The following is a 56379-nucleotide window of genomic DNA, read 5'->3' on the forward strand; positions in this document are numbered from 1 at the left end:
GCGAGGCCGCCTCCAATCAGTTGTCGATCCGCGTGGAACTGCAGGCCGATTGTTTTGCAGGCATCTGGGGCAAGTATACTGAGCAGAAGGGGATTCTCGAACAGGGCGATCTCGAAGAGGCGCTGAACGCTGCCACCCAGATCGGCGACGACACGCTGCAGAAGCGCACGCAGGGCTACGTCGTTCCCGAAAGCTTCAACCACGGCACGTCGGCGCAGCGCTCCACCTGGTTCAAGCGCGGCTTCGACACCGGCAAGCTCTCCTCCTGCGACACGTTCAACAGCGACATCTGAGCGGGCGTCGGACGCCTGCTCAAAAAATCGTGTACCCGCATGGCTGCTGATCGCAAAACGAGCAGGCGCGACTTATATCTCTTTCCATTGAACGGCGCGCAAAGCAACTTGCCGATGAAGGAGAAGAGACATGAGGAAATTCGTCGCACTCGTATTTGCCGCGGGCGCGCTGGCCCTGCCGGCAGCGGCCCCGGCCGCTGCGGGAACGCTCGGCACCTTTCTTTTTGGCCGGCCCCTGGAGCCCGGATTGCTCGTGATCGTCATGCGGCCAAGCTATCATGATGACCAGGACCGTATTCCCTTGATCTATCGCTATCCCTCTGCCGAAACCGTCGCCCGCGCGCAGGATGAAATCGCCTCCAATGCCGCTCTTCGCGACGCTCTGGTACGCCGGAATATCCATCCGCAGAACGTCGTGGCCGTCCAGACCGCGGCAAATGGCGGCAAGATCATTTATGCGCGCTGATCGGGCAGCGCCCGTCCCGTACCGTGAGAGGCAGAGAACATGAAGAGAGCCATGATACTGATGTTTTCCGCGGCACTTGCCTTGACCGGAGCGGTCGGCCCCGGCCTGGCGCAGTCGTTGCGATCCGGCGCGCAGGCCAGCGTCGGCATTACCGTCGTCAGGATTAGCAGCTATTTCACCCCGGACGACATTTTGCAGGTCCCTTACAAATATCGCAATCCGTCGCCGCAAACGCTCGCGCAGGCGCAGCAGGAGATCCGCACCAATGCCGCGATCCGCGCGGTCCTTCAGAGAAAGCGCATCAATGCCTCCAATGTCGTCGGCGTCCAGACCGCGCTGAATGGTGGCAAGATCATCTATGTGAGATAACCAGTCGGCATCGGCGTGGCCGCAGGCCGTTTAGGGTTTCAGCCTCCGGTTTAACGCGGCTACCGGTTCCTCGCGCCCGTCATTCACACGACGGCTGGCCAATGCTATTCTGGCGCATGCGACCAAGCACCCGATATGCGCAAAGCGGCGGGCTGAGCATTGCCTATCAGGTGGTGGGCGATGGGCCGCTCGACATAGTCTATATTCCGGGCTGGGTCTCCAATCTCGATCATGCCTGGGAATTCCCGCGTTTGGTGCATGTGTTCGAGCGGTTGAGTGCCTTTGCGCGGCTGATTCTCTTCGACAAGCGCGGTACCGGTCTGTCGGATCGCAATGTCGGCTTTCCGACGCTCGAGCAACGCATGCAGGATGTGCAGGCCGTGATGGACGCGGTGGGTTCGCGCCGCGCGGTGCTGATGGGCACTTCTGAGGGTGGCAACATGTCCATGCTGTTTGCCGCGACCTATCCGGAGCGCACCGTGGCATTGGTGCTGAACGGTTCCTTCGCGAAAGGCCTGTGGGCGCCGGACTATCCCTGGGCCAAGACGGCAGAGCAGGTCGAGGAAGAACTCGCTTCGATCGCGCGCGACTGGGGTGGTGCCTTTGATCTCAGCAACGCCGCTCCAAGCCTCGCTCACGACAGGCAAGCGCGGGACTGGCTTGCGGGTTATCTGCGCAATTCTGCATCGCCGCAGGACGCAATCGCTCTCTGGCGCTGGAACACCGAAATCGATGTGCGCAGTATCCTGAGCGCCATCCATGTTCCCACTCTTGTGCTGCACCGCACGGGAGACCGCTGGGTGAACGTCGAAGAGGGGCGCTTTGTCGCCGATCGCATTCCGGGCGCCAAATGGGTGGAGCTTCCGGGCGACGATCACGTCATCTGGGCAGGCGACGCGGATCGCGCGCTTGACGAGATCGAAGAGTTCCTGACCGGCATGCGCCCGGAGCCCGTTTCGGAGCGCGTTCTCTTGACCGTGCTTTTCACCGATATCATCGGTTCAACGTCCATGGCGGCAGAACTGGGGGACCGGCGGTGGCGGGATGTGCTGCGCCGCCACGACGACCTCGTGCGCACGGAACTGCGCCGTTTCGGCGGCGTCGAAGTCAACACCACGGGCGACGGTTTCCTTGCAAGCTTCCAAGGTCCGACCAAAGCCATTCAATGCGCAGGCGCGATCCGTACTAGTGCGTCGGGGCTTGGCCTCGATATTCGCGCAGCGCTGCACACGGGCGAATGCGAACGGCGTGGCCATGACTTGAGCGGGATTGCCGTTCACCTCGCCTCGCGACTGCTCGGCTATGCCGGGATCGGGGACATCGTCGTTTCGCGAACCGTCAAGGACCTCGTTGTCGGGGCGGGGATCACGTTCGAAGAGCGCGCTGCGGCACAATTGCGCGACGTTCCCGGACAGTGGCAGATCTACACCGCCAACCCCGCGCCCGAATAAGCGCGAATGCACGCCGGAGCGAATGGTGCAAGCTCGTCTATGTTCGGTGGCCGAATGCGGGATTTCCCGGCATGGAGCGAGAGCCGGTCGGTGCCCCGTGCCTTTCACGCAAATTACTTCTCGCTGTCCATATGTGCGAGCATCGCCTCCGGATAACGCCCTCCGGCCGCGGCACCGCGTGGCACGGCGGCTTCGATTGCGGCGAGATCGGCGAGCGACAGATGCACATCCTGCGATCCCAGCGCTTCCTCGAGCCGCTCGACCTTCCGCGCACCGATGAGCGGCACGATATCGCTGCCCTGTGCCGCAACCCAGGCAATGGCGATCTGCGCGACCGAGAGGCCCTTTGTGTCGGCAATCTTGCGCAGCGCCTCGACGAGCGCGAGGTTCCTGTCGACATTCTCGCCCATGAAACGCGGGCTTTGGCCGCGGAAGTCGCCCTTTGCTGAGCCTTGGCCTTTCTGCCAGTGGCCGCTGATCAGGCCACGCGAGAGAACGCCATAAGCCGTGATGCCGATGCCGAGCTCGCGGCAGGTGGGCAGGATACTGTCCTCGATGCCGCGCGATATCAGCGAATATTCGATCTGCAGATCGGCGATCGGATGCACGGCCGCCGCGCGGCGGATGGTGCTTGCGCCCACTTCGGACAGGCCGACGCGGCGGACATAGCCGGCCTTGATCATGTCCGCGATGGCGCCCACGGTTTCCTCGATCGGCACGTTGGGATCGAGCCGGGCAGGCCGATAGATGTCGATATGGTCGACGCCGAGCCGCTGCAGCGAATAGGCGATGAAGTTCTTCAGCGCCGCCGGCCGGTTGTCAATGCCGTTGAAACCGCCATCGCGATCGCGCAGTGCGCCGGTCTTGACGCTGAGGATCACCTTATCGCGGGCGACGCCCTTCAGCGCCTCGCCGATCAACATCTCGTTGTGGCCCATGCCGTAGAAATCACCGGTATCGATAAGATTGATGCCGGCATCGAGCGCCGCATGGATCGTCGCTATGCTTGTCCGCCGGTCGGAGGGGCCGTACATGCCGGACATGCCCATGCAGCCGAGGCCGAGGGTCGAGACGGAAGGGCCGGTCTTGCCGAGTTGAACATGATTCATGTCGCTTCTCCTGTTGTCTGGCGCGCCGTGGCGTCTTGTTTCGGAGGCGGTTTTACAGCGATATGCTTTGTGCGATAATCCGTCTTAAAGCGCACAAGCTGTTTGGAAAATCGTACAATGACCGATCTGCCGCTGGCCGACCTCGATGCCTTCACCGCTGTCGCGCGTGAGCGCAGTTTTCGCGCCGCCGCCCGCAAACGGGGCGTATCGGCGTCATCGCTGAGCGAGGCGCTGCGCAGGCTCGAGGAACGGCTCGGCATTCGCCTGCTCAACCGTACGACCCGCAGCGTCACGCTGACGGAGGCGGGCGAGCGGCTGATGGAGCGCCTGTCTCCAGCGCTGGGCGAGGTTGCTTCCGCGCTCGAACAGGTCAACAGTCTTCGCGACAGCGCCACCGGCACGCTGCGTCTCAACGTCGCCACCGTCGTTGCCCGCGCCGTCCTGCCCAAAATCGCTGCGGATTTTCTCAAAGCCTATCCCGGCATCATGCTGGAGGTTAGCGGCGACGACAGCTTCATCGACGTGCTGGCCGCCGGTTTCGATGCGGGCGTGCGTTATGGCGAACGGCTGGAAAAGGACATGATCGCCGTGCCGATCGGCCCGCGCAGGCAGCGTTTCGTCACCGCTGCGTCCCCCGCCTATCTGCTGGCGCATGGGGAGCCCCTTCATCCCCGGGAGGTGCTCGATCACGCGTGCATCCGCCACCGTTTTGCCAGCGGCAGCATGCCGTCATGGGAATTCGAGCGGGGCGAGGAGACGATCCGTATTTCGCCGCAGGCCCGCGTTACCAGCAACAGCCTCGAAATGGAGATCAGCGCCGCGATTGCCGGTCTTGGCATTATCGCCACCTTCGAGGAGTTCCTCGCGCCCGCCATTTCCCGCGGCGAGCTTGTGCCCATCCTGGAAGACTGGGCGCAGGACTTCCCCGGCCCCTATCTCTATTATGCCAGCCGCAAGCATATGCCACCGCCCCTTAGGGCCTTCGTCGATTTCCTGAAGGCCCGGCCGAAAGGGTAGGGCGCTTGCGGCGTCCGCATCAATGTTCCAGTACCACCCATCACGAACATTGAAATGTTCACGGATTGTTTCGGTCGAGGAATTTCGATAAAGACAGCGTGCCGGTTTCCGTTCGCGTTCCGTATTCTTTTGCAGCAGCCGCCAAAAGAGGTTTGTTCGATGCTCGATGCCAGATCAGCGCGGCGCGGCCTGTCCCTCGTCTTCGTCATTCTGTTCCTCGATATCATGGGCATCGCCATCATCATGCCGGTGCTGCCCAGCTATCTGAAGGAATTGACGGGCGGTGCGATCAGCGAGGCGGCGGTCGATGGCGGCTGGCTTTTGCTCGTCTATTCCGGCATGCAGTTCCTCTTTGCGCCACTCATCGGAAACCTGTCCGATCGTTTCGGCCGCCGGCCGATCCTGCTTGCTTCCGTGCTGACCTTCGCGCTCGACAACCTCATCTGCGCGCTCGCCGTCAGCTACTGGATGCTGTTCGTCGGCCGGGTGCTCGCCGGCATCAGCGGCGCAAGTTTCTCGACCGCCGCCGCCTATATCGCCGATGTCAGCGACGACACCAACAGGGCGAAGAATTTCGGCCTGATCGGCATCGCCTTCGGTACGGGCTTTGCGCTTGGCCCCGTTCTCGGTGGCGTTCTCGGCGAATTCGGGCCGCGCATTCCCTTCTACGGCGCGGCCGTCCTGTCCTTCGTCAATTTCCTGGTGGCCCTGTTCCTGTTGCCGGAAACGCTGGAAAGCCACAACCGCCGCCGCTTCGAATGGAAGCGGGCCAATCCGCTCGGCACCCTGAAGCAGATGCGCAACTATCCCGGCATCGGCTGGGTGCTGCTTGTCTTCTTCCTGCTCTGGCAGGCGCATGCGGTCTATCCCGCCGTCTGGTCCTTCGTCGCCTCCCATCGCTACGGCTGGAGCGAGGGGCAGATCGGTCTGTCGCTTGGCATCTTCGGCGTCTGCGGCGCCCTCGTCATGGCCTTTGTCCTGCCCAAGGCGATCCCGTGGCTTGGCGAATGGAAGGCCGGCGCCGTCGGCCTGATCTTCACCGGCCTCGGCCTTGTCGGCTATGCGCTCGCCGTCGAGGGCTGGATGATCTATGCCGTCATCCTTACCACCTGCCTGGAAGCGCTCGCTGACCCGCCGCTGCGCAGCATCGCCTCGGCCAAGGTGCCGCCATCGGCGCAGGGCGAACTGCAGGGTGCCTTGTCCAGCATTTCCAGCTTCACGACGATCCTCGGCCCGCTGATCTTCGCCCACATTTTCAGTGTCTTCACCGCGCCGCAGGCGCCCGTCACCTTCGCCGGGGCGCCCTATATCCTTGCCGCCGTCTTCGTCGCCGGCGCGATCGCCATCTATCTCCTGAAGGTGCGCCCGGCCCCTGCCGAACTTGGCGCGGGGAACGCGACCCAGCCCGGTTGAACGCGCTGCCCGGCCCGTCTCTGCGCGGGTGGTCGCCGGAACATTCGGCAAACCTCTCCGTTTGATGATCATGTGCGTCGAGCGGAGGATCGAACATGAGCGGCACGGCAGGGAATGGCAAGGAACGACGTGTCCCGGTCCCCCGCAAGGGGTCGCCAAGCCCGCGGCTCGACGAGGGCGAATTCAAGCGTCGCTTTCTCATCCAGTTTCAGGACAGGGCCTTTGATCCGTTGGCCGCCGAACTCGACAGAATCGCGTCGGCTGCGTGGGACGCCTATGACCATCACCGCAAAAGCCCGGAAACGAAAAAAGCCGGTCCTGGCTATGCCGACCCGGACTATGACCTTTCGGTCGACTGGATCGCCGCCCGTCAGGCGATCGAGGACGCCCAGCGGCGGCACGACGATCCGTCTGCCCCGGCGCGCATCCTGCTGATCAGCGGTTCGGCCCGCAGCGAGCACACCTGTCCGGGCGAAATGTCGAAATCCTATCGGCTGGTCGCGATCGCGCGCGAAGTCATCGAGCGTCGAGGCGATGTCGAGGTCGAGGTTCTGCAACTCGATCGTCTCGCCTCCGAATATGGACGGCATATCCATCCCTGCAAGGCGTGCTTTTCGACATCGCCGGCCCTCTGTCACTGGCCCTGTTCCTGCTATCCCAATCATTCGCTCGGCCAGGCGCAGGACTGGATGAACGAGATTTATCCGATGTGGGTCGCCGCCCATGGCGTGATGATCGTCTCGCCGGTCAGCTGGTACCAGGTTTCCTCGCCGATCAAGCTGATGATGGATCGGCTGGTCTGTGCCGATGGCGGCAATCCCGACCCCACTCTGACGAAGGGCAAGGATGCGGCACTTGCCAAGAAGATCGAGATGGAGGGCTGGCATTATCCGCGGCACCTGGCCGGTCGGCTCTTCTCCGTCATCGTCCACGGCGATGTCGAGGGCGCGGAAAACGTCCGGCGCAGCCTGTCGGACTGGATGAAATACATGCAGCTGACGCCGGCGGGGCCGCTTGCCGAACTTGATCGCTACATCGGCTATTGGAAGGAATACGCGGTCTCGCATGAGGAACTCGATGCCGATACCGCCATCCACGACGAGGTGCGCAACGCCGCGCAAACGCTGCTCGAGGCCGTGCTCGCGAAGCGGGCGGGCAAGCTGGTCACGGCCGGGGCGGAGCTGCAGGAACCGCGGCAGAAATAGCGCGTTGGGCGAGATGCCATCCTCAAGGGAAACACGCCATGCCGGTCAGGACCCCGCGCAAGCCGAAACCGCCACCCGCCTTCACCGGCGAGCGGGCCGATGGCGCCTCCATCGCAGCGCTGCACCGGCAGGCAGAGCATTGCACGCGGTGCGACCTCTACAAGGACGCGACCCAGTTGGTGTTTGGCGAAGGGCCCCCTCATGCTCCGGTCGTTCTCGTCGGCGAACAGCCGGGCGACCGCGAAGACGAGGCGGGCAAGCCCTTTGTCGGTCCGGCCGGCCGGCTGCTGGACGAATGCCTGGAGCAGGCTGGCGTCGATCGCGCGCTCTGCTATGTCACCAACGCCGTCAAGCATTTCAAGTTCGAGCGGCGGGGAAAGCGGCGTCTGCATGCCCGTCCCAATGCGGGAGAGATCCAGCGCTGCGCCTGGTGGCTGGCAGCGGAAATCGAACTGCTCGAGCCGAGATTGATCGTCGCGCTGGGGGCAACGGCTCTCTACGCGCTGATGGGGCGCTCCGTTGGGCTGACCCAGGAACGGGGTCGCATCGTCAAGACCGTGAACGGCACGCCGTTGCTCGTGACGGTCCATCCGTCCTACCTGCTGCGGATCCGCGACCGAGCCGAGGCGCAAGCGGCACGGCAAGCTTTCGTCGAGGATCTGGAACGCGTGGCGTCATTCCTCGGTGAAGGAGAGGAACGGAACGCGCCTCGCGTCGCCGTTGAATGAAGCGCCCGCAAAATGATCAATTTTTGTGATGCTTAGATGAAAAAATAAGCACTTTGGTCTTTGTTGCTGGTGCTTTACCGGTGGTTGTTCTATTTCCGTCTCTTCCGTCGTGCGACCCATTCCGGTTGCGACGAAGCCAAGGGCTCAAATCTCGTCATGCTGACTTCGACCCAAACCCCAACGGGCGTCCGCACCGATAATTCCTGGCCTTCGCATTACCGCGCCAGCATCGCGCTCGGCGTGCCGTTCGTCGGGGCGCAGCTGGCGCAGTTCGCCATTCACGCCACCGACGTTCTGATGGTCGGCCGGCTCGGAACGACGGAGCTTGCCGCGATGGTTCTTGCCGCGCAGACGTTCTTCACCGTCTTCATCTTCGGCTCCGGTTTTGCCAATGCCGTCATCCCGATGGTGGCGCAGGCGCAAGGACGCGGCGACCGCGTCGCTGTCCGCCGAGCCGTGCGCATGGGCATGTGGGCGGTGCTGGGCTACGGCGTCTTGACCACGCCGCTGTTGTGGCACGCCGAAACGGTCCTCCGGTCGATGGGCCAGCAGCCCGCAGTCGCGGCCCTTGCGGGCAGCTATCTGCGTGTCGCGCTATGGGGGATGTTCCCGGCGCTGCTGTTCATGGTGCTGCGCGGCTTCCTGAGCGCGCTCGAGCGCGCCGGCGTCATCCTCTATGTGACGATCGCCGTGCTCGTCGCCAATGCCGCCCTCTGCTATGTCTTCATCTTCGGCCATTTCGGTGCGCCGGCGCTCGGCATCGTCGGTGCGGCGATTTCCGCATTGGCGGTTAACACGCTGAGCTTCGTGCTGCTCTATGCCTATATCCAGGTCCAGCCGGAAACCCGCGGCTACGAGATTTTCGTCCGCTTCTGGCGATCCGACTGGCCGGTGTTGCGGGAGGTTCTCAAGCTCGGCCTGCCGATCGCCGTCACCATCCTTGCCGAAGTCAGCCTGTTCACGGTCGCGTCGCTGCTGATGGGCATGATCGGCACCGTCGAGCTTGCCGCCCACGGCATCGCACTGCAGTTCGCCTCGATCGCCTTCATGGTACCGCTTGGCCTTGCGCAGGTGGCAACGGTCAGGATCGGTCTTGCCCATGGCCGCCGCGACGCGGAAGGCATCAAGCGGGCGGCGATCGCGGTTCTCGTCATCGGCTGCGGCTTTGCCCTGATCGGCAGTGTCGTCTTCGCAGTGTTTTCGCACGAGCTTGCCGCGATGTATCTCGATACGCGCAGGCCCGATGCGGCGCAGGTTCTCGCCTATGCCGGGCCGCTGATCGTCATTGCCGGCGCGTTCCAGCTGGTCGATGGTGTGCAGGCGCTCGCCGCCGGCATGTTGCGCGGCTTGAAGGACACCACCGTGCCGATGATGCTGGCGCTGGTGTCCTATTGGCCGATCGGCTTTGTCGCCGCCTATCTGCTGGCCTTCCATTTCGGCTTCGGCGGCGTCGGTGTCTGGTACGGCTTCGTGCTCGGCCTTGCGGCCGCCAGCATCACGCTCACCTGGCGCTTCTTCCGTTTCCTGTCGCGCGAGAGGAAGTTGCTGGCCTTGCCGGCTTAGGACCGGTGAGCCGAACATCAGTGTCGCTGCGTGATATTTGTTCTTGATATGTTCTTTCTCCTGCCGTATCACTTGTTGATCGAACGGAGGATAAAAATGAGCGCCTACGCGACTGTCGGAACACTGGATCATGCGAAATCGGCGAGCTTCTATGACGCGACCCTTTCCATGATCGGCTGGGGGGTGCATGCCAATTTTCCGGGCTGGCGCGGCTACTCCTTAGGCGGCACCGGCGAGGGCTTCGTCCTCTGGGTCTGTGAACCGTTCAACAGTGAACCGGCGGTGCCCGGCAATGGCACGATGGTCGGCTTCATGGCGAAATCCCATGCCGCGGTCGAGGCCTTCTACGAGGCGGCCCTGGCGAACGGCGGCACCGACGAGGGCGCGCCCGGGCCGCGTCCGCAATACGGACCGAACTGGTACTCCGCCTATCTGCGCGATCCGGCCGGCAACAAGCTGGCGGTGGTCTTCAACGGCTAGACAGACAAAGCCCCGGCGCTCGTTTGGAGTGCCGGGGCTTTGTCATTTCCAAAATGTCTTTGGGCGCTCAGCGTTCGGCCAGCGCCGGCTCGCCCTTCTTCTCGCGCACCAGATTGATGAAGCGGCGGAAGAGGTAGTGGCTGTCCTGCGGACCGGGCGAGGCTTCAGGGTGGTGCTGCACGGAGAAGACCGGCTTGCCGGTGACGCGCAGGCCGCAATTGGTGCCGTCGAACAGCGAAACGTGAGTCTCTTCAACGCCTTCAGGCAGCGACTTGGAGTCGACTGCGAAGCCGTGGTTCATCGAGACGATCTCGACCTTGCCCGTCGTGTGGTCCTTGACCGGATGGTTGGCGCCGTGGTGGCCCTGGTGCATCTTCTCGGTCTTGGCGCCGAGCGCCAGGCCCAGCATCTGGTGACCGAGGCAGATGCCGAACAGCGGGATGTTGCTCTTGATGAGGTCCTTGATCACCGGAACGGCGTATTCGCCGGTGGCGGCCGGATCGCCCGGGCCGTTCGACAGGAAGATACCGTCCGGCTTCTGCGCCAGCACCTCTTCGGCGCTGGTCGTTGCCGGCATGACGGTGACCTTGCAGCCGAGGCCGGCGAACAGGCGCAGGATGTTGCGCTTGACGCCGAAATCGAGCGCCACGACGTGATGCGTCGTCTCGGTTTCCGCAAGCTCGCCGTAGCCTTCGTTCCACACCCAGGGCTTTTCGCTCCAGCGCGACGACTGGCCGGAAGAGGCAACCTTGGCAAGATCGAGGCCTTCGAGACCGCTCCAGGCTTTGGCTTCCGCCTTCAGTTCGTCGAGGTTGAAGACGCCATTCGGATCGTGCGCGATCACCGCGTTCGGTGCGCCGTTCTCTCGGATCCAGGCAGTCAGCGCCCGCGTGTCGATACCGCAGAGGCCGATGATGCCGCGGGCCTTCAGCCAGGCGTCAAGGTGTTTTACCGCGCGATAGCTGGAAGGATCGGTGATGTCGGCCTTGAAGATGACACCGACCGCACCGTGGCGGGCTGCCGGCGTCAGGTCCTCGATGTCCTCGTCATTGGCACCGATATTGCCGATATGCGGGAAGGTGAAGGTGACGATCTGGCCGAGATAGGAAGGATCGGTCATGATCTCTTCGTAGCCGGTGAGCGCCGTGTTGAAGACCACTTCGGCCTGTACCTTGCCGGTGGCGCCGATGCCTTTGCCTTCGATGACCGTGCCATCGGCAAGAACGAGCAGTGCGGTTGGTTTTGCGGTGGTCCAGGGCGCGGTGCCGGTCATTGTCTTCATCCCGTTCAGGCGGCGTGTGGCGGACGTTCCATGGGACGCCGGCTGGCCGTTTTGGTTCGCAGGTGCACAGAAGCGGGCGTTGGGCGCGCGCTGTCAGGCCTGGTCACGATGTTTGTGCAGGTGACGGTAAATAGCTGCCGCGTCGCATAAGGTCAATCTTGAAGACGGACGGATACGGCTTTTCCTTCAGCTTTTACCGGTGATTTGCGCAATTCGTTTGCTCGCGGCTGTTCGGCTGGTTTATGTAGCGCCATTCAACAGGAGTAAGGACAATGATGCGCGATCAACTCGCCGCCGCCCTCAAGGATGCAATGAAATCGAAGAATGCGGAGCGGCTGTCGACCATCCGGCTGGTTCAAGCCGAGATCAAGAGCCGCGACATCGCCAATCGCGGCGCCGGCAAGGGCGATGCCAGCGACGACGAAATTCTGCAGATCCTTGCCAAGATGGTGAAGCAGCGCGAAGAATCGGCGAAGATCTACGAAGAGAACGCCCGCCCCGAACTTGCTGCCAAGGAACGCGCCGAGATCGTGGTCGTGCAGGATTTCATGCCGAAGCAATTGTCGGAAGCCGAAATGCGGGCGAATGTCACGGCTGCGATCGCCGAAACGGCCGCCGCCGGGCCGAAGGACATGGGCAAGGTCATGGCGCTGCTGAAGGAGCGTTATGCCGGCCAGATGGATTTCGCCAAGGCGTCCGCCGTCCTCAAGGAACTGCTGTCAGCTCTCTGACCGCTGGTGCCGATGCGGCCTGCCGATGGAAGGCCGCATCGATGATCGCAAATTTCTCGGCCTGGTAGGTCAGGTATTCCCGCACGAAACCCTGCGACAGCCACAGCGCAGTGCGGCCGGCGGCGGTTTCGTAGCCAAGGCTGCCCATCTCGGCCGCTTTGTTCAGCAAGCGCTTCAGGTGCGTCTTCGAGATCATGTAGCGCCGGCAGATATCTGCCGGCGAAATCGGGCCGACGAGGGTTCGCGGCGCATCCGGATCAAAATCTTCGATCCTGGCGATGAAGGAATCCATCACGACGCCGCCGGCATTGGCCCAGGTAAACAGATTGAAGGTCTCGCCGGGGTGGCGCACCTCGTGCGTTTCCAGAATCCCCCGCGCTATGACGGGCTGGAGTTGCGTGAAAAGTGCCGGGTCCGCGGCGAGCGCCTCTGCCCTTGTCCCGCCATCCAGATGGTCGAGGATGGAAAGATGGGCATAGAGCCACTTCACCACCGATTGCACCGCCACATCCGTCGGCTCCAGCGGCCGCATGCGATTGTCCGGCGGGTTGTCGCTGTGGCGGGCGAAGCGATAGGCGAGCATTTCCTGGATGAAGGCAGCGGCGGTGTTGCGGCTGGCAATGCCGTGCTCCACCGCGGCCGAAACGAAACGCCCGACATAAAGCCCCTTGGCGGGATCGCTCGGATCACGCCCGTAGTGGAGCGATAGACCCAGTTGCGCCATCAGCCAGCGTTGATGGGAGGCGAAGATCGACATCAGCCGAGGGTTTTCATCGTACATCGCCGTCAGTTCGACCGCGAGCCGGCGTATCGCTGCAAAAAACGCACTGCTGGAAACAAGATCGTCGGCTGTGAGGGGCATTGGGGATTCCGGAAGGAGGAGCAGCGATGTATCGCTTGTCCAACGTGTCGGTTCAACTTTTTATTCACGGTCGCCTTGCGAGTGTCGGTGTCTCCAACCTGTGAATTGCGGGTATGATGCGCAGCCTTGCTGGCGCGGCCCGTCATTGCCGCTTATATGGAAGCCGGCCCAGAGGTATTCATGCGTTTTTCCAACTCCTTTCTCGACGAGATCCGCGACCGCGTTCCGATATCGGACGTGATCGGCAAGCGCGTCACCTGGGACCGCAAGAAGACCAATGCCTCGCGCGGCGACTACTGGGCCTGCTGCCCCTTCCACGGTGAAAAATCCCCGAGCTTTCACTGCGAGGACCGCAAGGGACGCTACCACTGCTTCGGCTGCGGCGTGTCGGGCGATCATTTCCGCTTCTTGACCGATCTCGACGGCATGGCTTTTCCCGAAGCCGTGCAGCAGATCGCCGACCTTGCCGGCGTCGCAATGCCGCAGCCCGATGTCGAGGCCGAGAAGCGCGACCGCCAGCGCACCGGCCTGCAGGACGTCATGGAAATGGCGACGCAGTTCTTCGAAGCCCAGTTGCAGACCGCGGGTGGCGCCAGGGCGCGGGCCTATCTGCGCGATCGCGGCCTGACCGGCCGCACGATCGAGACCTTCCGGCTCGGCTATGCACCCGAAAGCCGCAACGCGCTGAAGGAGCATCTTGCGGCCAAGGGCGTGCCGAAGGACCAGATCGAGGCTTGCGGCCTCGTCGTCCACGGACCCGACATCCCAGTCTCCTACGACCGATTCCGCGACCGCATCATGTTCCCGATCCTGTCGTCGCGCGAGAAGGTCATCGCATTCGGCGGCCGTGCGATGTCGCCGGATGCGCCGGCCAAGTACCTCAATTCCAACGAGACCGAACTCTTCCACAAGGGTAACGTGCTCTACAATTTCGCCCGCGCCCGCAAGGCGATGTCCCGGGCCGGCCGCGTTGGCAACGCCGCGCAAAACGAGAATGCTGCCGGCACGATCATTGCGGTCGAAGGCTACATGGACGTGATCGCGCTGCATCAGGCTGGTATCGAGAACGCCGTCGCGCCGCTCGGCACCGCGCTCACCGAAAACCAGATGGCGCTGCTGTGGAAGCTGACCCAGCAGCCGGTCCTCTGCTTCGACGGCGACAGTGCCGGCATCCGCGCCGCCAACCGTGCGGTCGATCTGGCGCTGCCGCATCTGAAACCCGGCTTCTCCGTGCGCTTCGCCATGCTGCCGGACGGCAAGGACCCGGACGATCTCGTCCGTCATGAGGGCCGCGCGCCGTTCGACAAGGTGCTTGCCTCGGCCCGCTCGCTGTCGGAAATGGTCTGGCTGCGCGAGGCACAGGCCGGCAACTTCGACACGCCGGAGCAGCGGGCGCAACTGGAAGCGACGCTGAAACAGGTCGTCTCCGTCATCGCCGACGAAAATGTCCGCCGCCACTATGGCCAGGATGTCCGCGACCGCCTCAACCAGTTTTTCCAGGGCGCTTCGCGCCAGCAGAACGGTCAGCGGAATTTCGATCGCAACCAGCGCCACGGCACCAGCCGGAATGGCGGGCAGGGCCGTGGCGCGCCAAACGGGCCGCGCACCTCAGAGCGTAGCGGCATCTCCGACCGGCTTGCCCGCTCGTCGCTCGTCAGCGGCCATCAGGCCTTGCCGCCGCTCAGGGAAAGCGTGCTGGCGCTCACCATCGTCAACCACCCGCAACTGCTGTTTGAGGAATATGACGAGATTTCCGCGATCGACTATGACAACCGCGACCTCCAGCGCTTCTGGTCGTCGGTGCTCAATGCCGCCGCGGCCAAGGGGCCCCGCCTGTCGCGGGAAATCCTCGTCGAGCAGTTGGAGGCCGAAGGCTTTGGCGAGCTTCTGAAATCGCTCGACCAGCAGATCCGCTTCGCGCGCCTCTGGACCGCAACAACCGCCGCAGCCCCCGAGGATGCGCGCGAGGGCTATATCCAGGCGCTCTCGCTGCACAAGCGCACCAAGGCGCTGCTCTGGCAGCGCCGCGAGCTCGAGAGCGAACTCGCCTACGCCACCGAAGAAGGCGACGACGACGCCGTCAGCCAGATCCTGCGCAACCTGCAGGAGGTCCAGCTGGAGGTGACGCGGCTGGAAAACCAGGAAGCCATCATCGACGGTTTCGGCGTGCTGTCGGGGCGGGTGAAAGGGCCGGCGGGGAAGTAGTCTATCGCCCGCCTGTCAGGCGGTTGCCGCCTGCGTGCTCCTGCCGATGTTTCGGCCATATTGGTGGAACGGCAACTCGATGTAGACATAGGAAAGCCGCGAGATCAGCAAAGTCCCGATCAGCGTTGTGCAGATGAGAAAGGCAAGTTGCGGCCAGGGGTCATGGATGCCGAGCACCTCGATCGCACGCAAGGCCACGATCAGGACGATCATGTGCGAGAGATAGACCGAGTAGGCCATGTTTCCCACCCACTGCAGGGGCCGTGCAGTCGCCATCCTGCTGAAAAGCGCGGCCACCCCGTCTTCTGTTTCGCGGGCGCGGATTACCAGCATGATGACCGTTGCCCAGATCAGGTAGGGCAGGACGCCGACGGAGTGCTGCAGCAGCAATCCTGCGATGACGAGCCCCCATGTTTTCACGATCGGGATCAGTCGCAGGGGATGAGCCTCCTTCGCCCGGTATTTCATGAAGTAGAAGGTCGCGATCCCGAGGGTGAAATCGAGAAGCCACCGGCCAATGAAGCTTTCCGGCATTCGCGGCAGGATAAAGGTAATGACAAGCGCGGCGGCAAGCAGCGACCCGCAGCGGACGGCATTCATCCTCGACGTCAGGAGGGAAATGAAGAAGGGCGCTATCAGATAATATTGCCACTCAAGCGATATGCTCCAGGCCTGTCCCAGAAAGGCGTAGTCGGTCGAGGGCAGCAGGCGCGGCGGCACGAGACCGTGCAGCGCCGGCAAGTGGGCTGCGAGATGCCAGGGCCAATAGGCGAGCGTATCGGCGGCGATCGTTGTTCTCGCGGCCTGCATGACGCCGGACGGCGCATCGAGCCAGGTTGTAAGGGCGAAATCGACCAGGAGGACAGAGAGCGCCAAGTAAAACAGGTAGACCGGGAAAATCCGCAATGCGCGCCGCGTGATGTAGAGGCCGTAGCCCTCCGGCTTTGTGTCGATCAAGGCAGCAATGGCAAAGCCGCTCAAGAGGATGAATACGGTGACGGCGTAGACATTATAGAGCTTCGCTTCGATCAGGCGTCCATGCACAGCCGACGCCGTTGCCACATGCCCGATCACAACCCAGATCGCCAGGACGCCGCGCAGGGCTTCGAATTCTTTTACATACCGCATCAAACCACTGTTCATTCCTATTGTCGTATCTGGACCATGCAGGTGCACTGCAGCAATTTTTAGTCAGGCCTGAAAATTGGTCGCGGCTCCTAATCTCGTCGCGTCGCGGTCGAGAGAGAGCCGTTCGAACCGCTGCAGAGCAAGATCGCCTCTTGCCGACCGGCCGAGGAATTGCAAAAGTCGCCTTTCCATGGGGAGGTTTGCACCGATGCGATTGCAATTCGCAGGAGGGATTTCATGAATGCGATCACGCTGTTTGCCTTCGCACTCGTTTCATTCATCGGCATCGCCACGCCCGGCCCGACCGTGCTTCTGGCGCTGACCAACGGCTCGCGTTTCGGCGTGCGCCGCGCCCTGGTCGGCCTGATCGGTGCGGTCCTGTCCGATTTCGTCCTGATCGGTGCCGTCGCGCTCGGGCTCGGCGCGCTGCTGGCAGCCTCCGAATTCTGGTTTTCCGTCGTCAAATGGATCGGTGCCGGTTATCTCGCCTTCCTCGGCATCATGCTGCTGCGCTCCAAGGGCTCGTTGAACGAGACGCTGCACGGCACGGCGCAGAACGGCTTGGGATCGCCACGCTCGATCTTCCTCAAAAGCTTCCTGGTCGCGGTCACCAATCCCAAGGGTTACCTGTTTTTCTCGGCCTTCCTGCCGCAGTTCATCGCGCCCGCCGAACCGCAGGTCCCGCAATATGCCGTTCTCGCCCTCGTCTTCGCGATGATCGATTTTCTGGTCATGTTCGGTTATGCGGCGCTCGGCTCGCAGGCCGTGCGGCTGCTGAAGACCTCCGGTGCGCTCTGGCTCGACCGCATCTGCGGTGGCGCCCTTCTGGCGCTCGCCGGCTCGCTGGCGTTCTATCGGCGTGCGACCGCGTGAACCCCGATTTGCCATTGGCCGGGTACGGGGTCGCGGCAACGGCTGAAACTGTGCCATAGTCCCGCTCTCCCAAGAAAGCGATTCCATGCCGCAGATTCAAGACCGCATCGATCCCCTGTTCGAAAATGAAGGCGCGAAAAATCCGCTTGCCGTCCTGAAGCAGGTCTACGGTTATTCGGCCTTCCGCGGCAAGCAGGCGGCCGTCGTCGAAAGGGTCGTCGCGGGTGGCGATGCCGTCGTACTCTTTCCGACCGGCGCCGGAAAATCGCTCTGCTTCCAGATCCCGGCCCTTTGCAGAGACGGCGTCGGCATTGTCGTGTCGCCGCTGATCGCCCTGATGCGCGATCAGGTGGAGGCGCTGAAACAGCTCGGCGTCAGGGCGGCCGCGCTCAACTCGTCGCTGACGCGCGAGGAATTCCTCGACGTCCGCCGGGCGATTGCAAATGGCGCGCTCGACCTTCTCTATGTCACGCCCGAGCGCATCGTCACGCCCGCCTTCAAGGAGATGATCGGCACCGCGAGGATCGCGCTCTTTGCCATCGACGAAGCCCATTGCGTCTCCCAATGGGGCCATGATTTCCGTCCGGAATATCGGGAGTTGGGTCATCTCGCCGAGCTCTATCCGGGCGTGCCGCGCATGGCGCTGACGGCAACGGCCGATCCGCATACCCGCGAAGACATCATCGACAGGCTGGCCTTGCGCGGGGCGCAAGTCTTCACCACCTCGTTCGACCGCCCGAACATCGCCTATGAGATCGTCGAGCGCGACCAGCCGCGCCAGCAGTTGCTGCGGTTCCTGTCGCGCCACAAGGGCTCGAGCGGCATCGTCTATTGCCTGTCGCGCGCCAAGGTCGAGGATACCGCCGAATGGCTGAACGGGCAGGGCATCCGCGCGCTTGCCTATCATGCCGGCATGGACCGCAGCGTCCGCGATGCCAACCAGGATGCGTTCCTGAAGGAGGAGGACCTCTGCCTCGTCGCCACCGTCGCCTTCGGCATGGGCATCGACAAGCCGGATGTGCGCTACGTCGCCCATCTCGACCTGCCGGGCTCGGTCGAGGCCTATTACCAAGAAACCGGCCGTGCCGGACGCGACGGGCTGCCGTCCGATGTCTGGATGGCCTATGGAATGGCCGATGTCATCCAGCGCGGCCGGATGATCGACGAGGGCGGCTCGGCGGACGACATCAAGCGGGTCGAGCGCGCCAAGCTCAATGCGCTGCTTGCCATCTGCGAAACCCCGACCTGCCGCAGACAAGCCATCCTTGCCCATTTCGGCGAGGCCCACGGCGGCAATTGCGGCAACTGCGACACCTGCGTCAAACCCGTCGAGACCTGGGACGGCACGGATGCCGCCATCAAGGCGCTCGCTGCCATCTATCGCACCGGCGAACGCTTCGGCACCGGCCATCTGATCGATGTGCTCCTTGGCGCCGTCAACGAGAAGACGACGCGCTTCGGCCACGCCGACATGCCGGTCTTTGGCGCCGGCAAGGATATTCCGTCGAAGACCTGGCAGTCGGTCTATCGGCAATTGCTCGCCGCCGGCCTCGTCAGCGTCGATCACCAGGCATTTGGCGCGCTGAAACTGCAGCCGGAGGCCCGCGCCGTGTTCAAACGCGAACGCGAGGTCCGTTTCCGCAAGGACAGGCCGACCACGGGCAAGGCGCAACGCAATGGCAAATCGTCCGGCAGCGCGGCTGCGCGAACGGACATGTCCGATCGCGATCAGGAGCTTTTCCAGAAACTGCGGACGCTCAGGGCCTCTATTGCCAAGGACATGAACGTGCCGCCCTATGTCATCTTCCCCGATACGACGCTGATCGCGCTCGCCAAGGAGCGGCCGGCGAGCAGCAGCGATCTTCTCGGCGTCCCCGGCATCGGCGAGACTAAGCGCGAGCGTTACGGTGCCGCGTTTCTGGAAGCGATCCGCGCGGCGGATTGAGAACCGACCGGCCAAAGTCCCTGCCGCCGTTCAGCATCCTGTCAGTGTTGCCACCTATCTCGGCAGCGCGACATCAACAACAGACAGGAAGCTCCATGTTTATCCGCAATGCATCCCTGGCGCTTGCCGCCCTTTTCATCGCCACCCCGGTATTCGCGGCCACGACGATCAATGTCGTCGAAGACGGCGAGGGCGGGGGCAAGATGTCGCTCGTGCTCGACCAGAAAACGATCAGCGCCGGGCCGGCAATCTTCAAGGTTCACAACGACGCCGTCGGCGAGGAGCACGAAATGGTGCTGGTTCGTCTGAAATCGGCGGACGCAAAGATTCCGCTGCTCACCAAGAAGCATCGCGTCGATGAAAAGCAGCTTCAATCGCTTGGTGAAGTGGAAGATCTGGCGCCGGGCGCCGATGGGGAATTGAAGGCCGAGCTCGAGCCCGGCACCTACCTGCTGCTCTGCAATCTCAAAGGCCACTACGAAGCGGGCATGCAGGCCGTACTGACCGTAACCGACTGATCAACGAATCTATTCAACATGTTGCAGCGTCCTCCTGCCATTGGCGATGCGGACGCTGCAACGTTTATTTCCGATGCCGCACGGACGTTCGCAAGGCGGAGAAAACCAATGTTCGCCAAGTGCTTGGGTGCAAACTGTAAAAGATTGATTCAAGCCCGTCGCCCCAGTTCGGCCGGCCTTGGACGCGGCGCGCGCCGCCGTCGGTATTTTTATCCTCCGCTTTCTCTCCAATTCGCTGCGGCGCTGCCTTGCCGTCACCATCACTCCGTGATGACCGTTCACATCCTGACTGTCATCCCGCCATCGACGGTCAGCACATGGCCGTTGACGAAGGAGGCGGCGTCGCTGGCAAGGAAGAGGGCGGCGCCGGCGATCTCGTCCTGCCGGCCCCATCGCTGCATCGGGATGCGTTGGCGCACGAAGGGCATGAGGTCCTCGTCGGCCGCCATGGCGGCATTGGTTTCGGTCGCAAACCAGCCCGGCGCGATGGCATTGCTGGTGATGCCGTAGGGCCCGAATTCGACGGCCATCGAGCGCATCAGGCCGGTCAACCCCTGTTTGGCGATGGGATAGATGCCGTCGCCGGGCATCGCCACGTGGCCATTGATCGAGGTGATCGAGATCAGCCGGCCATGGTTTTGCCGCTTCATGATCGCGGCGGCATCGCGCGACAGCATCGTGGCGGCGATGAGATCGGTGTGGATCAGGTCGACGATCGCCTCGTCGTCGAACTCGGCCAGGGGGCGCCGGTCGCGGGCGCCGACATTGTTGACGAGAATGTCGAGCCGCCCATGGCTGCGCTCAATGCCGCTGAGAGCAACGCGCTGCGCCTCGCGGTCGGCGATGTCGAAAGGCGCCGCTTCCGCGCTGCCGCCGGCGGTGACGATGTGGCCCACGGCGTTCTCAAGCGTTTCCGCCGTGCGGCCGTTGAGGACGACATGGGCGCCGGCCTCGCCAAGCGCCCGGGCGATCTCCAGCCCGAGACCGCGTCCGCCGCCGGTCACCAGTGCCACCCGGCCCTTCAGGGAAAATCTGTCGACTATGGTCATGGTTATCTCGTCGCATAAAATTCATCGCCAATCGACACCGAAATAGTTGACTAAGTCAACTAATTTTTCGACTCGCGCGACCAGCATGCTCCCATGACAGCCAGCGCGCGGCCGGGCGGTTCCTTCGTCCGGCTGTCGCGGCAACGCCGCGCCCCTACTGCCGTCTTCTGCTTTCTTCCGCGCGGGAATATGATAGGTCTCCATCGCAACCCGATCTCAGTTTGGAAAGCGACCCTCATGACCTCAGCCTTCATCCAGCATCTGTCGTCCGAACTGGAGGGCCTGAAATCTGCGGGTCTCTACAAATCCGAGCGGGTGATCACCTCGAAACAGGCGGGCGAGATCGAGATTGCCTCGGGCGCCAGGGTCCTGAATTTCTGCGCCAACAACTATCTCGGCCTTGCCAACAACGAGGAACTCGCCGAAGCCGGCAAACGGGCGCTCGACCGCTATGGCTACGGCATGGCATCCGTCCGCTTCATCTGCGGAACGCAGGAGGAGCACAAGCAGCTCGAAGCGCGCATCTCCGCCTTCCTCGGCATGGAAGACACGATCCTCTATTCCTCCTGCTTCGATGCCAATGGCGGCCTGTTCGAAACGCTGCTGTCGGAGGAAGACGCGATCATCTCCGACGCGCTCAACCATGCCTCGATCATCGACGGCGTGCGCCTCTCCAAGGCCAAGCGATTCCGCTATGCCAACAACGATATGGCAGCGCTTGAGGAGGAACTGAAGAAGGCCGAAGGTTCGCGCTTCAAGCTGATCGCCACCGACGGCGTCTTTTCGATGGACGGCATCATCGCCAATCTCGGAGGGGTGTGCGATCTCGCCGAAAAATACGGCGCCATGGTCATGGTCGATGACAGCCATGCCGTCGGCTTCGTCGGCAAGCATGGCCGCGGCTCGGCCGAATATTGCGGCGTCGAGGGCAGGGTGGACATCATCACCGGCACGCTCGGCAAGGCGCTCGGCGGCGCCTCGGGCGGCTATACCTCTGCGAGGCGAGAAGTGGTGGAGTGGCTGCGCCAGCGCTCGCGGCCCTATCTCTTCTCCAATACGCTCGCCCCCGTCATTGCGGCCGCTTCGCTCAAGGTGTTCGACCTGATCGACAACGGCGATGCCCTGCGCGCCCGGCTGGAGGCCAACGCTTCGCTGTTCCGCGCCGAAATGGGCAGGCTCGGCTTCACGCTTGCCGGCGAGGGCCATCCGATCATTCCGGTGATGCTGGGCGACGCGGCGCTGGCGCAGGAGATGGCTGCGAAGATGCTGGAAAAAGGCGTCTACGTCGTCGGCTTCTCCTTCCCCGTCGTGCCCAAGGGCCAGGCCCGCATCCGCACCCAGATGTCGGCGGCGCACAGCGAAGCCGACGTCCGCCGCGCGATCGCGGTATTCGAGGAAGTCGGCAAGGAACTGGGCGTGATTTGAAGAACTGCCCCTCATCCGCCCTGCCGGGCACCTTCTCCCCGTGAACGGGGAGAAGGGACAAGCGGCAAATTCCGTCGTCCCCTCTCCCTGCTTGCGGGGAGAGGGCTAGGGTGAGGGGCAGCGCGCAGCGCATCGATTTTTGAGGAACGAAAATGACAAACATGATGAAGGCGCTCGTTAAAGCAAAACCTGAAGTCGGCCTCTGGATGGAGCATGTGCCGGTGCCGGAACCCGGGCCGAACGACGTGCTGATCAAGGTGAAGAAATCCGCCATCTGCGGCACGGACGTGCATATCTGGAACTGGGACCAGTGGGCGCAGAAGACCATTCCGGTGCCGATGGTAGTCGGCCACGAGTTCGTCGGCGAGATTGCTGAGATCGGCTCTGCGGTCACCAAGTACCATGTCGGCGAGCGGGTCTCGGGCGAAGGTCATATCGTCTGCGGCAAATGCCGCAACTGTCGTGCGGGCAGGGGGCATCTCTGCCGCAACACGCTCGGCGTCGGCGTGCATCGTCCCGGCTCATTCGGCGAATATGTCTGCATTCCGGAATACAACGTCGTGGCGATCCCCGATGAGGTGCCGGACGAGATCGCCGCGATCTTCGATCCCTTCGGCAATGCCGTGCATACCGCGCTCTCCTTCGATCTCGTGGGCGAGGACGTGCTGGTCACCGGCGCCGGCCCGATCGGCATCATGGGCGCCATGGTGGCGAAACGCTCCGGCGCCCGAAAAGTCGTCATCACCGACATCAATCCGGTGCGCCTGGCGCTCGCCGAAAAGGTGGGCATCGACTATGTCGTCGATGCGTCCAAGGAAAATCTCAGCGATGTGATGACGCGCATCGGCATGACCGAGGGGTTCGATGTCGGCCTCGAAATGTCCGGTGCCGCACCGGCCTTCCGCGACATGATCGACAAGATGAACAATGGCGGCAAGATTGCCATCCTCGGCATCGCGCCGACCGGCTTCGAGATCGACTGGAACAAGGTCATCTTCAAGATGCTCAATCTCAAGGGCATCTATGGTCGCGAGATGTTCGAGACCTGGTACAAGATGATCGCCTTCGTCCAGGGCGGGCTCGACCTGTCGCCGATCATCACCCACCGCATCGGCATCGACGATTTTCGCGATGGTTTCGAGGCGATGCGCTCGGGCAATTCCGGCAAGGTGGTGATGGACTGGTAGGTCGTAAAACCACGCCTCGGCTGCGTCAGTGCCGCGCGAGGCGGCAGCAGGTTTCAACTCGACGGGCGGTTTGCGTGAAGAGAATCCCCCGAACCCTTGTCTTTTGGGGAACCGCTCCTACATTTCCGGCATGGAACTGAATCTTTGAAGCGATGAGCTTGATTCAGCCTTTTTTGCCGATTTAAACGGTTTTTCGCCAGAAATGCTTGACGGGACCGAAAATTGTGGGAATCACCATTTCTAATACAGTAGGTGAAATGGGTACGGCGGATACGATCATCATGCAAATGATGTCTAACCGGCGACGCTGTCGCAGCTGGCCGGTCTAACCTCGGTGTGACTATCGTGGTTAATCAGGAATTAAAGGTCATCCCGTTACGTCAGGGGTAATGATTCGCGGTGGGAGCGATTGACGCGCCCGAGCCTCGAAAAAGTTTTGCACCGCTCACGCGTTGAATGCTGTCCAAGGAAAGCGACGAATACATGGCAACCAAAGTCAAAGAGAACGAAGAAGCAGAAGGCGAACGCGAAGGCGCACCCGACGGCCCGCTTCTCGATCTCTCGGATGACGCGGTCAAGAAAATGATCAAGGCCGCCAAGAAGCGCGGCTACGTCACCATGGACGAACTGAATGAAGTTCTGCCCTCCGATCAGGTCGATCCTGACCGGATCGAGGACATCATGGCGATGCTCAACGAAATGGGCATCAATGTCGTCGAGGACGAGGAAACCGAGGAGGGCGGGCCGGCCGGCGAGGAAGAGGACGGCGATGCCGACGCCGACAGCGAAGGCGGCGAACTTGCACCCTCCGGCGGCACGGCCGTTGCGACGACCAAGAAGAAGGAACCGACCGATCGTACCGACGATCCGGTCCGCATGTACCTGCGCGAAATGGGCTCGGTCGAGCTGTTGTCGCGCGAAGGCGAAATTGCCATCGCCAAGCGCATCGAGGCTGGCCGCGAAACCATGATCGCCGGTCTCTGTGAGAGCCCGCTGACGTTCCAGGCGATCATCATCTGGCGCGACGAGCTCAACGAAGGCAACACGCTGCTGCGCGAGATCATCGATCTCGAAACCACCTATTCCGGTCCGGAAGCCAAGGCCGCCCCGCAGTTCCAGAGCCCGGAAAAGATCGAGGCCGACCGCAAGGCGGCCGAAGAGAAGGAAAAGAACCGCCGGCCGCGCGGTGGCGACGACGACATCACCAATGTCGGCGGCGAAGGCCTGCCGCCGGAGGAAGAGGAAGAGGACGACGACGAATCGAACCTCTCGCTCGCCGCCATGGAAGCGGAACTGCGCCCGCAGGTCATGGAAACGCTCGACACCATCGCCGAGACCTACAAGAAGCTGCGCAAGCTGCAGGACCAGCAGGTGGAAGCCCGCCTTGCCGCCACCGGCACGCTGTCGCCCGCCCAGGAGCGCCGCTACAAGGAACTGAAGGACGAGTTGATTACGGCGGTCAAGTCGCTGTCGCTCAACCAGAACCGCGTCGACAGCCTCGTCGAGCAGCTCTACGACATCAACAAGCGCCTCGTGCAGAACGAAGGTCGCCTGCTGCGTCTGGCTGAATCCTATGGCGTCAAGCGCGATTCGTTCCTCGAGCAGTATTCCGGCGCCGAACTCGATCCGAACTGGATGAAGTCGATCGCCAATCTGGCCGCCAAGGGCTGGAAGGAATTCGCCAAGAACGAGAACACGATGATCCGCAACATCCGCGCCGAGATCCAGAATCTCGCGACGGAGACCGGCATCTCGATCTCGGAATTCCGTCGCATCGTGCACATGGTGCAGAAGGGCGAGCGCGAAGCACGCATCGCCAAGAAGGAAATGGTCGAGGCAAACCTGCGTCTCGTCATCTCCATCGCCAAGAAGTACACCAACCGCGGCCTGCAGTTCCTCGACCTGATCCAGGAAGGCAATATCGGCCTGATGAAGGCGGTCGACAAGTTCGAGTACCGTCGTGGCTACAAGTTCTCGACCTATGCGACCTGGTGGATCCGGCAGGCGATCACCCGCTCGATCGCCGACCAGGCCCGCACGATCCGTATTCCGGTGCACATGATCGAGACGATCAACAAGATCGTCCGCACGTCGCGCCAGATGCTGCACGAGATCGGCCGCGAGCCGACGCCGGAGGAACTGGCCGAAAAGCTCGCCATGCCGCTCGAAAAGGTCCGCAAGGTCCTGAAGATCGCCAAGGAACCGATCTCGCTCGAAACCCCGGTGGGCGACGAAGAAGACAGCCACCTCGGCGATTTCATCGAGGACAAGAACGCGCTGCTGCCAATCGACGCCGCCATCCAGGCGAACCTGCGCGAGACGACGACCCGCGTTCTCGCCTCGCTCACCCCGCGCGAAGAGCGTGTGCTGCGCATGCGCTTCGGCATCGGCATGAACACCGACCACACGCTTGAAGAGGTCGGCCAGCAGTTCTCGGTCACCCGCGAACGTATCCGCCAGATCGAAGCCAAGGCGCTCAGGAAGCTCAAGCACCCGAGCCGGTCGCGCAAGCTGCGGAGCTTCCTCGACAGTTAAACGGGCGCCAGTTGAAACAATGCAGAACCCGGTCAGTTCACAAAAGCTGGCCGGGTTTTTTGTGCCGTTCGCGTCTCGTGGTGCGGTGTGTGTCCAGGCGGAGGTGCCAGCGGCTTGTCTTATGCAATCGGGCTTAGCCGCTCTGTTTTGTGTTCCCTGCGCCTCTCGATCGCCTCCCTTGCTTGTCCGCCTCGGCCGACAGGACTATACTTCTCCGCTTGCTAAAACCTCCAGTTTTCATTGTGCGCGTTCTGTTGAGTGAAATCGGCCGTCCGCTTTGTCGGATGGCCTGTCCGATGGGCGGGAGGCTAAGGCGTCAATCGCGGCGCCACCTGGAAGGTCGTGCCGCATGGGAGGTGTGCTATGACCATGTATATCATGCTGATCAACTGGACGGAGCAGGGGGTCAAGACGGTGCGCGACTCGCCGAAGCGTCTCGACGCGGCGAAGAAGCTGCTGAGTGACATGGGTGGCTCGTTCAAGGAATTCTATCTGACCATGGGCGAACACGACATGGTGGCGGTTTGCGAAGCGCCCGACGACGCCGTGGCGGCACGGTTTGCTCTGTCCCTCGGTTCGGCCGGCAATGTGCGCACGCGCACATTGAAGGCCTTTCCCGAGGCCGCCTACCGCGAACTGATCAATTCGCTGGGCTAAGCGGGTTTCTGAAAAAGCGTCCTTGCGGTTTTCCTGTCACAACCTGTGCTCGACAGGAAAGGCCAAGCAGATGAATCGCTGGCTTGCCAACGAAAATCTGCTTGGCATGCCGCCGGGATCCCGCCCGGACAAAGACGGTGACGGTGCCTTTGCCGGGTAGGGCGATACCTCTGGACCATCCGATCTCTATCAGGCGGAACCGGGTCGCGTGGTGGTGGGCGCGGCTAACGGATTGCTAGGAACGGAAGACGCGGCGTGGTAGTGAACACCACGCCGGCCAGCCAGCCCGGTTGAACGTCCTTCCATCTGCGGCCGGTCACGCTCCGGCCAGTATCCGGCCATATCCACCCATCATGCAGCAGACAGTGAAAAACCGGCGGGGAACTTTTGGCGCGGGGCTCTTTGCCTCCGTTGCGCTGCATGTCGCGATCGCCGCGCTGCTCCTCTTCCGTCTGCCGCCCGCCGCGCCGGAACCGCAGAAGGAAGAGACGATCAAGATCGAGATGGTGCCGGAACCGGAGAAGAAGCCCGAGCCTGAGAAGAAGCCGGCCGAGAAGAAGGCGGAGCCGGAGAAAAAGCCCAAACCCGAGACGAAACCGGCGCAGAAGCCGGAGGCCGAAATGAAGCCGCAGGAAAAACCGGCGACCCCGGCCAGGGTCGAGCAGCGCCCGGCCGAGAAACAGGCTGCGTCGCAGAGGAACCAGCCGCAGGCCTTCGAATCTGCCGCGAGAGAGGGCGGCAAGGAAGCGGGCGGCGCGCGACCCTCCGAGCCGCTGCCGAGGCCCGAGGTCGAGCCGCGCGCCGACCGCGCCACGCCGCCGGTCGAGAGCAAGGTGACGGAGAAAGCCGAGGAGGTGATGCAAAAGCCGGACGACACTTCCGAGGAGACGCAGAAGGCTGCCAAGCCGCCCGAACTCGACCTTCCCGAAACCGAAGATGCCAACCAGACCCTGAACGAAGGCGTGGCGGCCATACGCACGGTGCCGAAGCCGGTGTCGAAACCGGAGCAAAAGCCGACGGACGTCGCGCTGGCAAATCCGAAACAGCCCGCCTCGGCCGACGGCACGGCAGCCGATGCGAGGCCGCTGCTGCCGCCGTCGGATCTGCCGAAGGCCAAGGAATTGTTTACCGCCGACGCACTCTCGAATCCGCGGGCGCGCCAGGCGCTCGGCAAACTGCCGCCAAACCGGCGGATCGTGCAGATTTGTACGTTTGAAACCTTGGAGCAAATACGCCATGCGCGACCGGAAACACTGCCTGAAGGCATTGTGGCCTTTGCCAACGGAGGGGGTTTGATCGCCGGTCAGACGTTGCGTGCCACCGGCGGCGCCTTTGTCAGTCGCCGGGTTTGGCACGATATCGAGTTCGAGTGTACCGTGGATGAGGAGTTTCGGCGTGTAACATCGTTCCGTTTCGCCATCGGCAACGTCATTTCGGAGGGCGAGCGGGAGGCGCGCGGCCTGCCGAACGATTGACCGCCGCCGCCTCCAACCCGCTACTTGTAGAACCCTTCGCGCAGATTGATGCCGTGCTCCAGCCAGACCTTCATGGCGCACAGCGCGCCGGTCCAGCCCTCGCAATTGCCGTAGGATGCCTTGAGGGCACCGGCCGTCTCGCGCCAGCCTTCCTCTGAAATCGTCACCAGCGTCCGGTTTCCGTCGACGGGCTCGAAGGTCATCGTCACGGTCGTGTCGTAGCCGGCGCCCGCATTGTCGGCCTCCATCCGGTTGGCTTCATTGGCGGCCCATTGCAGCACGATCTTCTTGTCCTTGACGACATCGACCACCTTCACCGGGAAGGCCCCGGGAAAGTCGTGAAAATCCCATGTGACGGTGGCGCCGGTCTCGATCCGGCCCTTGGCGCCGCCGGTGGTGAAATAACGCGACAATTGCGCGGGGTCGATGACCGCCTCGAAAACCTCCGAGACCGGCTTGGCGATCCGGCCCGCGACCTTGAACTTCAGTTCCATGATCCTTCCTCCTGTCTTCTGCTTGTTCTCGGCCCCATTATGTTATAAAAATATAACATGTCAATCGATGAAAAAAACGACAGAATCTTCAAGGCCTTGGCCGCCTCCAGCCGGCGTACGATGCTCGATATGCTGAAGGATCATCCACAAACGACGGGCGAATTATGCGCGCGTTTTCCTGCCCTCGACCGCTGCACGGTGATGCAGCATCTCAAGGTTCTGGAGCAGGCAGACCTCGTCATCGTCCGCCGCGAGGGCCGCGAGCGCTGGAACTATCTCAATCCGCTGCCGATCAAGGAAATTCACGACCGTTGGATCGGTCCCTATGCCGTCCAGGCGGTGAGCCTGCTCGGGCGGCTGAAGGAGGATCTCGAGGGGTGAAAACCTGTTACTGGCCCGCAGCCTTTTCCAGTCCCGCCACGTCGATCTTCACCATCCGCATCATCGCGTCGGTGGCGCGCTTGGCCCGGGCCGGGTCCGGGTCGTTGAGAAGCTGCATAAGCGCATCGGGAATGATCTGCCAGCTGAGGCCGAAGCGGTCGGTCAGCCAGCCGCATTGCTGCGGATGCCCGCCTTCCAGCAGCCGATCCCAGTAATAGTCGACCTCCGCCTGGTCGGCGCATTTGACGAAGAAGGAGACGGCGGGGGTGAAATGATAGTGCGGCCCGCCGTTCAGCCCCATGAATTCCTGGCCTTCCAGTTCGAAGGCCGCGGTGAAGGTTTTTCCGTCCGGCCCGTGCTTGTGATAGGTGACCTTGGCCTGTTTGAAAATCGACGTGTAGAACTCCAGCGCCTCGTCGAGCCGGTCGTCGAACCAGAGAAACGGCGTGATCTTCTGCATGCTCTCGTCCTCCCTTGAGCTATGTCGATTGATCTAGGTCCGCCGCGCCGGCATTCAACCGGCCGAGCGCCGGCAGATAGGCTAAACTCCAGTCAGCGCCCGCCCGCCTGAAAATGCCAATCAAAAACCGCAACGCCGGGCGCTTGTGCTGTGGGCAGCGCCGGTTTCCACGAGAACCACAACGAGGGGTGAGGGCGCCTGCATCCCGCGGTTTGCGCGGCCGCGAGCAAGGGGGAGCGCGGTCGCCGGTCATTCTTGCCTGTCCCGCTTGCCTATCCCGCTTGCCTATCCCGCTTGATTGTCCCGCCGCGGCCGCGGTTCAGCGCCGAATCCAGTCATTCGCCATCGCTAAAAAAAGGGAAGCGCGTTACAATGGCGACGGACGTAACACGGACGCGTTCATAGAGGGAATGCAATGGCGCAATCGATCCATCCTGCCGCGACTCATCACCTGCCGATTTTCATCACCGAACCTGGGCAAACCGACTATCTCTTCAACGGGGTCGTGATCTTTCTGCTGGTCGCCGTGCTCGTCGTCGGCAACTTGTATTTTCAGCTTCATGCCCTTCCGGAGCGCCGGGCGCACCGGACCAGCAAGGTTCAGATGGAGATCGTCGCCATTCTGGCGCTGATCTCTCTCTTCACGCACAACCATATCTACTGGATTGCCGGCCTGCTGCTCGCCTTCGTCGAGATCCCCGATTTTTCGACGCCACTCAACTCGATCGCCCAGTCACTGGCGAAACTCTCGCGGCGCGACGCCGAAAAAACCGAGGAGCCGGAACCGCTGCCTGAAGAGCTTGCCGAGGCAACCGAATCTCCGCCCAGGATGGTCGGGCATGGGGGAGGGATCTGAACATGTTCGAGTTGATGCTGTGTTCGTTACTGACGGTCTTCCCCGATTATCTCTATCGCCGATATGCCCAGGGAAAGCGGCTCGGCCGCGAAATCAACCTTTACACCGTGTGGTATGAGCTGCGCTGGGGCATTACCGCCTGCCTGGTGCTCACCATTTCGCTGATCACGTTGATCTTCTACTTTCATCCCTCGACGAAGAGCGTCACGGCCGTATTCCGGACGGTGACGATCCTGCCTGAAGCGATCGGGCGCGTCGACGAGGTCTATGTCGGCATCAACCAGAAGGTTGAAGCCGGCGCGCCGCTCTTCCGCCTCGACGGCTCTCAGCAGCAAGCTGCGCTTGAGAGCGCCCGCCGGCGGATCGCGGAAATCGATGCCGCGATGGAGGTGGCTCAAACCGAACTTGCAGGAGCGGATGGCGCAATCCAGGAGGCACAGGGCGCCTACCAGATGGCGGTGGACGAATACGAGATGAAGGCGGAGCTTCTGAAAACCGACGCCGTGGCCCGGCGCGAGGTCGAACGTCTGCAGACATCCATCGAAAGCCGCAAGGGCGCGGTTGACGCAACGCTTGCGAAGAAAAAGACCCTGGAGACGCAGATATCGGCCCTGCTGCCAGCCCAAAAGGCAAGCGCCGCGGCCGCCGAGAAAGAGGCGCAGGTAGCGCTGGACAAGACACTCGTCAAAGCCGGTGTAGCCGGCTCGGTCCAGCAGTTCACGCTGCGGCGCGGCGATATCGTCAACTCGATGCTGCGGCCCGCCGGCATCCTCGTGCCGTCGGAGGCCGGTCGTGTCGCCCTCATCGCGGGTTTCGGGCAGATCGAGGCACAGGTGATGAAGCAGGGAATGATCGCCGAGGCAACCTGCGTCGGCAAGCCCTTCACCATCATTCCGATGGTCGTCACCGTTGTCCAGGATGTCATTGCCGCCGGGCAGTTGCGGCCCACGGACCAGCTTGTCGATGCTCAGCAAATGGCCAAGCCCGGAACGCTCACCGTCTACCTGGAGCCGCTCTATCCCGGGCAATTGGAAGGCATTCCACCTGGAAGCAGCTGCATTGCCAATGCCTACACGAACAACCACGATGCGCTCGCAGACGAGAATATCGGCACGCTGCAATGGCTCTACCTTCACGTCGTGGACGCGGTCGGCCTTGTCCACGCCATGATCCTGCGGATGCAGGCGGTACTGCTCCCGGTGCAAACGCTCGTGCTATCGGGTCATTAAGGCTGTCGAGCGGGAGCGTGATGGCGAGCCTGCGGTCTTTGGCCATCGCGGCTCGCGATCGGCTGTTTGTGCTTGCTCACTCGCCAATGTGGGGGCATTGTTAAGCCGGTAAGGCGAGAGGTCAGGCCTTGCAGCGCTTGATCCCGGCCTCGGCGGCAGCGCGGAGGCCGAGTGCTGTTTTGCCTTCGAGCAGGCCGTTTGCGTCCGGCATGGGCTGAGCCTTGAAGCACGTGTCGTGCCGCCTTTTCCCGATAGGGCGAGGAGGTTGCCCATGTCTACGCTTTCCATCGACCATCCGTTACAACCGGGAGACCGGGTCCCGAACATCGTGCTGGATGCGATCTCGCACGAGGGGAAGGTCGCACTTGATGATTTTCGTGGCCGCACCCCGTTGCTGATCGGCTTGTTTCGAGGCCTGCATTGCCCGTTCTGCCGGCGCCATGTGGCGGCGATGGCAGACCTCAACGCGGCCCTGCGCGAGAAAGGCGTCGAGTCTCTGGCGGTGGTCAACACCCCCGTCGAGCGCGCGCGCCTCTATTTCCGCTACCATCCGATACCCGATCTTCTTGCCGCCTCCGACCCGGCGCGGGCCTCGCACCGCGCCTTCGGCTTGCCGATCATCGAGTTCACGCAGAATGAGACGGACTGGCCGCGCAAGGTCGGAATGGACGAGGTCATGACGATGCGGGTCGACATGCCCGACGAATTGCCCGAACCGATGGACCCGCCCACGGCGGGCGACCTTCTGAGCAAGAAGGACGGCTACGAAATCACGGAAGCCGACCGGCAAGTGAGCTTGGCCGGCCACATGCAGCTCGTCGGCCACTTCCTGCTTGATCGCGAAGGCGTGGTGCGCTGGAGCTTCACGGAAGTTGAACAGGAAGGCCGAAACATTTGCCGGGCACTGAACCCGGAAGAACTGATGTCGGCAGCTTGCGAGGTTGCGCATTGAGGGCGAAAACCGCGACCGCCGCCGCGCATCCCTCTGCGGGCCTGAACATCGTCGCGATGCTCAAGCGCGGCGGCCAAGGCTGCCGCGGCTTCGTAGCAGTTCCCATTGAACGGCGCGCGGACTGATTAAAAGAAGCTGTAGCTCCAGCACAGATTTAGTTGATGCTGCAGGGCTCCGAAGGACTCGAATGGCGCATTTTGAGCGAGCGGGGAGCCAAATTTTCCCCGTTCATCCCCGCCTATTGCGCCCGTGCCATACTCCGCTCGTCCCGCCATCGGATACACCGGATAGCGTTGCCGGCGAGGCGGGGCCGGTGCCTTCGGTCTGTGTTTGAAACGCAGGCGCGGCATCGTTCATAGTCAACAGGCTTTTTGAAAAAAATGACAGTTTTTTGACAAACCCTTGCGCTGCAGGGCGTTGCTGTGGTGCGACCGCCAAAAGGCCGCCTGGAGGGAACCGAAATCACTGTTCTGCCCTCACTTCTTCACAATCGCCGACTCTAACCGGGGTTCGGATTTTGATTGCAAGGTGCTTCGCCGGCCTCCCCTCCCACCTGCGTGGTCGACGGCTCTACTGTTTGACTCGCAGGCGCGAAAGATGCGACACCTTCGCACAACATACCGAGACCATAATAAGAAACGGCGGATAATCAGGGCTTCTCTATATTGGCATGATCACGGACAAGACCACGATGCGGTCGCTCGGCAACGAGCCGCCAATCCTTGCGGATGGACGCAGGGCCCCCGACCGGCGCGAGATTTCTCTGCGCTGGCTTTCGGGTACGTTCCTCACCGGCATCACCTCCAGCCTGCTGATGGGCGTCGCGCTGTTTGCAGCCCTTGACGGCCGCCAGCAGCTCGCCATCCCCGCCGAAGCCTATGCCGCCCTCGGCCCGGCAGCCGGCGGAGCACAGCCGACCGCCGCCAAGCGCGGCGACCGCATCCTGACGCCGAGCATCGTCGCCAAGCCCTCCGACCGCACCATCATGGAAGTCTCGACCATGATCCATGACGGCGAGAAGGAAGTGGTGCGGCGCCAGCCCTTCGCCCATGTGAAGATGACGCTTGCCGCCAACCACCAGCCGGCCGACAGCTACCCCTCCTTCGATCCCCTTGCCATTTTCTCGAACGAAGAGACGGACGGCGCCCCGCCGGTCAGCCGCACCGGAACGCTGTACGGCTCGGATGTCGAGTCCGAGGTCGCGCTGAAGACCGTCGACTTCCCGCTCAAGGGGTCAACGTTGAAATTCGCCTCCTCGATGTCGCTCGACGAGGTCGAGGAGAATGTCCGCACCAACGGTTCGGTGCTGACCGACGGCAACACCCAGATCGCCTCGCTCTTTTATGTCGACCCCCGCCGCTTCGCCTCCGACGCATCCGATCTCGACCTGATCCAGGGCCTGTCCGCCCGCGTCGTCGAGGAGAACATGACTGTTTCGGCCTTCGAGAACATCACCGACCAGAGCGCCGAATATGCCGACGACGTCATTCCCGTGCGTCGCGCGACGCCGATCGCAAATGTGATGATCAATGCCGGCTATGCCAAGGCGCAGGCCGAGGACATCGCCGGCTACCTGCGCCCCGCGCTCGACGCGAAGGAACTGCAGGAAGGCGACGTCCTGCGCATCGGCATCATCCAGAAGGGCGAAAATGGCGAAGCGAAGATCGTCCGCGCCAGCGTCTATTCGCGCGGCAGCCATGTCTTCACCATGGCACTGGACGACACCGGCCATTTCGTCAAGGGCTTCGAGCCGCCGCAGTTGGCCGCCGTCGCCTCCGCCTTCGACGACAACGGCACGCCGGCGATCACCGCCGGCTACGACCTGCCGCGAGTCTATGACGGCGTCTACCGGGCTGCCCTCTCCTACGGCATGAATTCGACGATGGTCGCCCAGATCATCAAGCTGCTTGCCAGCAATGTCGACTTCCAGGCGCAGCTGAAGCCGTCCGACAGGCTCGAGGCCTTCTTCTCCGTGGCCGACGACAGCGGCAAGGCGACCGACGACAGCGAACTGCTCTATGTCAACGCCCGCTTCGGCGATGCCGAGACGCGCTTCTACCGGTTCCAGGATCCGGACGACAACACGATCGATTACTACAATGAGCAGGGCAAGAGCATTCGCCAGTTCCTGCTGCGCAATCCCGTCCCGAACGGCAGTTTCCGCTCCGGCTTCGGCATGCGCCGCCACCCGATCCTCGGCTTTTCGCGCATGCATACCGGCGTCGACTGGTCGGCGCCGCGCGGCACGCCGATCATCGCCGCCGGCAATGGCGTGGTCGAAAAGGCCGGCTGGGATTCGGGCGGCTACGGCAACCAGACGCTGATCCGCCACGCCAATGGCTATGTCTCGTCCTACAACCACCAGAGCGCCATCGCCAAGGGCGTCACCCCCGGCGCCAAGGTCGTCCAGGGCCAGGTGATCGGCTGGGTCGGCACGACCGGCCTGTCGACCGGTCCGCACCTGCACTACGAACTGATCGTCAACGGCAACCGCGTCGATCCGCTGCGCATTCGCCTGCCCGGCGGCAAGTCGCTGGAGGGCGAGGCCCTCGCCCAGTTCGAAAAAGAACGCACCCGCATCGACGAACTGCTTGCCAAGGACAATGGCGCCGAAGTGGCGGCGGCGCAGTAAATAAAAGGCTGCACCTGGAATTCGCTGCAGCCCGCCTTGCGTTCAGTGCTCGATCGTCAACGTCCCCTGATCCGCGTCGAGTTCAGCCATCGAACCGCTCGGCAGGCTCACCGGCCGTTCCCCGTGCCCGACCGGCAGACCACCGAGAACCGGAACGCTGAGCCGTTCCAGATGATCACGCAAAATATCGATGATCACCCGCCCGCGGGACGGCTCCACCATCATGAACTGGCCGACCGCAACGCCCGAAAGCCCGTTGAGATGGCCAGCCTTGCGCAGCATGGTCAAAGCCCGGTCGACCCGCCCCGGATAACAATCGGTCGCTTCCAACAACAGAACGGCGCCGGTGAGATCAGGCAAGGCCCATCCGGCGGCCGTGACAATCAGGTCCAGATTGCCGCCGACAAGGGGACCTTCTGCCTTGCCCGTGGTGGTCAGTGTACCCGTGGGCTCACCGGGCCGCGATGCGATGGTGATACGGCCGCGCGCGGTCAGCATTCGCAAGATAGCATCGCGATTTTCGATATCGACACCACCTTCATCGCCGAACAGCGCGCCATGGATACCCACAAGCCCGCATCGGCGCAAAAGCATGAGATGGAGAATGGTGATATCGCTCAATCCCACCAGCACCTTCGGGTCAAAGCGCACGGCATCGAAATCGAGCCGGTCGGCAATGCGGTAGGAGCCCTTGCCGCCGCGCGTCGCAAAGATTGCGCGGATGTCGGGATCGCGAAACGCGGCGTTCATGTCATCGAGCCGCTCGTCGTCCGTGCCCGCCAGATAAGCATGGCGATCGAAGGCATGCACACCGAAATCGACGCGAAAACCCAATTCCTTCAAAGAGCGTGCGCGTGCGGCAATCGTATCGCGATCCGGCGCGCTGGCCGGCGAGACGAAACGGATGCGGTCGCCGGGTTTCAGCTTCGGCGGGATGATGATCGAACGTTGTCCACTGTCGCTCTTGATTTCACCGCGCATGCGCCCCCCGTCCCGGATCGCCCTGACGAAAAAGGCCGCCCCGAAGGACGGCCTCCCTTTGCGTCGTGCGTCAGGCCGCAGCCTTCTCGGCCCCGCCGCTGAGCTTGAAGTTCAAGCGATCCGACCCGGCATAGGCCTTGATGGTCGAGCCGTCCGGGAAACTGCCCTGGAGGATCTGCTCGGCGAGCGGATCCTGGACGTATTTCTGCACCGCCCGCTTCAGGGGACGCGCGCCATAGGCCGGATCGTAGCCCTTGTCGGCAAGGAAGGCGCGAGCCTCGTCGTCGAGTTCGAGCGTGATCTTGCGCTCGGCGAGCAGTTGCCGCAGACGCGCCAGCTGGATATCGACGATCGCCCCCATCTCGCCGCGCTTCAGGCGGTGGAACAGGATGATCTCGTCGACCCGGTTGAGGAACTCCGGCCGGAAATGGCCGCGCACCACATCCATCACCTGGTCGCGCACCATGTCGCTGTCGTCGTTCTCGCCGAGCTGGATGAGATACTCGGCCCCGAGGTTGGAGGTCATGATGATCATCGTGTTGCGGAAATCGACCGTGCGGCCCTGGCCATCGGTCAGCCGGCCGTCGTCGAGCACCTGCAGGAGCACGTTGAAGACATCCGGATGCGCTTTCTCGATCTCGTCGAACAGCACGACCTGGTATGGCCTGCGCCGCACGGATTCCGTCAGCGCGCCGCCTTCCTCGTAACCGACATAGCCGGGAGGCGCACCGATCAGCCGGGCGACGGAGTGTTTCTCCATATATTCCGACATGTCCATGCGCACCATCGCCGTCTCCTCGTCAAAGAGGAAACGAGCCAGCGCCTTGGTCAGCTCCGTCTTGCCGACGCCGGTGGGGCCAAGGAAGATGAACGAACCGATCGGCCGGTTCGGATCCTGCAGACCCGCCCGCGAGCGGCGAACCGCACGCGACACGGCCTGAACCGCATCGCCCTGGCCGACCACCCATTTGGCCAGTTCGTCTTCCATCCGCAGCAGCTTGTCGCGCTCACCCTCCAGCATCTTGTCGACCGGGATGCCGGTCCAGCGGGAAACGACATGGGCGATGTTGTCCGGCGTCACGACTTCCTGCACCATCGGATTGACGGTGGCGCCGTCCTCTCCTTCGGCGGCTTCCAGCTCCTTTTCCAGCTTCGGGATCACCCCATAGGCAAGCTCGCCAGCCCGCTGGAATTCGCCCTTGCGCTGGGCGATCGCCAGCTCGTTTCGGGCTTCGTCGAGTTGCTTCTTCAGGTCGGCAGCCAGACCGAGCTTCGACTTTTCCGCCTGCCAGCGGGCCGTCAGCGCATCGGCCTGTTCTTCCAGCCCGGTAAGGTCGATCTCCAGCTTTTCCAGCCGGTCCTTCGACGACCGGTCGGTCTCCTTCTTCAGCGCCTCGCGCTCGATCTTCAACTGGATGATGCGGCGGTCGAGTTCGTCCAGTTCCTCCGGCTTGGAATCCACCTGCATCCTGAGCCGCGACGCGGCCTCGTCCATCAGGTCGATCGCCTTGTCCGGCAGGAACCGATCAGTGATGTAGCGGTTGGACAAGGTCGCAGCCGCAACCAGCGCCGAGTCGGAGATCCGGACCTTGTGATGCTGCTCGTATTTTTCCTTCAATCCGCGCAGGATCGAGATCGTGTCCTCGACCGTCGGCTCGTTGACCATCACCGGCTGGAACCTTCGGGCAAGGGCTGCGTCCTTTTCCACGTGCTTGCGGTACTCGTCGAGCGTGGTGGCGCCGACGCAGTGTAGCTCGCCGCGGGCAAGGGCCGGCTTCAGCAGGTTGGAGGCGTCCATTGCCCCGTCCGCCTTGCCGGCGCCGACCAGCGTGTGCATCTCGTCGATGAACAGGATGATTTCGCCTGCTTCCGCCTGGACCTCGGAGAGAATGGCCTTCAGCCGCTCTTCGAACTCGCCGCGGAATTTCGCACCGGCAATCAGGGCGCCCATGTCGAGCGCCATCAGCTTCTTGTCCTTCAGGCTTTCCGGCACGTCGCCGTTGACGATGCGCAGCGCCAGGCCCTCGGCAATCGCCGTCTTGCCGACGCCGGGCTCGCCGATCAGCACCGGATTGTTCTTGGTGCGGCGCGACAGCACCTGGATCGTGCGGCGGATCTCGTCGTCGCGGCCGATCACCGGGTCGAGCTTGCCTTCGCGGGCATCGCCCGTCAGGTCGCGCGCATATTTCTTCAGGGCGTCGAAGCCCGCTTCGGCATTGGCACCATCGGCCGTGCGGCCCTTGCGGATGTCGTTGATGACCTGGTTGAGCTTGGCAGCGGTCACGCCCGCCTTCGACAGGATGCCGGAGGTTGCAGCCGACGTCTCGATGATCAGCGCCTGCAGCAAGCGCTCGACGGTGACGAAGCTGTCGCCGGCCTTCTTGGCCGCCTCTTCAGCGGTCGAAAACACGCGCGCCAGCGGCTGTGCCAAAGACAGCGACCCATTGCCACCCGAGACCTTCGGCAGCTTGGCAAGCGCCGCATCATTGGCGATCCGGGCAGCCTTTGCATCGCCACCGGCCCGCTCGATCAGCGATGCCGCCATGCCCTGGTCGTCGTCGAGCAGGACTTTCAGGATATGTTCGGGAGTGAATTGCGGATGGCCCTGCGCCAGCGCATAGGTTTGCGCCGATTGCAGGAAACCGCGCACGCGCTCGGAGTATTTTTCAATATTCATCTGTCGACCTCCATAAATCGGCCAGCCCGTTCGCGGCACTGCCGATGGTTCAGGATCAGGCCCCCTGAAAAGGCAAGCCTGTCATTTCCGGTCGATATCTGCCTTGCGCAGGATCAACCCGTTGAAGCGAATATGGGGGAGGAATTTTGGAAATTAAAGGGGCTGATCTGTCTCTCTTTCCGAGCACTGGACAGCCGCCAGCCGGCACGGATGTGTGGTCTTCCAAAGGACTGCGATGGTAACACTGAGGAGTAGGAGTTCCGAAACTGGCGTGGCAAACCAGATGCCGCCTTCACCGAAGACGCAGACCCTTGTACGAGCGTTGCCACAGCCCGCCCCCCAAGCTGTTTCCGAAAATGGCCTGCACCGCTGGCTCATGCTAAATAGCGGCAGGAAGGCGAAGGTCATGATCCCGTAATGTTGGGCGATCAGTTCTACGCCTTGGTCGAACCAGCCAGAAACGCATCACCGCCCTTACACCACGAAAAAACCCGGCCGCGAGCGGACCGGGTTCTTCAATATTCAGCGCCGTACGGCAGCCTACCCTTTTACTCGCCGGCAGCATCAACGAGGGCCGGAACGTCCGGCTGTTCGCCCGTCGCGGCGGCCTCGTCGCCAGCGGCATCGCTGCGGCGCGGCTGGCGGCGGGGGCGCGGGGCGGCACGGCGGCGCGTCGGGGCGGCCCCGGTCGGGGCTTCCGCTTCCAGTGTAACTTCTGCCGGCGTGCCTTCGATCACCGGCTGCGGGCCGGAACCGTCGATGACCGGCTGCGGCTGCAGGTCGGGGCGCGCCTGCGGCTGGGCCTGTTCGGGCCGCTGCTGGCGCTGGCGGTCATGGCGCTGGCGGTCGCGGCGCTCGCCGTCCTGCTGGCGCGGCGGGCGATCGGCCTGCTGAGGGCGACCCACATCAGGCTGCTGGTCTTGGATGGAGGCGCTTTCGTCGACGTCGTTCTGGTCGAGATCGTCGTCGCGCTCGTTGCCGTCGCGATCCTGGTAATCGGACCGGTCGCCGTAGTCGTTGCGATCGTCACGCTGGAAACGTTCCTGCATCTGCGCCTGGGCGGCGGCAATGATGCGGTTGTAGTGCTCGGCATGCTGAAGGTAGTTTTCCGCAATGACCCGGTCGCCGGAGCTCTGCGCGTCTCGGGCAAGGGTCGCATATTTCTCGGCAATATGCTGCGCGGTACCCCGGATCTTCACGTCCGGTCCGGAACTGTCATAGGTCCGGGTCAGCGGATTGGAACCCTTCCGGTTATGGTTGTTGTTACCACCGCTGTTGTTGCTGCTGTTATTGTTGTTACGCCCACGGCCGCGCTTGTTTTGCTGTCCTGGCCTCATCGTTCACTCACCTGCATTCTCTTGATATTGATGATCATGTGGTTGCGTGGCTTGTCGGGGATTCCGGAACAGGCAAACACGCGCCGCGACCCAACCGTCTTTTGGCGGCGCCGTCGCTGGTTAAAGTCAAATTAACAGGTACCCGCACCAGGCACTGTCGAACCTTAGCAACTCTTTTGTGAGAGCAATCCCTGTGGCCAGGTCTGACCGGAACGAATCTCTGGTCTAAGACCTTCTGCCCAGTGCGTGACTGCCAACCTATCCCGCCTGCCGTGGAATTCCAAGCCTTTTCTTCACGTTTTCGAAAAGAACGTTCCATCAGACGGCTATTTTCAGGCATTAGTTGCAGAAGGAGAACACTATGGCCCGGTCATTGCCGCCAAGATCGCGTATCCTGTCGACGATCCGAAACCCCTTTTCCTCGAAAACGCTTCCCACCACCTGCAGTTGATCATAGCCGATCTCGACCCCGACGACACCGCCCTCGGCCAGATGGCCGGCGGCATTCGCGGCGATGATGCGATAGGCGTCCAGCCCGTCGGCACCGCCGTCCAGCGCCAGCGCCGGATCGTGATCCCGCACCTCCGGCGCGAGCGACGCGACCACGTCAGTGCATATATAGGGCGGATTTGACACGATTATGTCGAACACACCCTCGATCCGCTCGAACCAGTCGCTTTCAACAGCCACAAAGCGGTCGTCGAGCGTGTTGCGCACCGCATTGGCCCGCGCCATCGCGACGGCACCGACGGCAAGATCGGAGCCGACGCCGGTTGCCTCCGGTACGGCGCTGAGCAGCGCCAGGCAGATCGCCCCGGTTCCCGTGCCGAGATCGATGATCCGGCAGCTTCCCTTGGCGGCGACGGTGCGCCGCGCAAACGGAATGAGCCCCTCGACGATCATCTCCGAATCCGGCCGTGGCTCCAGCGTGTCCTTCGACATGCCGAGGGTCAGCCCGTAGAATTCCCGTTGGCCGAGAATGCGGTTCACGGGCTCGTGCGCTGCGCGTCGCGCAATCGCGGCGCGAATCCGTTCGGCGTCCTCCGGCGCGACCGCCTCGCTGCCGCGCGTCATGAAAGCCGCCGCCGGCAGATCTAGCAGGCCGGAAATCAGCACCCGCGCGTCGAATGCCGCCTCGCCGATATGCGCCTTGAGGAATCGCGCCTTCGCCTCGGCAAACAGGCTGTCGAGCGTATCGGTCATCCCTGGGTCTCGCCCAGTTGCGCCAGCTGATCAGCCTGGTAGTCGGCCAGCAGCGCATCGACCACCTCGTCGATCTCGCCCATCATCATCCGGTCGATCTTGTAGAGCGTCAGGTTGATGCGATGGTCGGTGACGCGGCCCTGCGGGAAGTTGTAGGTGCGGATGCGTTCCGAGCGATCGCCGGAACCGACCTGGCTCTTGCGCGAGGCCGAGCGCTCGCTGTCGGCCTTCTGCCGCTCCATGTCGTAGAGCCGCGAGCGCAGGACCTGCATCGCCTTGGCACGGTTCTGGTGCTGCGACTTCTCCGAACTGGTGACGACGATGCCCGATGGCAGATGCGTGATGCGAACGGCCGAGTCCGTCGTGTTGACGTGCTGTCCGCCCGCGCCGGACGAGCGCATCGTGTCGATGCGGATGTCCTCGTTGCGGATCTCGATGTCGATGTCCTCCGCTTCCGGCAGCACCGCGACGGTCGCCGCCGAGGTATGGATGCGTCCTTGCGTTTCCGTATCCGGCACGCGCTGGACCCGGTGTACGCCGGATTCGAATTTCAGCTTGGAAAACACCCCGCGCCCGGTGACGGTCGCGATGATTTCCTTGTAGCCGCCGGCATCGCCCTCGCTTGCCGAAAGCACCTCGACCTTCCAGCCCTTGTCGGCGGCATAGCGCTCATACATGCGGAAGAGGTCGCCGGCAAAAAGCGCCGCCTCCGACCCCCCCGTGCCGGCGCGGATTTCAAGGATGGCGCTCTTCTCGTCGGCCGCATCCTTCGGCAGGAGCAGGATCTGCATGTCCTTCTCCAGCGCCTCGATGCGCGCCTCGATCTCCGGCTTTTCCATCTCGGCCAGATCGCGCATATCGCGGTCGGTGCTTTTGTCGGCCAGCAGCGCCGCGATATCGGCAAGCTCGCCTTGCGCCTTCTCATACTGCCTGATCTTCGTCACTACCGGCTGCAGCTCGGAATATTCGGACGCCAGCTTCACATAGACATCCGCCGCCGGCCCCTCGGCCATGCGCGCCTCGATCTCACTGAAGCGGCGCTCCAGCTCGCGCATCTTTTCAACAGGTAAGGTTGCCAATGTTTACTCCGTAAGACCGCGACGACAGCGGTCTTTTCAATGGTTCTTGTCCCTCGTCAGGGCATTCTTTTGAGGAGAGTTCACCCCCCTCCGTCACTTCGTGACATCTCCCCCACAAAGGGAAGATCATTCATTTTTCCTTATTTCGTAAGGAGCGCAAGACGGTAGTGGCCAGGTGTCGGCGTCGCCGACAGAGGGGCCACGCCCGCCCCAGCCTCGACCGACCCTAGACCGGAATCCCGTTCTCCGCCGCGAATGCCACCAGCAGCTCGCGCATCGGTGTCTGATCCTTGGTGTCGTCCAGCGCGACCGCCATCATGGCCGAGAGCTTGTCGACGTCGAGCGCCAGCAGCATCGCCTTCACCGGCCCGACGGCCGTCGGCGCCATCGAGACCGAGCGGAAGCCGATCCCGAGCAGCGCCATGGCCGACAGCGGCTTGCTCGCCATTTCGCCGCACAGCGTCACCGGGGTATCGTTGCGTTCGCCCGCGCGGGTGATGTCGCGCAGGATGCGCAGGAACGGGCGGCCAAGCACGTCGAAGCGGTCCGACACCCGCGCATTGCCGCGGTCGACCGCCATCGCGAACTGGAACAGGTCGTTCGAACCGACGGAAACGAAATCGACCTCGTGCATCAGTTCGTCGAGCTGCCACAGCAGCGCCGGAACCTCCAGCATCGCGCCGAACTGCAGCTTCCTCGGCAATTGCTCGCCGACCTTCGACTGCCGCTGGATTTCCTTCTGCAAAAGCTCGCGCACGGTGCGCAGTTCAGACACTTCGGTTACCATCGGCAGCATGATGCGCAGTTCCTGGCTTGCCGAAGCTCTGAGCATGGCGCGCAGCTGCGTGCGCAAGAGGCCGGGCCGGTCGAGCGACAGCCGGATCGCCCGCCAGCCAAGCGCCGGGTTCTCCTCTTCCGCCGCACGGAAATAGGGCACCACCTTGTCGCCGCCGATATCGAGCGTGCGGAAGGTCACCGGCTTGCCGGCGGCCTGCTTGATCACGTTGCGATAGAAGGCTTCCTGCTCTTCCATCTTCGGCATGGTCGAGGCGATCATGAACTGCAGTTCGGTGCGGAACAGGCCGATGCCCTCAGCGCCCGACTCCGCAAGCTGCGGCAAGTCGACCATCAGGCCGGCATTCATCTGCAGCTTGATGTGCTTGCCATCCCTGGTCACCGGCTCGACGCCGCGCAGCGCCTTGAACTGTTCCTGCCGCCGGGCCCGAAGCTTTACCTTCTCCTCATAGGCCCGCTGCAGGTCGGCCATCGGCCGCAGGTGCACCTTGCCATCTTCGCCATCGACGATGATCGCATCGCGGTTTTCCGCCAGCGCCACGGCGCCTGCCGCCTGGCCAACGACCGGAATGCCCATGGCGCGGGCGACGATCACCACATGGCTCGTCACTGCGCCTTCTTCGAGAACCAGGCCGCGGACGTTCTCGCGCGGATAGTCCAGCAGTTCGGCAGCACCCATGGCACGCGCGACGACGATGGCATCCGGCGGGAAGTCGCTCGCCGAAAGCTTGGCGCCATAGCCGGTCAGCTGTCTGAGCAGCCGGTTGGCAAGGTCGTCGAAGTCATGCATGCGCTCGCGCAGATAGGGATCCGTCAGCCGGATCATCCGCGCCTTGGTCTCGCTCTGCACCCGCTCGACCGCCGCTTCGGCGGTCAAGCCGTTGCGGATCGCCTCTTCGAGCTTGCGCACCCAGCCGCGGTCATGCGCGAACATCCGGTAGGCTTCGAGCACGGCGCGGTGCTCGCCTTCCATGGAGACATCGCGGCGCGACAGCATGTCGTCGATCGAGATGCGCAGGGAACCGAGCGCTTCCGCCAGGCGGCCGAGTTCGTGATCGGTGTCGTCGTTCAAAAGATTGGTGACGACGATGCGCGGCTCGTGCAGCACGACGTAACCGAGGCCGATGCCATCGTTGAAACTGTTGCCGTCGATCGAGACCGGCCGCGACAGGTCGAGTTCGAGGCCCGGGCGGGTGATCTTCTTCAGTTCGCCGGTCGCCACCATTTCGGCGAGCACCATCGCCGTGGTCTCCAGCGCCTCGACCTCGTCGTCGCGATAGGTACGGCTTGCCTTGTTCTGCACGACGAGAACGCCGAGCGAGCGGCCGGTTCTGAGAATCGGCACGCCGAGGAAGGAATGGTAGATCTCTTCGCCGGTTTCCGGCAGGTAGGTGAAGGCCGGATGCGCCTGCGCGTCGGAGAGATTGAGGGGTCGCGCGGATGCCGCAATCGTACCGACGAGGCCCTGCCCCATCTGCAGTTGCGCGAGATGCACGGCGCCCGGGTTCAGGCCTTCGGTGGCATAGAGTTCGAGCACGCCGTCGGAGCGCAGCACATAGACCGAGCACACCTCCGCGACCATGTTCTGCGCTATCTGGCGAACAATCTGGTCAAGGCGCTCCTGCGGCTCGAGCGGTTCCGCCATGAGTTCGCGCAACCGCTTGAGAAGGACGCGTGGACCCGCCGAGAGGTCTCTCATCGCGTTACGTCTCCTGTCTAAAAGTCAACAACTGCAGGCGGCAAAAGGTTCCGGCGCATCCGCGCCAAAACGTCGATGCCGCCGCTTCGCTTAACTCTTATCCAGACCGTAGACGGAATGCAAAGTGCGAACGGCCAATTCGGCATAAGCGCCGTCAATCAGGATGGAAATCTTGATTTCCGAGGTGGTGATCGCCTTGATGTTGATGCCTTTTTCGGCAAGTGCGCGGAAAGCGGACGCCGCCACGCCGGCATGGCTGCGCATGCCGATGCCGATGACCGACACCTTGACCAGGCCCGATTCGCTCTGGATGACGTCGAAACCGACCTTCTCCTTGGCGCCTTCCAGCACCTTCAGGGCCTTGTCCACGTCGCCCGAAGGCACGGTGAAGGTCATGTCGGTCTTCGAGCCGTCTTCCGAAATGTTCTGGACGATCATGTCGACATTGATATGGGCTTCTGCCAGCGGGCCGAAGATCGCAGCCGAAACGCCGGGCCGGTCGGCCACGCGCCTGAGCGAAATCTGCGCTTCATCCTTGGCATAGGCGATGCCGGTGACGACTTCCTGTTCCACGATCTCTTCCTCATCACAAATCAGCGTACCGGGGGGATTGAGAAGATCGCCCATGCCCGGCGCATCGGGGTCTACGAAACTGGAGCGCACGAAGGTGCGGACCTTGTGAACCATGGCAAGCTCGACCGAGCGCACCTGCAGGACCTTGGCGCCAAGCGACGCCATTTCCAGCATTTCCTCGAATGCGATCTTCTTCATCCGCCTCGCCTTCGGCTCGATGCGCGGGTCGGTGGTGTAGACGCCGTCGACGTCGGTATAGATGTCGCAGCGATCGGCCTTGATCGCCGCCGCAATCGCCACGGCAGACGTATCCGAGCCGCCACGGCCGAGCGTCGCGATGCGGTTGTCGGGGCCGAGCCCCTGGAAGCCGGCGACGACGGCCACCTGGCCTTCGCCGAAGCGGCGGATCAGCTCGGTGCCGTCGATCTCGAGAATGCGCGCGGCGCCATGGGCGTTGTCGGTCTTGATCGGGATCTGCCAGCCCTGCCAGGAACGGGCATTGATGCCCATCGATTGCAGCGTGATCGACAGGAGCCCCGAGGTCACCTGCTCGCCGGAAGCGACCACCGCGTCGTATTCGCGCGCATCGAAGAAGGGCGAACTCGCGCCCGTCGCCTTCGGCGCGCCCTGCACCCAGCCGACCAGTTCGTTGGTCTTGCCGGACATGGCCGAGACGACCACCGCCACCTCGTGGCCGGCCTCGACTTCACGTTTCACATGGCGGGCCACATTGTAGATGCGTTCAAGATCCGCGACGGATGTCCCGCCGAATTTCATAACGATGCGTGCCATATGCCTCTACCGGTCGAAAATGCCGCGCGTCAAACCCGCGCCCGTCTGTCTTCAAGTCGCCGGTCTCTTAGCGAAATTGAGGGCGGGGTGCAATGGAGAAGGACAAGGGTTCTGGCGTAGCGGCAACCTCGCGCCATGCGGCAGAAAATGCCTTCGGCAAGCACTTCGTCGCCCGTACCGCCCGCAGCCAAACCCGAAACCCTCAGCGAGCTTTTCTCAGTACCTCTGCAAGGGTCCGCTCAATGCGTGGATCCAGCGTATGGGCAACATTGAAGCGCATGAAATCCGATGCGCCTTGCGATACGGAGAACACATTGCCGGGGGCAAGCACGATGCCCTCGGCAAGGGCAGCTTGCGCCACATGCGTAGCATCCAGCCGGTCAGGAAGTCGGCACCAGAGATAGAAGCCGCCACGAGGCAGGAGCCATGGTTCGATACCGAGCCGATGCAGTCTGTCCACCACCTCACGACGCGCCCTGGCGAGTTTGCGCCGCAGTTCCTCCATGTGCTTGCGATAGCTCCCTCCCGCCAGCACCTGGGTAATCAGTTCGGTGGCAACGGGGCTCGGTCCGCCAAAGTTGGTGGCGACCTGCAGATCGACCAGCCCATCGATCCAGTCGCGCTGCGCAGCAATGTAGCCGCAGCGGATCGACGCCGAGAGGGTCTTGGAGAAACTGCCGATGCGAATGACGCGATTGAGACCATCCAGCGCTGCAAGGCGCACCGACGGCTCGGGTTCGAAGTCAGCGAAGATATCGTCCTCGATAATTATCATCTCATGTTGTGCTGCCGCGTTCAGCAAACGATGCGCGGTTTGGGGTGGAAGCGTTGCACCCGTCGGGTTGTGAAGCGCGGAGTTGGTCAGGTACACCCGTGGTCGCTCGGCATTCAGCAGGGCTTCAAACGCCGTAAGATCAGGACCCGTTGGCGTGTAGGGAACGCCGATGATCTTCACCTGATGCGCCTTCAACAGCGCCTGAAAATTGAAATAACACGGATCGTCGATCATGACCGTGTCGCCTGGCCGGAGGAGAAAGCGACAGATCAGATCGAGTGACTGGGTTCCCGTACTCGTCAGCATCACTTCATCCGGCGTGGCCTGAATGCCCTCCTCTGCAAAGCGCGCCAAAAGCAGACGCCGCAGCGGCAAAGAGCCGCGCGTGCTGCCGTAATAGGCAAGGAGATTATCGTCGGCTCGCGCCAATCTTCGAATGGCCTGCCTCAACGCGTCATTCGGCATCCAGTCCGAGGGAAGCCACCCGCATCCGGGCTTCAGCACCGCATCATCGGAATCGAGCGACTGCCGCGACACCCAGAATGGATCGACTGCCCTTGCACGCGGCGATTCGGCTTCCGCCAGCTTGAGCGGCGGCAAAGCGGTGGTCGAAACATAGAATCCGGAGCCTCGAAGCGCCCGGATCAATCCCTCCGCGGCAAGACGATCATAGGCTTCGACCACCGTGGTTGGCGATACGCCCATCGTGGCGGCAAAGCTGCGGATCGAAGGAAGACGATCCCCCGGCGCAAGTGATCGGCTGGCGATCTTGTTCCTGATCGCCAGCATGACGTCCGTCGTGCGCGTACCGGCATCGCTGCGTGGCATGGAGGTCCCAAATTGTATGTCTAATTATACTGTTACAGTTTGTTGATATTGTACTGATCTGTGCCTGTTTACGCCAGTCTTTTGCGCGTAACTGTGCGGCAGAAAGTGAGGTGCCATGAAAACGTCGATGGAAGGTTGGGGCAGCGGGTTGCTCGGTGTCGTCATATTCAGCGGGTCGCTTCCGGCGACACGCGTTGCGGTTTCGGATTTCTCTCCGCTGTTCCTGACATCGGCCCGGGCGGTCATCGCTGCACTCCTCGGGGCAGCGTTGCTCTTTGCGCTGCGCCAGCCCAGACCGCGCGCGCACGATCTCCTGTCGCTCGCCCTAGTCGCGCTCGGCGTCGTCATCGGCTTTCCGCTGCTGACGGCAGTGGCGCTGCAATACATCACGTCGGCGCATTCGATCGTGTTCGTGGGTCTGCTTCCGCTTGCGACCGCAATCTTCGGTGTTCTCCTGGGCGGGGAACGCCCAAGGCCGCTCTTCTGGCTGTTCTCCGGGCTGGGCAGTGCCACGGTGGTCGGTTTCGCCCTGACATTTGGCGGAGAGGTGTCTGTCACGGGGGATCTGCTGATGATTGCCGCGATCATCGTCTGCGGGCTTGGCTATGCGCAAGGTGCGAAGCTCTCCCGGACATGGGGTGGATGGCAGGTGATTTCCTGGGCGCTGGTCCTCTCCCTGCCCCCGATGGCGATTATCGCCCTGATCACGCTGCCGGACACCTGGCAGGGCATCGCCGGCCCGTCTTGGATTGGGCTTGGCTATGTATCGGTCTTCAGCATGCTTATCGGCTTCGTGTTCTGGTATCGCGGCCTTGCGCTGGGCGGCATCGCGGGCGTGGGACAGTTGCAACTGCTTCAACCCTTCTTCGGTCTCCTGCTGGCCGCCAGCCTCCTGCACGAACAGGTGAGCGTCATGATGGTGGTCACAGCGCTTTCGGTCGTCGCGTGTGTGGCCGGGGCTCGCAAGTTCGCCCGCTGAGGTCGTCAAGACCCCCCCTGTCACATCCCTGACATCAAACCCTGCTCCTGTCCCTGCGACCAACAGGAACGCGACCCCATGATCGACCAGCTCAGCCGCATCAAGGCGGAAATTGCCGACAGCTTCGACGAGGAGCTGGAAATGCAGATGGAGGAGGACCGGCTCGACGACCTGGTCGCCGAGGGCATGTCGGAGGAAGCCGAGCCGACGCTCGAGCGCAGGGTCTATTTCCGCGAGCTGTTCCGCCTGCAGCATGAACTCGTGCGGCTGCAGGACTGGGTGCAGCACAATAAGCTCAAGGTCGTGGTGCTGTTCGAGGGCCGCGATTCGGCCGGCAAGGGCGGCGCCATCAAGCGCGTCACCCAGCGCCTCAATCCGCGCGTCTGCCGCACCGTCGCCCTGCCCGCCCCGACCGAGCGGGAGCGCAACCAGTGGTATTTTCAGCGCTACGTGCCGCATCTGCCGACGGCGGGCGAAATGGTGCTGTTCGACCGCTCCTGGTACAACCGCGCCGGCGTCGAGCGCGTCATGGGCTTCTGCACGCCGGACGAGCTCGAGGAATTCTTCCGGTCGGTGCCGGAATTCGAGCGCATGCTGGTGCGCTCCGGCATCGTCCTCATCAAATACTGGTTCTCGATCACCGACGAGGAGCAGGAGTTCCGCTTCAAGATGCGCATCCACGATCCCTTGAAGCAGTGGAAGCTGTCGCCGATGGACATGGAAAGCCGCGTCCACTGGGAGGAATACACCAAGGCCAAGGAAGAGATGCTGGAGCGGACCCACATCGAGGAAGCCCCCTGGTGGGTCGTCCAGGCCGTCGACAAGAAGCGAGCGCGCCTCAACTGCATCGCCCATCTGCTTGCGCAGATCCCCTACGAGGACGTGCCAAAACCGGCGATCGATTTGCCCGAGCGCGTCCGCCACGACGACTATACCCGCGCGCCGGTGCCAGCGGAGATGTACGTGCCGGACGTCTACTGAGACGGCAGAGGTGATCCGCCTTCAAGCGGCGGATCACCTTGTCCTTACGCCAGCGGCAGGAAAATATCGGTAACCGCCTCCTGTTCCGGGACATCCGGGAAGAAGCGGATGCGCTGGCAATAGAGCGGGAAGTCTCTTGGCGTCTCGCCGCTCTTCGGCAGCCAATGCGCATAAAGATGCGTCAGGGCGGGGCCTAAGCCATCGTCGGATCCTGTATGACGCAGCACGGCGCATCGGCGAGGCCCGCTTCAGTCGCAGTCCCTGGATATAGGGAAAGACACCGATGCCGAGCAGCTCGGAAAATTGCCGGTGGAAATGAAACCGCGAAAAGGCCGCCACCCCGCTGAGGGTCTCGACGCTCAGATCGTCGTCGAGATGCGCGTCGATATGGTGAAGAACGCGCTGAAACCTGTTGCGGTAATTCTGTATGGTGACCGTGTCCAAGATCGTCTCCTTCATGACGCCTGCAACCTACCGGCAGGTGTCATGGCGGACCTGACGGAAATTGCTGAGATCGACCCACCCCCATCCATTCAAGCCGCTGCCCCGCTCTTCCGCGCCACCACCGCGAGATAGGCAGCCTGCAGTTCCGCAAAGACGGAGCGCTCCGGCACCGGCGCGCCAAGATGCAAGGCCCGCAGTTCCTCCATGAACGCCTCCCACATCGGCGGCCCGCCGTTTTCCAGAAGTTCGGCGCGGATCGACAACTCTTCCGACACGGGCATGTGCCGGCGACCCCAGGCGCCCATCTGCGCCAGAAGCGGCACGAGCTGGATGGATGGCTCGGTCAGGCTGTAGATGCCCTTCTGCTTGTGGCTCGGATCGTCGGTGCGCGACAAAAGTCCCCTCTCGGTCAGCCGCTTCAGCCGGTCGGCCAGCACGTTCGAGGCGATCCCCTCTTCCGATTGGGTGAGCAGTTCGCGAAAATGCCGGCGGTTGCCGAACATGATGTCGCGGATGACGATCAGGCTCCAGCGATCGCCGAGCATTTCCAGTGTCAGGTTGATCGGGCATCCCGATCGGTGGGTCGTGTCCATTGTGTCGCCAAAACCGCTTGCAATATAGGATCAGTCATTCTACAAAGAAACTGCTTTCAAAACAAGATTGGTTCGGGAGGATATGATGAAACTGCAGCTCTTTGCTCACCCCTTCTCGTCCTACTGCCAGAAGGTCATCACCGCGCTCTACGAAAACGGCACGCCGTTCGAGCTGCGCATGCTTGGCGAGGAGACGCCGGAGGCCATTACCGAGTGGTGCGCACTCTGGCCGATGAAGCGGATGCCGGTCCTGAAGGACGGTGACGAGACCGTGCTGGAGTCGACGATCATCATCGAATATCTGGCGCTCAGCCATCCCGGCCCCGTCCGCCTGATCCCCGCGGATGCCAGGGCTGCCCTCAAGACCCGCTTGATGGACCGCTTCTTCGACAACTACGTCATGACCCCGATGCAGAAGGTGGTGTTCAACCAGATCCGGCCGGAAGCCGACCGCGATCCCTATGGTGTCCGCGAGGCGAAAGCTATGCTCGACAACGCCTATGCCTGGCTCGACGGCGCGATCGCCACATCAGAATGGGCGTCCGGCGATGCGTTCAGCCTCGCCGATTGCGCCGCCGCCCCGTCGCTGTTCTATGCCGACTGGGTCCATCCGATCCCTGAGACACTGGCGAACGCCCGCGCCTACCGCGCCCGGCTTCTCGCCCGCCCCTCCTTTGCCCGCGCCGTCGACGAAGCCCGGCCGTATCGCGGCTTCTTCCCGCTCGGCGCCCCGGATCGGGATTGAAGGTAAGAGCGTACCGACAACAACGAAGCCGGAGCGCCTCCGCATTGACTGCCTATCGGCCCTCGTATGGTCGGGCAGGAATCGGGTGGCGCCGGACAGCCCTTGTTGCGATTGAACCTCCCGTAACCCAACAGGAGGTTCAACCATGACCACGCTTTCCAACAAGGTCGCCATCATCACCGGCGCCAGCTCCGGCATTGGCCGTGCCACGGCAAAGCTCTTCGCCAGCGAGGGCGCGCGCCTCGTCGTCTCCGGCCGCCGCAAGAGCGCGCTGGACGAACTCGTCGCCGAAATCGAGGCGGAGGGCGGCGAGGCCCTCGCGATAGACGGCGATGTCCGTGACGAAGCCCATGCGGAAGCCTTGGTGGCTGCGGCAACGGAAAAATTCGGCGGCCTCGACATCGCCTTCAACAATGCCGGCAGCACCGGCGAAATGGCGCCGATCGCGCAGTTGACGCCGGACGGATGGCGGCAGACGATCGACACCAACCTCACCAGCGCCTTCTTCGGCGCGCGATATCAGGTCCCGGCGCTCGAAGCGCGCGGCGGCGGTTCGTTGATCTTCACCTCCAGCTTCGTTGGCTACACCGCCGGCATGCCGGGCATGAGCGCCTATGCCGCGGCCAAGGCGGGTCTTGTCGGACTGACACAGGTTCTGGCGACCGAACTCGGCACAAAGGGCATCCGCGTCAACGCGATCCTGCCCGGCGGAACCGATACGCCTGCGAGCATCACCAACGCCCCGGATGCCGGACCGGACGTCCTTGCGTTCGTTGAAGGCCTGCATGCGCTGAAGCGGATGGCAAGGCCGGAAGAAATCGCCCAATCCGTGCTCTACCTCGCCTCGGATGCTTCCCGCTTCACCACCGGCACGGCCATGCTCGTCGACGGCGGCGCTTCGATCAGCCGAACCTGAGGCGTCCGGCCATCTTCGCAAAAAGCAAATCACGCTCGCTTTCACATCCCCTACAATGGTGATTGGACTTCTTCATGAGCAATATCTAACATTCATATGCTGTTGCCTTGGCCGAAACCGGAACGGCGTTTTACACCATAGCGTTTTTGACTTCCTCTCGGGGAGAGCGTTTTAGAGGCAATGTATTCTCAAGCCATTTTAGGGCCCGCCACCACGTGACGGGCTCTTTGCATGTATAGCGCGGCCCGTCAGGCAAGCGATCACCCAATGGGTCAATGCATGCATCCCGAATGATGCTACGCCATTGAGCCACCCCGCGCACCGGATGCGTGGGGTTGCTCCCTTTCCGATCCGTGCCCCTCCATTGTTTATAGGCATTGTGGCGGCCGCAATGGGTCGAAATTTTCCCCGTTCATCCCCGCCCTTTGCGCCTGTGCCATACTCCCCTTGTCCCGCCATCGGATACACCGGATAGCGTTGCCGGCGAGGCGGGGCCGGTGCCTTCGGTCTGTGTTTGAAACNCAGGCGCGGCCGCGGGGGCCTGCAGAAAATGGTTTCCCTCTCGCCTGAAACAGGGCGGGGCGTGCCTGTGAGGCACACATGAGGAGCGGCGACTGGCGTGTCGGAAGACAGGCCTTTCGTGGTGCCGTCGATGCTGGAGCAATCCGGTAAAAGTCGAGCGCCACCCTGTGCCGAAAAAAGGTGCCGCCATCCCCGCAGAGAAACCGGAGTTGCAGGTAAAAACCACCGAGACGGGGCACGTCGCGTGTCACCTACTATTACTTAACTGAGGCACCCGACGTGCCCCGGCCGATCCCGCCTGGCCCTTGAGGCCGGCGAACCGAAATGACTTGAAGCACGGGCGAAAAGCCGCCGCGTGAACGCATCCGGCCGCCCTCTCACCTCTCGGAGTCTCCCATGTCCCAACCGGAATTCACCGACTACGAAAAACGCCTTTCCGCTGATCACGAGCTCCGCTGCCGTGCTCTCTTGACCGTCGAACTGATCTGGAGAACCTGCAGGACCCGCAAATGCGGCCGTGATCGGGCCTGCACCGGCCCGATGCTGGTCTCGGCCCATCAGGACCGCAAGGTCCGCATCCAGCGAGAGATCGGCCTGTCCGGCCATGCCTGCGCCCGCTTGCCGGCCTGTGTTGCCAACGCGCAGGAACCGGCCTTCCAGATCTTCGAGAGGATCATGGACGAGCTTCAGAAATATCAGATCGAGCACCCCGAATACCGCCTGCCGAAATTCGACCGCTGCCTGAAGGGGCGCCAGTTGCCGCAGGGGCTTCCCAACCCTTGACTTTCGCCCCCGATCGTCCGACTTCACAGGGAGCCTCTCCAAGGAGTTCCGACCATGAGCGAACAAGCGCGTACCACCATCGACCAGGCGCAAGTCGACCGCTTTTCCGCCATGGCCGCCGAATGGTGGGACCCGAAGGGCAAGTTCCGGCCGTTGCACAAGTTCAACCCGGTCCGCCTTGCCTATATCCGCGATCGCGTCTCGGAAAATTTCGGCCGCGACGCCAAGGCGCCGCAACCGCTGAAGGGCCTGCGCCTCCTCGATATCGGCTGCGGCGGCGGCCTTCTGTCCGAGCCGATGGCCCGCATGGGTGCCGATGTAGTCGGCGCCGATGCGTCGGAAAAGAACATCATGATCGCCAAAACCCACGCGGCCGGCAGCGGCGTCGCCGTGGATTACCGCGCCGTGACGGCTGAGGCGCTTGCGCAAGCCGGCGAGACTTTCGACGTCGTGCTCAACATGGAAGTGGTCGAGCATGTCGCCGATGTCGAGTTCTTCGTCAGCATCTGCGCCTCGATGGTCCGCCCCGGCGGCCTGATGTTCGTCGCCACCATCAACCGGACGATCAAGGCGGCGGCGCTTGCCATCTTCGCCGCCGAAAACGTGCTGCGCTGGCTGCCGCGCGGCACCCATCAATACGAAAAACTCGTGCGCCCCGAGGAACTCGAAAAGCCGATCGAGGCGAGCGGCATGACCGTGACGGAGCGCACCGGCGTGTTCTTCAATCCGCTCGCCAACCAGTGGAATCTCTCGAAAGACATGGACGTCAACTATATGCTGGTGGCCAGACGCCCGGCCTCATAGGCACGACAGTGTCGAAAATATCCCCTCCGTCATTTTCGTGACACTCGCTCGGTCGAGAACAAGGAAACGGCTTCAGGCCAATCTCCCCTCGAGGTGAGATGCCCGGCAGGGCAGAGGGGAGCGCCACTGTCATGGAATGTGGGCCTCTGACCGGCCCCGAGCCGGCAAGGCGAAAAAGGAGAATGTCGCGATGAAAACCCTCGGCATCCTCCCGGGCGCAGACGCGCAGGCAGAGCCGATCGACTATATCGGCATCTGCGAAGCCTCGGCCGCCGTCGCCCTTGACGACACTCATTTCGTCGTTGCCAGCGACGAAACCAACACCTTCCAGATCTATCGCCGCGGCATTGCCAAGCCCGTGCGGGCGCTGAAATTCAAGAGCTTCATCGGCAACGAGAAATCCGATATCGAGGCAGCCGCCCGCATCGGCGACCGGGTCTATTGGATAAGCTCCTTCTCCCGGCCCGGTGACGGCGGAAACGCCAGCGGCCGCTCCATCCTCTTCGCCTCCAGAATTGTCCAAGCCGAAGACGGCCCGACGCTCGAACCCGTCGGCGCGCCCTTCGAGGGCCTGCGCGGATACATGAAGAAGGAGTTGCACCGCCCCGGCACCGACATCAATATCGAGGGCCTCGCCGGGACCCCGGAAGGCGACCTGATGATCGGCTTTCGTGCACCGCTCATCGACAAGATGGCACCGGTGCTCCGCCTGACCAACGCCGCCGCCGTCACCGAGCGCGGCGAGGAGCCGCGCTTCGGCAAGCCGCACCTGCTCGACCTCGACGATCACGGCATCCGCAGCATCGACTGGACAGGCCTTTTGCCGCCGGTCTATCTCGTCCTCGCCGGCCCCGCGAAAGACAAGGGCGAAAAATTTTCGCTCTATTCCTGGAGCGGCGACGACCGCCCGCCGGTGAAACTTCCGCCCAGGTTCCCGAGCGATTTCACCGCCGAGGCGCTCGTCATCTACCCCGAAAAAGGCCTCGTCCAGATCCTCAGCGACGACGGCAAGAAGGGCGTGAAGGAGAGCGGTGTCCCAAAGAAGAAACGCCGCTTCCGCAGCATCGACGTCACCTTTTGACGCATCAGCCGTTTCGACGGCCCTCTCGCCCCTCACCTTCCCCTTTCCCCGCAGGCGGGAAGAGGGAAATGCGGAGTGCGCCGCTTGTCCCTTCTCCCCGTCCAACGGGGAGAAGGTGGCCGGCAGGCCGGATGAGGGGCGCGCCGCAGACGAAGATACATCTGGACGCGACAGCCAGGAACGCTGAATCCCCGCCCCTTGCTCCCACGCTAGACTTTCCACGACTGGGCAAGCCGATCGGCCGGCCCGCCGCTGTGTTGCCGCTTCGCCCTCGGCGGCGAAGGGCTCTTTGAAAAGTGAAGGTCCGCGTTGTTCCTCATGGAGACGTCAAAGCTGGTCCCCGTCCAAAGGCACGATTTTATTGCGCGTCCAGGCCGAGCGGCCGGGAGTGTGCTTGCGCCAAGCCAATCTGCAACGTATAGGTGCACGATCGAGGGAGCGAAGACACGATGATCCGCATGTTGCAAGGCGACGACGAAGCGCAATGGCGTGCGTTATGGACAGAATATCTCGACTTCGATGGCAGCACACTTGATTCCACCATCCATGATCGCACCTGGGCTCGCCTTCTGAAAGAAGGTGACCCGATGCACGGCGCGTTGGCATTGGCGGGCGGTGAAGCGGTGGGCTTCGTGCATTACATTTTCCACCCCTCGACCTGGAGCCTCGGCGATTCCTGCTATTTACAGGATTTATTTGTCGCGCCGAAGGCTCGCGGGAAGGGTTACGGCCGGGCGCTGATCACCCACGTATGTGCAGAAGCAGCTACTGTTGGATCGTCGCGCGTTTACTGGCAAACGCAGGCGGACAATGCCACTGCGA

General features: G+C 62.8%; 49 protein-coding genes and 1 pseudogene (2 of these 50 running past the window's edge). 33 read left to right on the top strand and 17 right to left on the bottom strand.

Annotated elements, in window-relative coordinates; all coding sequences use genetic code 11:
* The 4 genes from ypfJ to A3AY_RS0117710 all read left to right on the top strand — a co-directional run.
* A protein-coding gene (gene ypfJ, locus A3AY_RS0117695) for a KPN_02809 family neutral zinc metallopeptidase (protein ID WP_026203559.1) crosses the window boundary here: on the top strand, positions 1-293 show its end. The gene continues 637 nt to the left of window position 1, outside the view; 293 of the gene's 930 nt are visible here — the last part of the coding sequence; its start codon lies off the left edge, out of view; it ends in the stop codon at positions 291-293.
* Positions 294-423: 130 nt separating this feature from the next.
* On the top strand, positions 424-759 hold the full coding sequence (locus A3AY_RS0117700) for a hypothetical protein (protein WP_018327002.1): 336 nt from the start codon (positions 424-426) through the stop codon (positions 757-759).
* A gap of 39 nt (positions 760-798) precedes the next feature.
* Entirely contained in the window at positions 799-1128 is a 330-nt protein-coding gene (locus tag A3AY_RS35445; RefSeq protein WP_154663303.1) for a hypothetical protein, read from the top strand.
* Positions 1129-1244: 116 nt separating this feature from the next.
* Positions 1245-2579: an adenylate/guanylate cyclase domain-containing protein gene (locus tag A3AY_RS0117710; protein WP_085995044.1), complete on the top strand. Its 1335-nt coding sequence runs from the start codon at positions 1245-1247 to the stop codon at positions 2577-2579.
* A gap of 113 nt (positions 2580-2692) precedes the next feature.
* Here the strand turns inward: A3AY_RS0117710 and A3AY_RS0117715 are convergent, their stop codons facing one another.
* Positions 2693-3688 (bottom strand): aldo/keto reductase, encoded by a 996-nt coding sequence (locus A3AY_RS0117715; RefSeq protein WP_018327005.1) that lies wholly within the window; start codon positions 3686-3688, stop codon positions 2693-2695.
* A 117-nt stretch (positions 3689-3805) separates the two neighbouring features.
* On the opposite strand from A3AY_RS0117715, the gene A3AY_RS0117720 reads away from it, so the two are divergent.
* The 6 genes from A3AY_RS0117720 (at position 3806) to A3AY_RS0117745 (ending at position 10094) form a co-directional block, all read left to right on the top strand.
* Positions 3806-4705 (top strand): LysR family transcriptional regulator, encoded by a 900-nt coding sequence (locus A3AY_RS0117720; RefSeq protein WP_018327006.1) that lies wholly within the window; start codon positions 3806-3808, stop codon positions 4703-4705.
* 159 nt (positions 4706-4864) lie between these two features.
* Positions 4865-6118: a TCR/Tet family MFS transporter gene (locus A3AY_RS35450; RefSeq protein ID WP_051108360.1), complete on the top strand. Its 1254-nt coding sequence runs from the start codon at positions 4865-4867 to the stop codon at positions 6116-6118.
* 95 nt (positions 6119-6213) lie between these two features.
* The gene (locus A3AY_RS0117730) at positions 6214-7323 is read left to right on the top strand and encodes a flavodoxin family protein (RefSeq protein WP_018327008.1); all 1110 of its coding nucleotides are present in this window, start codon (positions 6214-6216) and stop codon (positions 7321-7323) included.
* A 38-nt stretch (positions 7324-7361) separates the two neighbouring features.
* The gene (locus A3AY_RS0117735) at positions 7362-8051 is read left to right on the top strand and encodes a UdgX family uracil-DNA binding protein (protein WP_018327009.1); all 690 of its coding nucleotides are present in this window, start codon (positions 7362-7364) and stop codon (positions 8049-8051) included.
* 156 nt (positions 8052-8207) lie between these two features.
* Positions 8208-9614 carry an MATE family efflux transporter gene (locus A3AY_RS0117740; protein ID WP_026203561.1) on the top strand — a complete coding sequence of 469 codons (1407 nt, stop codon included), beginning with the start codon at positions 8208-8210 and terminating at the stop codon, positions 9612-9614.
* Positions 9615-9710: 96 nt separating this feature from the next.
* Complete coding sequence (locus A3AY_RS0117745; protein WP_018327011.1) at positions 9711-10094, top strand: VOC family protein; 384 nt, start codon at positions 9711-9713, stop codon at positions 10092-10094.
* 67 nt (positions 10095-10161) lie between these two features.
* On the opposite strand, the gene carA is transcribed toward A3AY_RS0117745, so the two are convergent.
* Positions 10162-11367 carry a glutamine-hydrolyzing carbamoyl-phosphate synthase small subunit gene (carA, locus tag A3AY_RS0117750; protein WP_018327012.1) on the bottom strand — a complete coding sequence of 402 codons (1206 nt, stop codon included), beginning with the start codon at positions 11365-11367 and terminating at the stop codon, positions 10162-10164.
* Between the two features lie 281 nt (positions 11368-11648).
* On the opposite strand from carA, the gene A3AY_RS0117755 reads away from it, so the two are divergent.
* On the top strand, positions 11649-12107 hold the full coding sequence (locus tag A3AY_RS0117755) for a GatB/YqeY domain-containing protein (protein ID WP_018327013.1): 459 nt from the start codon (positions 11649-11651) through the stop codon (positions 12105-12107).
* Here the strand turns inward: A3AY_RS0117755 and A3AY_RS0117760 are convergent.
* Positions 12082-12969, bottom strand: coding sequence for a hypothetical protein (locus tag A3AY_RS0117760; RefSeq protein ID WP_018327014.1), 888 nt, complete (start codon positions 12967-12969; stop codon positions 12082-12084). The two genes, A3AY_RS0117755 and A3AY_RS0117760, sit on opposite strands and share 26 nt — an antisense overlap.
* 180 nt (positions 12970-13149) lie before the next feature.
* Between A3AY_RS0117760 and dnaG the strand changes: the two genes are divergently transcribed.
* Entirely contained in the window at positions 13150-15174 is a 2025-nt protein-coding gene (gene dnaG, locus A3AY_RS0117765) for a DNA primase (protein ID WP_026203562.1), read from the top strand.
* Positions 15175-15189: 15 nt separating this feature from the next.
* Here the strand turns inward: dnaG and A3AY_RS0117770 are convergent, their stop codons facing one another.
* The gene (locus A3AY_RS0117770; protein ID WP_234913022.1) at positions 15190-16317 is read right to left on the bottom strand and encodes an acyltransferase family protein; all 1128 of its coding nucleotides are present in this window, start codon (positions 16315-16317) and stop codon (positions 15190-15192) included.
* 222 nt (positions 16318-16539) lie between these two features.
* Here A3AY_RS0117770 and A3AY_RS0117775 point away from each other — a divergent pair, with 222 nt between their 5' ends.
* From A3AY_RS0117775 to A3AY_RS0117785, 3 genes are all read left to right on the top strand, one after another.
* Positions 16540-17175: a LysE family translocator gene (locus tag A3AY_RS0117775; protein WP_018327017.1), complete on the top strand. Its 636-nt coding sequence runs from the start codon at positions 16540-16542 to the stop codon at positions 17173-17175.
* An 85-nt stretch (positions 17176-17260) separates the two neighbouring features.
* On the top strand, positions 17261-19120 hold the full coding sequence (gene recQ / locus A3AY_RS0117780; protein WP_018327018.1) for a DNA helicase RecQ: 1860 nt from the start codon (positions 17261-17263) through the stop codon (positions 19118-19120).
* 95 nt (positions 19121-19215) lie between these two features.
* Positions 19216-19638: a hypothetical protein gene (locus A3AY_RS0117785; protein WP_018327019.1), complete on the top strand. Its 423-nt coding sequence runs from the start codon at positions 19216-19218 to the stop codon at positions 19636-19638.
* 278 nt (positions 19639-19916) lie between these two features.
* Here the strand turns inward: A3AY_RS0117785 and A3AY_RS0117790 are convergent, their stop codons facing one another.
* A complete protein-coding gene (locus A3AY_RS0117790) occupies positions 19917-20687 on the bottom strand; it encodes an SDR family oxidoreductase (protein ID WP_018327020.1) in 771 nt (256 codons plus the stop codon).
* Between the two features lie 237 nt (positions 20688-20924).
* On the opposite strand from A3AY_RS0117790, the gene A3AY_RS0117795 reads away from it, so the two are divergent.
* From A3AY_RS0117795 to A3AY_RS35455, 5 genes are all read left to right on the top strand, one after another.
* Positions 20925-22112: a glycine C-acetyltransferase gene (locus A3AY_RS0117795; protein WP_018327021.1), complete on the top strand. Its 1188-nt coding sequence runs from the start codon at positions 20925-20927 to the stop codon at positions 22110-22112.
* Between the two features lie 152 nt (positions 22113-22264).
* Positions 22265-23299: an L-threonine 3-dehydrogenase gene (tdh, locus tag A3AY_RS0117800; protein WP_018327022.1), complete on the top strand. Its 1035-nt coding sequence runs from the start codon at positions 22265-22267 to the stop codon at positions 23297-23299.
* A gap of 483 nt (positions 23300-23782) precedes the next feature.
* Positions 23783-25834 carry an RNA polymerase sigma factor RpoD gene (gene rpoD, locus A3AY_RS0117805; protein WP_026203563.1) on the top strand — a complete coding sequence of 684 codons (2052 nt, stop codon included), beginning with the start codon at positions 23783-23785 and terminating at the stop codon, positions 25832-25834.
* 363 nt (positions 25835-26197) lie between these two features.
* Positions 26198-26491 carry a GYD domain-containing protein gene (locus A3AY_RS0117810; protein WP_018327024.1) on the top strand — a complete coding sequence of 98 codons (294 nt, stop codon included), beginning with the start codon at positions 26198-26200 and terminating at the stop codon, positions 26489-26491.
* Positions 26492-26856: 365 nt separating this feature from the next.
* Positions 26857-27966, top strand: a complete 1110-nt coding sequence (locus A3AY_RS35455; RefSeq protein ID WP_026203564.1) for a DUF930 domain-containing protein — start codon at positions 26857-26859, stop codon at positions 27964-27966.
* Between the two features lie 20 nt (positions 27967-27986).
* Here the strand turns inward: A3AY_RS35455 and A3AY_RS0117825 are convergent, their stop codons facing one another.
* Positions 27987-28460: an SRPBCC domain-containing protein gene (locus A3AY_RS0117825; RefSeq protein WP_018327027.1), complete on the bottom strand. Its 474-nt coding sequence runs from the start codon at positions 28458-28460 to the stop codon at positions 27987-27989.
* 57 nt (positions 28461-28517) lie between these two features.
* Between A3AY_RS0117825 and A3AY_RS0117830 the strand changes: the two genes are divergently transcribed.
* The gene (locus A3AY_RS0117830) at positions 28518-28841 is read left to right on the top strand and encodes an ArsR/SmtB family transcription factor (protein WP_018327028.1); all 324 of its coding nucleotides are present in this window, start codon (positions 28518-28520) and stop codon (positions 28839-28841) included.
* A 7-nt stretch (positions 28842-28848) separates the two neighbouring features.
* Here A3AY_RS0117830 and A3AY_RS0117835 read toward each other — a convergent pair whose 3' ends face one another.
* Positions 28849-29301: a VOC family protein gene (locus A3AY_RS0117835; protein ID WP_018327029.1), complete on the bottom strand. Its 453-nt coding sequence runs from the start codon at positions 29299-29301 to the stop codon at positions 28849-28851.
* 415 nt (positions 29302-29716) lie between these two features.
* Here A3AY_RS0117835 and A3AY_RS0117840 point away from each other — a divergent pair, with 415 nt between their 5' ends.
* From A3AY_RS0117840 to A3AY_RS0117865, 4 genes are all read left to right on the top strand, one after another.
* Complete coding sequence (locus A3AY_RS0117840) at positions 29717-30157, top strand: hypothetical protein (RefSeq protein ID WP_018327030.1); 441 nt, start codon at positions 29717-29719, stop codon at positions 30155-30157.
* Positions 30158-30159: 2 nt separating this feature from the next.
* Positions 30160-31386 carry an HlyD family secretion protein gene (locus tag A3AY_RS0117845; protein ID WP_018327031.1) on the top strand — a complete coding sequence of 409 codons (1227 nt, stop codon included), beginning with the start codon at positions 30160-30162 and terminating at the stop codon, positions 31384-31386.
* A gap of 271 nt (positions 31387-31657) precedes the next feature.
* Complete coding sequence (locus tag A3AY_RS0117855) at positions 31658-32338, top strand: redoxin family protein (protein ID WP_018327033.1); 681 nt, start codon at positions 31658-31660, stop codon at positions 32336-32338.
* Positions 32339-33008: 670 nt separating this feature from the next.
* Positions 33009-34970, top strand: a complete 1962-nt coding sequence (locus A3AY_RS0117865) for a M23 family metallopeptidase (RefSeq protein ID WP_018327035.1) — start codon at positions 33009-33011, stop codon at positions 34968-34970.
* 42 nt (positions 34971-35012) lie between these two features.
* Here the strand turns inward: A3AY_RS0117865 and A3AY_RS0117870 are convergent, their stop codons facing one another.
* The 8 genes from A3AY_RS0117870 to A3AY_RS0117905 all read right to left on the bottom strand — a co-directional run bounded on the left by A3AY_RS0117870 (position 35013) and on the right by A3AY_RS0117905 (position 47709).
* Positions 35013-35951, bottom strand: a complete 939-nt coding sequence (locus A3AY_RS0117870) for a S66 peptidase family protein (protein WP_018327036.1) — start codon at positions 35949-35951, stop codon at positions 35013-35015.
* Between the two features lie 70 nt (positions 35952-36021).
* Positions 36022-38628: an ATP-dependent chaperone ClpB gene (gene clpB / locus A3AY_RS0117875; RefSeq protein WP_018327037.1), complete on the bottom strand. Its 2607-nt coding sequence runs from the start codon at positions 38626-38628 to the stop codon at positions 36022-36024.
* 548 nt (positions 38629-39176) lie between these two features.
* Complete coding sequence (locus A3AY_RS0117880; RefSeq protein WP_018327038.1) at positions 39177-39965, bottom strand: DUF4167 domain-containing protein; 789 nt, start codon at positions 39963-39965, stop codon at positions 39177-39179.
* A gap of 339 nt (positions 39966-40304) precedes the next feature.
* Positions 40305-41168: a peptide chain release factor N(5)-glutamine methyltransferase gene (gene prmC / locus A3AY_RS0117885; protein ID WP_018327039.1), complete on the bottom strand. Its 864-nt coding sequence runs from the start codon at positions 41166-41168 to the stop codon at positions 40305-40307.
* Positions 41165-42247 carry a peptide chain release factor 1 gene (prfA, locus tag A3AY_RS0117890; RefSeq protein ID WP_026203566.1) on the bottom strand — a complete coding sequence of 361 codons (1083 nt, stop codon included), beginning with the start codon at positions 42245-42247 and terminating at the stop codon, positions 41165-41167. The genes prmC and prfA overlap by 4 nt, the downstream gene beginning before the upstream one ends.
* 226 nt (positions 42248-42473) lie before the next feature.
* Entirely contained in the window at positions 42474-44741 is a 2268-nt protein-coding gene (ptsP, locus tag A3AY_RS0117895; RefSeq protein ID WP_018327041.1) for a phosphoenolpyruvate--protein phosphotransferase, read from the bottom strand.
* Between the two features lie 90 nt (positions 44742-44831).
* The gene (locus A3AY_RS0117900) at positions 44832-46106 is read right to left on the bottom strand and encodes an aspartate kinase (RefSeq protein ID WP_018327042.1); all 1275 of its coding nucleotides are present in this window, start codon (positions 46104-46106) and stop codon (positions 44832-44834) included.
* Positions 46107-46308: 202 nt separating this feature from the next.
* Positions 46309-47709, bottom strand: coding sequence for an aminotransferase-like domain-containing protein (locus A3AY_RS0117905; RefSeq protein WP_018327043.1), 1401 nt, complete (start codon positions 47707-47709; stop codon positions 46309-46311).
* Between the two features lie 115 nt (positions 47710-47824).
* On the opposite strand from A3AY_RS0117905, the gene A3AY_RS0117910 reads away from it, so the two are divergent.
* Positions 47825-48688 (top strand): DMT family transporter, encoded by an 864-nt coding sequence (locus tag A3AY_RS0117910; RefSeq protein ID WP_026203567.1) that lies wholly within the window; start codon positions 47825-47827, stop codon positions 48686-48688.
* Positions 48689-48766: 78 nt separating this feature from the next.
* On the top strand, positions 48767-49669 hold the full coding sequence (gene ppk2, locus A3AY_RS0117915) for a polyphosphate kinase 2 (RefSeq protein ID WP_018327045.1): 903 nt from the start codon (positions 48767-48769) through the stop codon (positions 49667-49669).
* Positions 49670-49713: 44 nt separating this feature from the next.
* Here ppk2 and A3AY_RS39210 read toward each other — a convergent pair.
* A pseudogene (locus A3AY_RS39210) lies at positions 49714-50128 on the bottom strand (AraC family transcriptional regulator).
* A 74-nt stretch (positions 50129-50202) separates the two neighbouring features.
* On the bottom strand, positions 50203-50706 hold the full coding sequence (locus A3AY_RS0117930) for a winged helix-turn-helix transcriptional regulator (protein ID WP_018327047.1): 504 nt from the start codon (positions 50704-50706) through the stop codon (positions 50203-50205).
* Between the two features lie 85 nt (positions 50707-50791).
* Between A3AY_RS0117930 and A3AY_RS0117935 the strand changes: the two genes are divergently transcribed.
* The 6 genes from A3AY_RS0117935 to A3AY_RS0117960 form a co-directional block, all read left to right on the top strand.
* Positions 50792-51451: a glutathione S-transferase family protein gene (locus tag A3AY_RS0117935; RefSeq protein ID WP_018327048.1), complete on the top strand. Its 660-nt coding sequence runs from the start codon at positions 50792-50794 to the stop codon at positions 51449-51451.
* A gap of 145 nt (positions 51452-51596) precedes the next feature.
* Positions 51597-52367, top strand: a complete 771-nt coding sequence (locus A3AY_RS0117940) for an SDR family oxidoreductase (protein ID WP_018327049.1) — start codon at positions 51597-51599, stop codon at positions 52365-52367.
* A 918-nt stretch (positions 52368-53285) separates the two neighbouring features.
* Positions 53286-53672 (top strand): hypothetical protein, encoded by a 387-nt coding sequence (locus A3AY_RS0117945; RefSeq protein WP_018327050.1) that lies wholly within the window; start codon positions 53286-53288, stop codon positions 53670-53672.
* Positions 53673-53726: 54 nt separating this feature from the next.
* On the top strand, positions 53727-54476 hold the full coding sequence (gene ubiG / locus A3AY_RS0117950) for a bifunctional 2-polyprenyl-6-hydroxyphenol methylase/3-demethylubiquinol 3-O-methyltransferase UbiG (protein ID WP_018327051.1): 750 nt from the start codon (positions 53727-53729) through the stop codon (positions 54474-54476).
* A gap of 190 nt (positions 54477-54666) precedes the next feature.
* Positions 54667-55557 carry a DUF3616 domain-containing protein gene (locus tag A3AY_RS37085; RefSeq protein WP_026203569.1) on the top strand — a complete coding sequence of 297 codons (891 nt, stop codon included), beginning with the start codon at positions 54667-54669 and terminating at the stop codon, positions 55555-55557.
* A gap of 449 nt (positions 55558-56006) precedes the next feature.
* On the top strand, positions 56007-56379 hold the 5' portion of the coding sequence (locus tag A3AY_RS0117960) for a GNAT family N-acetyltransferase (RefSeq protein WP_018327053.1). 68 nt of this gene lie beyond the right edge of the window; 373 of the gene's 441 nt are visible here — the first part of the coding sequence; it begins with the start codon at positions 56007-56009; its stop codon lies off the right edge, out of view.

This window comes from Rhizobium giardinii bv. giardinii H152, from assembly GCF_000379605.1.
In the GTDB taxonomy this organism is placed as follows: Bacteria; Pseudomonadota; Alphaproteobacteria; order Rhizobiales; family Rhizobiaceae; genus Pararhizobium; species Pararhizobium giardinii.

What these genes read in the sequence shown, in the direction of transcription:
- ptsP (WP_018327041.1), bottom strand. Translation starts at nt 44,741, where the DNA reads ATGAGAGACCTCTCGGCGGGTCCACGCGTCCTTCTCAAGCGGTTGCGC.
- A3AY_RS0117785 (WP_018327019.1), top strand. Translation starts at nt 19,216, where the DNA reads ATGTTTATCCGCAATGCATCCCTGGCGCTTGCCGCCCTTTTCATCGCC.
- A3AY_RS0117755 (WP_018327013.1), top strand. Translation starts at nt 11,649, where the DNA reads ATGATGCGCGATCAACTCGCCGCCGCCCTCAAGGATGCAATGAAATCG.
- dnaG (WP_026203562.1), top strand. Translation starts at nt 13,150, where the DNA reads ATGCGTTTTTCCAACTCCTTTCTCGACGAGATCCGCGACCGCGTTCCG.
- A3AY_RS0117745 (WP_018327011.1), top strand. Translation starts at nt 9,711, where the DNA reads ATGAGCGCCTACGCGACTGTCGGAACACTGGATCATGCGAAATCGGCG.
- A3AY_RS0117770 (WP_234913022.1), bottom strand. Translation starts at nt 16,317, where the DNA reads ATGAACAGTGGTTTGATGCGGTATGTAAAAGAATTCGAAGCCCTGCGC.
- A3AY_RS0117735 (WP_018327009.1), top strand. Translation starts at nt 7,362, where the DNA reads ATGCCGGTCAGGACCCCGCGCAAGCCGAAACCGCCACCCGCCTTCACC.
- A3AY_RS0117935 (WP_018327048.1), top strand. Translation starts at nt 50,792, where the DNA reads ATGAAACTGCAGCTCTTTGCTCACCCCTTCTCGTCCTACTGCCAGAAG.
- A3AY_RS0117910 (WP_026203567.1), top strand. Translation starts at nt 47,825, where the DNA reads ATGAAAACGTCGATGGAAGGTTGGGGCAGCGGGTTGCTCGGTGTCGTC.
- ubiG (WP_018327051.1), top strand. Translation starts at nt 53,727, where the DNA reads ATGAGCGAACAAGCGCGTACCACCATCGACCAGGCGCAAGTCGACCGC.
- A3AY_RS0117795 (WP_018327021.1), top strand. Translation starts at nt 20,925, where the DNA reads ATGACCTCAGCCTTCATCCAGCATCTGTCGTCCGAACTGGAGGGCCTG.
- A3AY_RS0117945 (WP_018327050.1), top strand. Translation starts at nt 53,286, where the DNA reads ATGTCCCAACCGGAATTCACCGACTACGAAAAACGCCTTTCCGCTGAT.
- A3AY_RS0117710 (WP_085995044.1), top strand. Translation starts at nt 1,245, where the DNA reads ATGCGACCAAGCACCCGATATGCGCAAAGCGGCGGGCTGAGCATTGCC.
- prmC (WP_018327039.1), bottom strand. Translation starts at nt 41,168, where the DNA reads ATGACCGATACGCTCGACAGCCTGTTTGCCGAGGCGAAGGCGCGATTC.
- tdh (WP_018327022.1), top strand. Translation starts at nt 22,265, where the DNA reads ATGACAAACATGATGAAGGCGCTCGTTAAAGCAAAACCTGAAGTCGGC.
- ppk2 (WP_018327045.1), top strand. Translation starts at nt 48,767, where the DNA reads ATGATCGACCAGCTCAGCCGCATCAAGGCGGAAATTGCCGACAGCTTC.
- A3AY_RS37085 (WP_026203569.1), top strand. Translation starts at nt 54,667, where the DNA reads ATGAAAACCCTCGGCATCCTCCCGGGCGCAGACGCGCAGGCAGAGCCG.
- A3AY_RS0117855 (WP_018327033.1), top strand. Translation starts at nt 31,658, where the DNA reads ATGTCTACGCTTTCCATCGACCATCCGTTACAACCGGGAGACCGGGTC.
- A3AY_RS0117865 (WP_018327035.1), top strand. Translation starts at nt 33,009, where the DNA reads ATGATCACGGACAAGACCACGATGCGGTCGCTCGGCAACGAGCCGCCA.
- A3AY_RS0117940 (WP_018327049.1), top strand. Translation starts at nt 51,597, where the DNA reads ATGACCACGCTTTCCAACAAGGTCGCCATCATCACCGGCGCCAGCTCC.
- clpB (WP_018327037.1), bottom strand. Translation starts at nt 38,628, where the DNA reads ATGAATATTGAAAAATACTCCGAGCGCGTGCGCGGTTTCCTGCAATCG.
- A3AY_RS0117715 (WP_018327005.1), bottom strand. Translation starts at nt 3,688, where the DNA reads ATGAATCATGTTCAACTCGGCAAGACCGGCCCTTCCGTCTCGACCCTC.
- A3AY_RS0117900 (WP_018327042.1), bottom strand. Translation starts at nt 46,106, where the DNA reads ATGGCACGCATCGTTATGAAATTCGGCGGGACATCCGTCGCGGATCTT.
- A3AY_RS0117730 (WP_018327008.1), top strand. Translation starts at nt 6,214, where the DNA reads ATGAGCGGCACGGCAGGGAATGGCAAGGAACGACGTGTCCCGGTCCCC.
- A3AY_RS0117740 (WP_026203561.1), top strand. Translation starts at nt 8,208, where the DNA reads ATGCTGACTTCGACCCAAACCCCAACGGGCGTCCGCACCGATAATTCC.
- A3AY_RS0117810 (WP_018327024.1), top strand. Translation starts at nt 26,198, where the DNA reads ATGACCATGTATATCATGCTGATCAACTGGACGGAGCAGGGGGTCAAG.
- A3AY_RS0117905 (WP_018327043.1), bottom strand. Translation starts at nt 47,709, where the DNA reads ATGCCACGCAGCGATGCCGGTACGCGCACGACGGACGTCATGCTGGCG.
- A3AY_RS0117845 (WP_018327031.1), top strand. Translation starts at nt 30,160, where the DNA reads ATGTTCGAGTTGATGCTGTGTTCGTTACTGACGGTCTTCCCCGATTAT.
- rpoD (WP_026203563.1), top strand. Translation starts at nt 23,783, where the DNA reads ATGGCAACCAAAGTCAAAGAGAACGAAGAAGCAGAAGGCGAACGCGAA.
- A3AY_RS35450 (WP_051108360.1), top strand. Translation starts at nt 4,865, where the DNA reads ATGCTCGATGCCAGATCAGCGCGGCGCGGCCTGTCCCTCGTCTTCGTC.
- A3AY_RS0117700 (WP_018327002.1), top strand. Translation starts at nt 424, where the DNA reads ATGAGGAAATTCGTCGCACTCGTATTTGCCGCGGGCGCGCTGGCCCTG.
- A3AY_RS35445 (WP_154663303.1), top strand. Translation starts at nt 799, where the DNA reads ATGAAGAGAGCCATGATACTGATGTTTTCCGCGGCACTTGCCTTGACC.
- A3AY_RS0117830 (WP_018327028.1), top strand. Translation starts at nt 28,518, where the DNA reads ATGTCAATCGATGAAAAAAACGACAGAATCTTCAAGGCCTTGGCCGCC.
- A3AY_RS0117870 (WP_018327036.1), bottom strand. Translation starts at nt 35,951, where the DNA reads ATGCGCGGTGAAATCAAGAGCGACAGTGGACAACGTTCGATCATCATC.
- recQ (WP_018327018.1), top strand. Translation starts at nt 17,261, where the DNA reads ATGCCGCAGATTCAAGACCGCATCGATCCCCTGTTCGAAAATGAAGGC.
- A3AY_RS0117825 (WP_018327027.1), bottom strand. Translation starts at nt 28,460, where the DNA reads ATGGAACTGAAGTTCAAGGTCGCGGGCCGGATCGCCAAGCCGGTCTCG.
- A3AY_RS0117835 (WP_018327029.1), bottom strand. Translation starts at nt 29,301, where the DNA reads ATGCAGAAGATCACGCCGTTTCTCTGGTTCGACGACCGGCTCGACGAG.
- A3AY_RS0117760 (WP_018327014.1), bottom strand. Translation starts at nt 12,969, where the DNA reads ATGCCCCTCACAGCCGACGATCTTGTTTCCAGCAGTGCGTTTTTTGCA.
- A3AY_RS0117930 (WP_018327047.1), bottom strand. Translation starts at nt 50,706, where the DNA reads ATGGACACGACCCACCGATCGGGATGCCCGATCAACCTGACACTGGAA.
- carA (WP_018327012.1), bottom strand. Translation starts at nt 11,367, where the DNA reads ATGACCGGCACCGCGCCCTGGACCACCGCAAAACCAACCGCACTGCTC.
- A3AY_RS0117790 (WP_018327020.1), bottom strand. Translation starts at nt 20,687, where the DNA reads ATGACCATAGTCGACAGATTTTCCCTGAAGGGCCGGGTGGCACTGGTG.
- A3AY_RS0117720 (WP_018327006.1), top strand. Translation starts at nt 3,806, where the DNA reads ATGACCGATCTGCCGCTGGCCGACCTCGATGCCTTCACCGCTGTCGCG.
- A3AY_RS0117775 (WP_018327017.1), top strand. Translation starts at nt 16,540, where the DNA reads ATGAATGCGATCACGCTGTTTGCCTTCGCACTCGTTTCATTCATCGGC.
- A3AY_RS0117880 (WP_018327038.1), bottom strand. Translation starts at nt 39,965, where the DNA reads ATGAGGCCAGGACAGCAAAACAAGCGCGGCCGTGGGCGTAACAACAAT.
- A3AY_RS0117840 (WP_018327030.1), top strand. Translation starts at nt 29,717, where the DNA reads ATGGCGCAATCGATCCATCCTGCCGCGACTCATCACCTGCCGATTTTC.